The sequence below is a fragment of the Nitrincola schmidtii genome, assembly GCF_008973715.1.
Taxonomy (GTDB): domain Bacteria; phylum Pseudomonadota; class Gammaproteobacteria; order Pseudomonadales; family Balneatricaceae; genus Nitrincola; species Nitrincola schmidtii.
This window is the reverse complement of record NZ_WBOL01000013.1, coordinates 1-57671: the sequence shown is the minus strand read 5'-3', so window position 1 is coordinate 57671 and position 57671 is coordinate 1. Positions and strand designations below refer to the sequence as shown.

Sequence of the window (57671 nt, the reverse complement as noted above, 5' to 3'; positions counted from 1 at the left end):
GCAATAGAAGTTCATACCCTTGATTCAGGTAATAAACCACATAGGCCATGAGTATGTATTTTTGAATTTTTTGACTCAGTTTTCTGCGTGCAAAGCGTCTAAGATATAGTTACTCTTGGTTTAATTATTGTAGAGAGCCCATGTGCGGTGGTACGAAGCGATGTTTAAACAGCAACCAATAGACTGATGAAGATTAAGTTTCCGGTTTTTTTAATCGCAGTTTGCCTCTGGATGAGTAGTTCTTTTGTTTACGCCCAAGTTGTTTTCAACGCTCACTCCACTGCTGTGTCTCTCAACGGGCAGATGCAGTTCCTACCTGACGATGACAACGAACTCTTGCTAGCCGACGTCCTTGTTGCGCAAGCAGAAGGGCGTATGCATAAGCTGCCGGGACGCTTAAATCGTGGTTATGCGCCGGTTGCCAGTTGGTTGAATGTCGTTGTCATCAACGACGGTGCCTTGCCAGTTGCGCCCACACTGCTAATGGAACCCCCGTACCTTGACGAGGTGGATGTCTATATTCGCGATGGTGTGGAGCCTGGTCAGCCTCAAGATTACCGGCGCGTCTCGGTGGGTGATCACACCCCTGTGGCGAATCAACCCTTGCCAACTGCTTTGATGACGGTGCCACTGTTGATTGAACCTGGCGCTTCTATCAATATCTTTATTCGTGTTCATTCTTATAGCGCTCACAATCTGGCGGCACAGCTGGTTTCCCCATCTGAGTTGCATACCAAAACGGCTCGGCATCTGCTGTGGCAAAGTGCCTATATTGCGATTGCCTTTGCACTGGCCATCATCAACTTCCTGTTGGCACTGCGCTTGCGTGACAAGATCAATGCGATGTACGGACTCTATGTCTTATCGGTTGCGGTCTCCACACTGGGAATCGAAGGCATTGTCCGCTTGCTTATGCCACAAACGGCGCACCTTCTGGCTGACTGGTTTGTCGGTGCGGGTGTCGGCCTAACCTTTGCCAGTGTGACCTTGTTCGTCATGTTTCTTTTTAACACGGCCAAGCACCATCCTTGGGTGTATCGCTACCAGCAGGTCATCATTGTTTCTGGTCTGATCATGGCCTTGTCTAGCGGTACTGCATGGTATCCGTCCATCACCGAGATATTGAACTTCAATGTTATCTTCATGGCATTACTCAATCCGTGGCTTGCCTGGCGTTCAATCAAGCGCGGTGAGGTCGCAACGGGACGGTGGTTCCTGATTGCTTTTGGCGTTAACAGTCTGGGTGTGCTGATCACTATTCTGGGCGTTCTTGGGATATTACCCTTGCATGAATACACTCGTCATGCCGTACAATTTACAACCACCTTTCACATATTAGTGATGATGCTTGGTCTTGCTGAACGTGTGCTGGCTGCTGAGGCTACCTTGCGAAAAGCCTCAGCCCATGCCGAGGAAAATGCCTTAGTTATCGCCAGTCAAATGAATGAAGAGTTGATTGCCAGTAAACAACAATTGGAGCAATCACTCATGGGTGAGCGTCGCATGCGTGACGAGCAGGGTCGCTTTATCGATACTATCAGCCATGAATATCGCACTCCGTTATCCATCGTACGAACGAATCTCGACATCATCCATGCTAAACAGCAGATAGACGAAAAGCGTTTTGGCGTCATAACGACAGCACTGTCTCGATTCGAAAATATTTTTTCGGATGCTTTGCATGCCCACAATCTTGGTCGGCCGCCGCAACCTAAATTCACCACCATTGACCTAAAGGCTCTGCTCGATGAAGCCATGATCGAAACACATCAAGCGGTTCCACACTGTCATTTCGACTACCGAAAAGCGCCGGAGAAGTTCAACATCTTTGGCGATGCCGGACTGATCTTTACCGTGCTGCGAAATCTGCTGGGTAATGCTACCAAATATTGCAGCCACGATACGGTCTTGGTGACACTGAATCATGCTGGTGAACACGCCGTGCTCGTTATCGAGAATGCGATCGATCCTCACAGTGTTCATGACCGAGAAAAGCTTTTCGAGCGCTGGGAGCGTGGTGCTTCAGTTGCTGGGAAAAGCGGCATGGGGCTGGGTCTCTATATCGTCAGGCGCATTGTGCAGGACCACGCAGGCGATGTGACCATTGCTACCGTACCCTCTGATCGTTTCATCGTCACCTTAAAACTGCCGTTGTTGCAGGGTGATGTAAATGGATAGATTTCGATGGTATTGATGGGTTGGTGATTTAAAGTGGCTAAATTATGATGACCGAATGATAAAAACAATAGTGAATCATCAGCTATCCAAAACCCAGGTATTACTGGTGGAGGACGACGCAGACTTGCGCGATGCCTTGGCTGAATATCTAGAACTGAATGGTTGCAGCGTCATCGCTGTGGGCACGGGCATGGCTTTCTATCAAGCCTTGGCTAGGGGTGATACATTTCATGTTGCGATCATCGACCTCGGCCTGCCAGACCAGCCTGGCCACGTGCTGGCGCAATACGCCCGGCAAAATACCCGCATGTCGATTATTATCATCACTGCCAACGATAGTATCGAAAATCGCATTGAAACTTATCACACCGGCGCAGACCTTCTGCTGAGTAAACCACTCGATAGCCGCGAGCTGCTGGCTGCCGTGGTCGCTATGAACCGGCGCTACCTTGAACGTTATGGCCATGAACCTGTTGGAGAAAATACCACGGGGATGCTCTGGCAACTCAATCGCGCACGCCGCCAGTTAACCTCACCGACGGGGACAGTGTTTGCATTGAGCCCTCACGAAACCTGCACATTCGAGCTTTTCTGTGCCGCAGGCACCCACACCGTTGCTCGCAGTCAGTTGCTTGAACGTATCTACGGCCGTGACGATGAGTCAACACAGCGTGCACTCGATAACATGATTCGCCGCTTGCGTCAGAAAATAACCGAAGGTTCCGATTTGCCACCGCCCATCCTGACCGCTTATGGCGTGGGGTATAGTTTTAGCGAGCCCCTCCACGTACTTTAGTTAGAATCTTTTAACATCATGTTTTCTATCGTGTATCGGATAGATTTGGATGGTATTGGTGGGGTGTTATTCTGGCCCCTTTGTCGTAAATTATAAGAAATAAGCATTTAAGTAAGATGACTTAGGGAACAAGGGAAACAGAGAATTGTTTTTTTGCCAAGCGAAGGATTAAAGCAATCAACTGCTTGTACCATAGGTTAATTACATTGAATTACGCGTCCATGCCACGGCTATTTCCCCTGTTATCGTCCCTGTTATTGTGCTCTCTTGTATTGAGCGCTGTGACCGCTCATGCCCAGGTCCCACCCGATGCGGGTGCGCTACAACAGCAAATCGAGCGTGAACGGCCGCTGTCCTTGCCACCGCTTGATGCACCTGATCGTGTGCCGCCCCCACCTGAAATGAGTCCAGAGGCCATTAGTGTGACCGTCAAGCAATTCCGCTTTGCTGGTAATACTCTCCTCAGTGATGAACAGCTTGCACCGGTCATTGCCGGATTCCTCGATCGACCAATTGATTTCAACCAGTTGCAGGCTGCCACTGTTGCCGTCGCTAACGCCTATCGCGAAGCCGGATGGATTGTGCGAGCCTACCTGCCACGGCAGGAGATTGAAGACGGCATTGTGACCATCCAGATCGTTGAAGCGGTCTTTGGCCGCTTGCATCTTGAGGGGGAAGCCACACGGGTGAAGCCCGCCATCGTCGCGGCCCGTTTTGGCGCTCGACTAGAACCGGGTGCGCCGCTCAGCGCTAAAGCCATTGATCGTGGTCTGCTGTTGGCGGACGACCTGCCCGGTGTTGCTGTTGCCGGCACTCTGCGTCCAGGCACGGCTGAAGGGGAGACCGATCTGGTCATTAAACTGGCCGACCAATCCTTCGCCATTGGCGAGGTGACACTTGATAATAGCGGTTCCCGCGCCACTGGGGTGGAACGCCTAACCTCAAATATCACCCTTGCTAGCCCCTTGGGTCTTGGCGATCAACTGGCGGCCAATCTTCTCTATAGCAAGGGTACGGAGTATATCCGCCTGGCCTATACCTTGCCGCTTGGTAGTGACGGCTGGCGCGTCGGCATCAACGGCTCGCTCCTTAACTACCAGCTTATCTCCCCCGAATTTAAGGCACTTAACGGCAAGGGTGATTCATCCTCGATGGGACTAGAAGCGAACTATCCACTGATCCGCTCCCGAGTGAAGAACCTCTACTTCCGTCTCGCCTACGACCACCGGCGTTTTGATAACGAGGCCAACGCCACCACCATTAGCAATTACCAGGTGGATAACGTCACAGTTGGCTTGAGCGGTAACCTTTTCGATACTCTGGCGGGTGGTGGTGCCAATGCGGCCAGTCTCTATCTGGTGCAGGGGCGCGTTGATCTGGATGGTTCTCCAAACCGCCCCGGTGATGACGCCACCACTCGCACCCACGGTAGCTTCAGCAAACTGAATTACAGGCTCAGCCGTCAGCAGGTGATCACGCCCGAGCTCAGCCTGTATGCCGCGTGGTCGGGTCAGTGGGCTAACACGAATCTGGATTCTTCAGAAAAATTTTACCTCGGTGGTGCCAACGGGGTGCGTGCTTTCCCGAGCAACGAAGGGGGCGGCTCGCTTGGGCAGATGGCCAATCTCGAACTGCGCTGGCGATTGCTGCAAGGCGTCACTACCACCGCTTTTTACGATTGGGGACGAATTCGCCAGAACGTCAATAATGACTTTGCTGGTGCTGCCATTCCCAACAGTTACCGTTTGAAAGGCTATGGCCTTAGTCTTGGCTGGCTGTCCAATTCTGGGCTGAACCTCAAGGCGACCTGGGCGCGCCGCGACGGTAGTAATCCCAATTCAACCGTCACTGGCACAGACCAGGACGGGAGCTTAGATAAACACCGCTGGTGGTTCAGCGCCAGCATGCCTTTTTAAGGAGGCACGATCATGAATAAGACTTACCGTCTCGTTTGGAAAGCATCAATGGGTGCTTGGGTCGTCGTTTCCGAGATCGCCAAGGCATGCGGTAAGCGTTCATCGCGTGCCCTGCTGCTAACCGGCACAATAGCCGCCATACTGCCGTCCCTGACGTTTGCACAGGCACCGCCTCCTAATGAGTTACCCACTGGCGGCCAAGTCGTCGCCGGTCAGGCGGGCATTGCGCAGTCTGGCGCCAACATGAACATCACCCAGACCAGCCAACGTGCAGCTATCGACTGGCAGACCTTTAACGTGGGCGCTGAGGCGACGGTCAACTTTCACCAGCCATCCAGTAGCGCGGTCACCCTCAACCGCGTACTTTCCAGCAACCCCAGCCAGATCTTCGGCCAGATCAACGCCAACGGTCAGGTCTTTCTCAGTAACCCTAACGGCGTCTATTTCGCCCCTGGTTCTAGCGTCAATGTCGGCGGTCTGGTGGCCACCACCCACAGCATCAGCAACGACGACTTTATGGCGGGCAACGACCGCTTCACCCGCGACGGCGCTACCGGCAGCGTCATCAACGAGGGCACCCTCACCGCGACGCTGAACGGCTACATCGCCCTGTTGGCGCCGGAAGTGCGCAACGATGGCGTGGTTATTGCCCAGATGGGCACCGTTGCCTTGGCGGCCGGTGAGTCCTATCAACTGCAGTTCTCCAACAGCAACACTCTGGCCAGTATTGAGGTGGAACCCACCGCATTGGCCGCGCTGGTTGAAAACGGCAATGCTGTTCAGGCCCCTGGCGGGCTGGTGATCCTATCCGCCCGCGCCGCTGACCAGTTGCAAGGCAGCGTGGTCAGGAACAGCGGCGCCATCGAGGCCGGCGGGCTGGTCGAGAGAGGCGGCCGCATTGTGCTGGAGGGCGACCACATTACCCTCACCAGCGACAGCCGGCTCGGTGCCACCGGCACCCACGGCGGTGGCGAGGTGCTTGTAGGTGGCGACTGGCAGGGCGGCGCCAACGAAGAGCGCCGCGTGTTTGACGACCCCCATGCGCTGCACCAGGCCACCACCGTGACCATGGAAGCGGGCGCCACCATTGACGCCAGTGCCACGCAAAACGGCGACGGCGGCACGGTGGTGCTGTGGTCGGACGTGAAGCGCATCGATTCGGTAACCACCGTCGCCGGCACCATCCTCGCCAAGGGCGGCGCCGAGGGCGGCAAAGGTGGCGAGGTCGAAACTTCGGGTTATGTGCTGAATGTGGACGGCGCGGCCGTCAGCACCCTGGCAAGCGATGGCACGGCCGGCGAGTGGTTGCTTGATCCGATCAGTATCTACATCAATTCGAACGGAAACCAGTACAACCTCAATTCAGGAACCTTCACCTCCAACTCCGAGACCACCAACGGGAACAGCTACATTGCCGCTTCAGCCATTGTGACGGCATTGAGCAGCAACAACGTCACGATTCAGACCACGGTAGGTACAGGGGATGGGGATATCGTCGTCCAGGACGATGGAAACATCAGTTATACGGGTTCTGCTGCGCGCACGCTGACCCTCAAAGCGCATAGAAACGTGCAAATAAACCAAAACGCGTATATCGAATCTACGAGCGGTCCTTTGTCAGTGGTGTTGTGGTCGGATGCAAATAACAGCGGTTCGGGTGCTGTACATGTTCAACAAGGGGGGCGAATCACGACGCGTGGTGGCAATGTCACCATCGGCGGTGGGACAAATCCAGCGACCGGTTATGCGGCATCCGTCACCGGCAACATTCTGCAGGGGGTCCTGCTGAGTACCGATTCGATCATCGATGCTGGCGGCGGCAATATCTCGATTCGCGGTCGAAGCACCAACTCCCAAGATGCTTACGGCATTTGGCAAGAGGGCACTGTCAAAACCTCCGGGGCCGGCACCATTAACTACGTGGGGACCAGCGACAGTGATTTTGTTAACTCCTACGGTGTGCTGTTCAAGGGCGCGACGGTGCAAGCAGCGACTGGAGCGATTTCCATTACCGGTACGGGGGGCTCAGGAAGTAACTCGACCGGCGTGATGATCGAGAATGGTTCGACGATCACTACAACATCCGGTGCCATCGGAATAACCGGGTTTTACAGCAGCACCGGCAACGGCATCCGAACACAAACCGGCACCAACACCATCGGCGGCCCCTCCACGACAGGCGCCATCAGACTGAGGACCGACAAGATCAATCTGGGCTTGTCGACCTCCATCAACACCTCCGGCACCCTGACCGTGCTCCCGTCGACTTTTCATAGTAGTGCAACGATGGCCATTGGCACCGGCACCGGCACGCTCAGCTTGCCGAGCACCTATTTCTCGACGTATTTCAATCCCCGGATTTCGGAAATAACTCTGGGTGGATCCGGGGTGAGCGGCAATGTCCATGTCAATGACGTCACCCTGAACAGCAATCTGACAATCTGGACATCCGGTGCGTGGACCGGCACTGGAACGTTGAACACGAACGGCAACACGATCACGCTCAACTCCGCATTTAGTGCAACTTCCTGGACGGTGGGCCAGGTCATTTCCGGTTCGGGTCAGCTCGCAAAAACGGGCAATGGCACCGTGACGCTGACGGGGAACAATTCCTATACCGGTGCGACGACCATCTACAGCGGCACATTGGCGCTGGGGGCATCAGATAGGATCAGCAATTCGTCGGCGATCAATGTCAACGGCGGCATATTGGATATCGGCAGCTACAGCGATACCGTGGGTGCGGTTACCCTGAACTATGGCACCATTAACGGCACCGGGACGCTGACCGGGAGCAGCTATATGGTCATGGGCGGCTGGATCAACGCAAGGCTGGGGGGTACGGCAGCGCTGACCAAGAACTCCAACGAGACTGTCATTCTCACGGGGGCGAACACCTACACCGGCACCACAACCATCAACGACGGCTGGCTCCGCTACGGTGCAGACAATGTGATCAGCACGGGGGCGATCAATATCAACGGCGGCATATTGGATATCGGCAGCTACAGCGATACCGTGGGTGCGGTTACCCTGACCAGTGGCAGCATTGTCGGCACTTCTGGGACGTTGACAGGGAGCAGTTACACGGTCAATTCCGGCACGATCTCCGCAAGGCTGGGGGGTACCGGAATAGCGCTGACCAAGAGCACCGGGGGGACTGTCACGCTCTCGGGGGCCAACACCTACACCGGCACCACAACCATCAACGCTGGCACATTGCAAATCGGCAACAATGGCACGACTGGCACACTCGGTAGCGGTAATGTAACCAACAATGGCAGCTTGGTCTTTAACCGCAGCGATAATTTGATTGTTGCAAACATCATTTCCGGCAATGGCAGCCTGACCAAGGAAGGCGGCGGCATACTGCAGCTCAGCGGTAACAATGGTTATAGCGGCACCACCATCATCAACAACGGCCTGCTGACGCTAGACGTCAGCGGTAGTATTGGGGCCAGCTCAAACGTCGAAAATAATAGTAATTTCAGCATCCTTGGCAACAAGACCATCAACGGGATGAGCGGTAACGGCGACACCGCTTTGAACGGTCATAGGCTGACCGTTGGCAATAACACCAATCGCGTCTACAGCGGTGTCATCAGCGGCCCTGGCGGTATCACCAAGGTTGGTAATAGTACGTGGACGCTGAGCGGTGCCAACACCTACACCGGCGACACGATCATCAGCGCCGGCACATTGTTGCTGGGGGCATCAGATAGGATCAGCAATTCGTCGGCGATCAATGTCAACGGCGGCACATTCAATATCGGTAGCCACAGCGATACCGTGGGTGCAGTCACCCTGACCAGTGGCAGCATTACCGGTACTGGGACGCTGACCGGGAGCAGTTACACGGTTGAGTCTGGCACGATCTCCGCAAGGCTGGGGGGTACCGGAATAGCGCTGACCAAGAACAACACCGGGACTGTCACGCTTTCGGGTGCGAACAGCTATTCTGGCGCCACAACTATCAACGCTGGTATCCTACGGATTACAAACGCTGCCGGACTGGGTGCAACATCCGGCAACACCATCGTTGCCACTAATGGTACGCTTGATCTGCAAAACGTCGCCATTGGCGCCCAACCCATCACCCTCAATGGCGGCACGCTGGCCAATAGCTCCGGCACCAGTTCCCTTGGCGGTGCAGTAACGCTGGGCACAGCAAATAGCTTTATCGACGTTGGCGGGACGCAGCTGACCTTGTCAGGCGTGATTTCAGGTGCAAGTAGCATTACCAAGACCGGCACCGGCACGCTCACGCTCTCGGGTACGAACAGCTATTCCGGCGCCACAACCATTAGCGCTGGTTCGTTAACACTGAGTAGCACCGGTACTATTGCGAATAGCTCCAACGTCGCCAACAGCGGCACTTTCAGTATCCTTGGCAACAAGACCATCGCCGCCATGACTGGTAGTGGCTCGACCGCTTTGGGCGCACATACGCTGACAATCGGAAATGCCAGCAATACCTCGTCCCTCTACAGCGGTATCATCAGCGGCACAGGCAGCCTGATCAAAGACGGTGGTGGCACCCTGACGCTGGGTGGCGTGAACACCTATACCGGTAGCACAACCATCAGCGCCGGCACGCTGACTTTGAATGCAAGTGGCACGATTGCCAATAGTTCTGAGGTTGCCAACAACAGCGCCTTCAGCATTCTCGGCAACAAGACCATCGCCGCCATGACCGGCAGCGGCACCACCGCTTTGGGCGCAAATAGACTGACCATCGGCAATGCCAGCAATACCTCGTCCCTGTATAGCGGCATCATCAGCGGTACCGGCGGTCTGACCAAGGCCGGCGGCGGTACATTGACGCTCACGGGTGATAACACTTACAGTGGCACTACCATCATCAACTCTACCGGCACATTGCAAGTGGGCAATGGTGGCATCACAGGCCAGATCGGTAGCGGTGCGGTGACCAACAATGGCAGCCTGGTCTTTAACCGCAGCGATGACCTGACTATTGCCGACATCATTACTGGCATTGGCAGTCTGGGACAGGCTGGCACCGGCATATTGACGCTCAGCGGTGCCAATACCTATACCGGCGCCACCCTCATCAGTGCCGGCACCTTGGCGCTGGACAGCACCGGCACCATTCTTGACAGTTCCGGCGTGACCAACGGCGGCAATTTCACTATCGATGGCGACAAGACCATCGCCGCGATGTCCGGCGCTGGCACGACCTTCCTGGACATCCACACGCTGACCATTGGCGACGGAACAAATCGGCCATCCGACTACAGCGGCATCATCAGCGGCAGCGGCGGCCTGATAAAAGCGGGCAGCGGCACCCTGACGCTGGGTGGCGTGAACACCTATACCGGCAGCACGACCATCAGCGCCGGCACCCTCGCGCTGAGCATTGACGGCGACATTGCCGCCAGCTCCGGCGTCGCCAACAGCGGCAACTTCAGCATTGTCGGCGACAAAACCATCGACTCGATGAGCGGCAGCGGCACCACCGCGTTGGGTGGCACGTTGACCATTGGCGATGACAGCAACAACTCGTCTATCTACAACGGCATCATCAGCGGTGCCGGTGGGCTGACCCAGGCCGGCACCGGCACCCTGACGTTGGGTGGCATAAACATCTATACCGGTGCCACCACCATCAGCGCTGGCGGCACCCTGGCGCTGGACAGCACCGGCACCATCGCCACCAGTTCTGGCGTCGCGAACGGCGGCACCTTGACTATTGCTGGCAATAAGACCCTCGCCGCGATGACCGGCGACGGCGCGACCTTGCTGGAAAGCCACACGCTGACCATTGGTAACGCCACCAGCTTCTTGTACAACGGCATCATCAGCGGCACCGGCGGCCTGACCAAGGTCGGCGGCGGTACATTCACGCTGGGCGGGATACATGCGTATTCGGGCGTGACGACCATCAGCGCCGGCACCCTCGCGCTGAACAGCACTGGCTCGATTGCCGCCAGTTCCGGCGTTGCCAACAATGGCATTAACAGCACCTTCAGCATTGAGACCGACCAAACCATTGCCGCGATAACCGGCAACGGTGCGACCACGTTGAGCGGCACGCTGACCATTGGCGACGACAGAGGTTTTGATGCCACCTACAGTGGCGTCATCAGCGGCACCGGTGGCCTTATCAAAGCCGGCAGCGGTAAGCTAACGATGGGTGGAATAACCAAGGGCATCATGTTTGGTGGATTACATGAGTATTCTGGCGCGACGACCATCAGCGCCGGAGAACTGGAACTCACCCAAAACAATGTGCTGCCGTTTGGAACATCGCTGAGTGTTGCCAGTGGCGCGACTTTCAGTCTGGTTGATGTTGACCAAACGGTCGGCTCCCTTGCCGGTGCCGGCAGCATCCAGCTGGGCAGCAAGGTTTTAGAGACCGGCGGTAACAATGCCACAACCGACTTTGCTGGCGTGATCTCGGGCACGGGCTCGCTGGTCAAAAAAGGGGTCGGCAGCTTCACGCTTTCCGGCATCAATACCTACATGGGCAACACCCGTATTGACGCCGGCAAGTTGATTGCCGCCCATGACGATGCCTTGGGCGCCAGCGGCACTGTGGCCAGCGGAACAACCATTGGTGCTGGTGCCACGCTGGAACTCAAAGGCATTAACACGGCCGAATGGATTACTTTGATTGGCACGCTGGCGACGCAATCTGACAGCGGCGACAGCAGCGTATCGGGTGACGTCGAGGTGGGCCTTAACGTCGACGGCGGGTCCAGGTCGATCGATGTGACCACAGGCAGTCAGCTTACCTTCTTGGGCAGACTTTTTGACGATGGTCTCAGTTCTCTGACAAAAAGGGGCGTCGGCACAGCTGTTTTTGCGGGTAATAACGCCAATTTTTCATCCTCAATTATTGTTGATGCCGGTACGTTGCAGGTGACCCATGTAAACGGACTGGGCGGCATTGGCGGCACCACCACGGTTTCCAGTGACGCGACGCTGGATCTGAGAGACGTCGCCATCGGCGCAGAACCCATCATTCTGAATGGCGGCACGCTGGCCACCAGCTTTGGCACCAGTTCCCTTGGCGGTGGAGTAACACTGGGCGCAAACAGTCTGATTGAGGTCGGGGGCACGCAGCTGACGTTGCCGGGCGTGATTGCAGGGACTGGTTTTGGTATCACCAACGCCGGCAGCGGAATATTGACGCTGGGTGGCTTAAATACGTATACCGGTCTTACCACCATTGGCGCTGGCAGCAACCTTGTGCTGAACAGCACCGGCAGCATTGCCGCCAGCTCAGGCCTGGTCAACAGCGGAAGCTTGGGTATTGAAGACGACAAGACCCTTTCCGCGATGACCGGTGTTGGCACGACCGATTTGGACAGTCATACGCTAACCATTGGTGATGCACGCAATATCTCGGCAGCCTACGACGGCATTATCAGCGGCACCGGTGGCTTGATTAAAGACGGCAGCGGCATACTGACGCTGGGTGGTGTGAACCTCTACAGCGGTGCCACAGCCATCAATGCGGGAACGCTGATCATTCGCAACGACAATCCGCTGTCGGCGACCAACACCAGCGCTTACAGTGGCAGCGGCGCACTGACGATCGAACCGGCCAGTGCCAGCTTTAGTAGCGCTTTCGATCTGACCAGCACTCCCATCACCGGCACGCTCGGCGGCTTGACCATCGGCAAGGCGGGCAATACCGCCAATATCAGCCTGGGAGCCGCCACTGTCGCCGGCCCGATCGCGATTTACGGCGGCGACATCACCCTCAATAATGCACTGATTGCCACCGGCAACCATACTATCACCCTGCAAGGCAGCGGTAATGTCACCAATAATGGGGTGAGCGGCTATCTGTCGGCCGACAAACTGGCCTTGACCGGGAGCGGCAATGTCACGCTGAATTCAACGAACAACGCCATCGGCACCCTTGCCGCCAGCGGCGTCGGCAGCCTGATCTATGTCAACAACAACGCGCTGACCATCGGCACGGTCAACCCCACCGGCATCAGTGCCACCGGTCCAATCTTGATTGAGACTTTGAGCGGCGATCTATCCATCACTGAAAACATTGCTACCACTGATACCTCGGCCAACGCCATTGTGCTCAATGCTGGCAAAAACTCGGCGGCGGGCGATGCAGCAGGCGGGAATATCATCGTCACTAGCGGTAAAACGGTTACCGTCGGCGACGGTGGGAGGGCGACGCTCTTCACCGGCAGCATCACTGGCAGCACCGGCCTGACTGACCTGGTCGGTTCAGGCAGCGGGCGCTTCCGCTACAACAGCGACGAGACGGACACCAACTACACGACCCCACTCGGCGCCGGGCTCTACGCCATCTACCGCGAGCAACCGAATGCCAGCGGCAGTATTTCGTCGCACAGCATCACCTACGGCGACAGCAACCCGACCTTCACACTAAGCGGCGACAGCTTGCAGAATGGCGATGGTATCAGCGGCTTGACGATCACCAATGCGACCTTTTCGACATCGTCGACCCTGAACGTGGGCAGCTATACGGTGGACGCCAGTGGTCTTGCCACTGACCTCACTGCACTGGGCTATAACGTGTCCGGAATCGCCGACGGCACTTTGACAGTGGGTAAAAAAGACCTGAATGTCAGTTATACCGGTGTTGATCGGGTTTATGACGGCACGACAGATGCCACCGTCAACAGCAGTGATGACCGTATCTTGGGTGACGTCTTAACAATGACTGAAACTTCGGCCTTTGACACCAAAGACGCGGGCGTCGATAAAACCGTCAATGTGACCGAGGCCAGTATTTCAGGCGCTGATGCTGGCAACTACACGTTGATTGCCCCAGGCAACACAGAAGCCACCATCGACAAGGCGAGCGCCACGGTTATCGCCAACAGTGACAGCCGCACCTACAACGGTCTGGTTCAGAGTGTCAGCGGTTTTACCGCTGACGGCCTGGTTAACGGCGAGACGATTGCAGTGTTGAGCGGCGTTACCACCAGCGGCGGTAGCGGTACTAATGTTGGCAACTACGTTCACTCCGCAAGCGGCACAGATAACAACTACAACCTCAGCTTCTCTAACGGCAGCCTCATCATCGGCAAGGCTAGCGCCACTATAATAGGCAACAGCCACACCGTCACCTATGACGGATTAGGGCACTCGGTCAGCGGCTTTACTATTAGCGGGCTGGTCAATGGTGAAGACAAGAGCGCGCTGATAGCTTCGCCGAACGCAACGGGGGCGAGCGGCATCCATGCCGGAATCTACACCAACACCGTCAGTGGCGACGCCATTGATGGCAATTATAACCTCAGCTTTGAGAATGGCATCTTGTCCATCAGCCGTCGTCCCATCACGATAACAGCCGATGCCAAGAGCAAGCTGGAAGGAATGAGCGATCCAGCGCTGACCTTTCGGACAGAGGCGCAAAGCAGTTCCCGTGGCTTGGTCGCTGGCGATAGTATCAGTGGCAACCTGATCCGAGAAGCAGGAAGTGGTGTAGGTATTTACGCTATTCAACAAGGTTCCGTAACCAACGCGAGTAACCTCAACTATGACATCAACTATGTTGAAGCCAATTTGACAGTTTCGGCTGTAACTCTTCCACCACCACCGCAATTTTCTAGCGTTTATAGCGCGTCTTTGTCCGAATCACAGACAAGTGCGCCATCGCTATCACTGAACTCTAGTGACATTTCGGTTGAGTTAGTGCAGGCGTCCACCGTTCAACAGGATGGTATTGTTTCTGTTCTGGTTTCGAAAGATATGGCGACAGCCGGTGCGGGTTTCAGCTTCCAATTGCCGGCTCAAGTCATTGAGAATGCGCGACCCAATGCGCTAGTGCAGGTTACGCTGTTGAATGGCGACCCTTTACCAGCATGGCTGCGCTTTATTCCTGAAACCAACAGCTTCATTGCTGCAGCTGTGCCAGACGGCGCTTTCCCGATACAGTTAATGGTCACCATTGATGGACGCAGCAGTACGATAGTGATATCTGAGCGCAGTGACTAGGGTTACTGCGCTCTTTTTTATCAAGTGAGAAAATCTGAAAACCTTGAGGTGTATTGCTTTAAGTCTGTTTTTTCTGTGTTTTCGGTCGTCTGTTTTGTATTCATGCCAAGGAGTATGGTTCAAATCCACACATTACGTTAAGGGTGAATGTTATACAGTGGAACCAATTCATTTGCGAAAAAACCTGATGCTGAAATTGATGCCCTAGTTTTATGCAGTTTTAAACTTAAAACTTACGATAAATATTTTCTTGATAATTTTTATCTATTAATTACAAACGCTTTGGCTGTATTCGAATGGCTATACAGTACTAATTGATACAGTTGTCCGAGTTGAAAATCTCTTTATTTTTATGTGGAATTAAGACAATATGCGCTAAGCATATAGCTTAATGTGTCATAACGTGCAACGTAGATGACAAGAATAATAAGGGCTTCCTACTTAAAATGAAACAAAACTTACCTGTCACCCAAGTTGAAGAGGGGTATTCGGATAATGCCAACATCCTATCAACTACAAACCTCAAGGGCGCTATCACTTATGTCAACGACGACTTTATAAATATAAGTGGTTTCAGGGAAGATGAGTTGCTTGGCAAAAACCATAACATGGTTAGACACCCGGATATGCCACCCGCTGCATTCGATGATCTTTGGTCTACCGTGAAGTTGGGTAACTCATGGATGGGTATGGTGAAGAATCGATGTAAAAATGGAAATCATTACTGGGTAGATGCGTATGTGACACCGATTAAAAAAAATGGTGTCGTTGCCGAATATCAGTCGATACGAAGAAAACCAGACAGATCGTTTATTGAGCGTGCTAATCAAATTTATCCTAAAATGATGGCGGGTAAGTCACCGATTCAGTTAAAAAAGAAACTTCCTACCATCACTAAAACACTCCTCTGGCTTATCCTTCCTTTATTGACGTTTATGACTGCACTTTTTTTCTTAAGTGATCCGATCTATCAATTAGTGTTGGGTTTTTCAGGTGTACTTTTATCGTTGATCGGTCAGCTAGTTACGCTGAGCCCTCTCAAGAAAGTGATCAAAGCATCTAAGGCTGTGATGGAAAACCCTGTAGCGTGTTATGTCTATACCGGTAGAAATGACGATATTGGACAAATGCTATTGGCGCTTAAGGCTTTGGAGTCTGAAACTGCTGGGCTTATAGGTCGGATCGCTGACTCGGCTAATACGATGATGAATAGTTCGACTAGCCTAGGTGTTGCCGTTAATCAGTCTCGCGCAGGTGTTGAAAGGCAGTATGCAGAAACGGATCAGGTTGCTGCTGCTATCAATGAAATGTCTGCCAGTATTCAAGAAGTGGCTGGCAACGCTCAAAGTACAGCGTATTCTGCAGAGCAAGGAAAGAAAGAAACAGGTAAAGGTAGACGAGTCGTTGAAGAAACGGTTTCCTCTGTTAAAGCACTCCGAGATGAAATCATTCAAGCAGCTAAGGTAATTGATGAAGTTAAAGCCAGCAGTAATTCAATCTCAACAATATTGGATGTGATTAATGCGATTGCTGAGCAAACAAACCTGTTGGCGTTAAATGCCGCGATAGAGGCTGCACGTGCTGGTGATGCAGGCCGAGGATTTGCTGTAGTCGCTGATGAGGTTAGATCTTTAGCAACAAGAACGAGAACATCAACGGAAGAAATTCGGGTGATGATTGAACAGCTGCAATCTAACTCCACAAAAGCTGTTGATGTGATGAATTTAGGAAAAGAAAAAACGGAAGAGGCGGCCATTAAAGGGAGTGAAGCTGTAACATCTTTAGAAGCCATTTGGGCTGCTATTGAAAATATTAATGATATGAGTACCCAAATTGCTGCAGCAGTTGAGCAACAAAGTGCGGTTGCAGATGAAATTAATCGAAGTGTTGTGTTGATTAGGGATATGTCAGAACAAAATTTGGATGCCGTGTCGAAGAGTTCATCAACCAGTGATGATGTTCTCTCACTAGCGACCGGGTTTTCAGAGTTGGCGGATCAATTTTGGTCGAAGCAAAAAACTAGGTAGTTAGTTTTTGGTGATGATTTATTACATTCAGTGCTGCAACGGATATGCCTATCATAGTTAGGAGTTAGTTTTGTCTGACGCGATCAATGAGCCTATCCGACTTGGATTGATGCCTCCCTTGACGGGTTTGGTACACATGTATGGTCAAGAGATCTGCTGGGCTGCTCAAATTGCTGTCGATGAGATCAATCAAGCGGGAGGTTTGCTCGGCAGAAAAGTTGAACTGGTCATAGAGGATGATGGAAGTTTACCTGAAACCGCAGTGCCAGCTGCCCATCGTCTTGTCGATCAACAGTGTTGTGTCATTATTGGCAACTTAATGTCCAATTCACGAATTGCTGTGGCTGATCAGGTCAGTGAACGTAGGCAGGTTCCCTATCTTAATTTTTCGTTTTACGAAGGCAGTATCGCAAGCCGATACTTCTTCAGTTTCGCAGCACTTCCCAACCAGCAAATATGCAAAATGATTCCTTATATGGCCAAAAACTTTGGTCCTAAAATGTATTTTGCTGGCAATAATTATGAGTGGCCAAGAGGATCCATAGAAGCTGCAATGAATTCATTGCATCAACAGAATGGTGAAGTCGTCGGTGAGCAATACCTTGCATTAGGTGTCAGTAATTCTGAGATAGATTGGTTGTTAGATGGGCTAGAACGTTCTGGTGCTGACGTTTTCGTGCCTTACTTTGCCGGTGTTGACCAAATCAACTTACTTAATCGCTTCGCAGAGCGTGGTCTGAAGCAACGCATGGCAGTTGTTATGGGGCACTATGATGAAGTACTGGTTTCATATCTAAAGCCAGAGGTCAGGGAAGGTTTATACTCCAGTAATACGTATTTTATGTCGGTTAATACTGCTGCAAATAAACACTACTTAAAGAAGTTAAGTCAATTGCCCCAAGTAGAGGGTATTTGGCCTGAGGGTAATGGGGTGTTAACGAACTTTGGTGAGGGCGTTTATACCTGCGTTAAAGCCTTTGCTGAAGCCGTTAGAAAAGTTGAAAGTACTGATCCCGAGTTACTGATTAAAGCATTACAAACGGTTTGTATTAGTGCTCCTCAGGGGTTGGTGAGTATGGATGCTGCGACCCATCATGCATGCGTTAATAGTTATTTATCGCAATGTGGCGGTGATGGAACGTTTGAAATTATTGAAACCTTTGGAGCGATTTCACCGCAAATTCCATCACGTTATCTAGACCAGTTTTATAGAAAACTGAATGTGGCATCCAATCAGTCAGTGTTATCAACTAGCTCCAATCAGCAGGAACAAGCTAATCAGCCTAGTGTAGATAGCTCAATCAGTATCCTTTCAGTTGCAGATATGGCTGTGATTGCCACCAACGAGTTAGGCATCATCACAGAAGCAAATCCAAGGGCTGCAGAGCTTTTTCGTTACGCCTATCAGGAAATGATTGGTCTTTCAGTGCATCAATTGGTACCACCTAGCATTCGTTCTCGTCATGAAGAATATTTCAAACGATTTGTTGAAGGGAGTCTTCATCAAATGCGAATGTCTGAGCGGGCAGAAATTTCAGGTTACTGTAAAGACGGTACTTACTTCCCGATGGATGCCTCTATTTCCAAAACAGAAAGTGCTCATGGAAGGGTGTTGGTTGCAACTATTGTCGATCTGACAGCAGTTAAAAAAGTAAAAGATGAGTTGGCATGGAACGCCTATCACGACCCCTTAACAGGGCTTCCGAATCGGTCACTCATTTTGGATAGATTAAGACATGCCTTGGATAGGTCAAAGCGTGAAAATGGACATTTGTCAGTATTGTTTATTGATTTGGATGGTTTCAAAGAAATTAATGATACACAGGGTCATGAAGCAGGGGATCTTCTGTTAAAAGAAGTGGCTAAGCGCTTAGTCACAACGGTTCGTCCAGGAGATACCGTAGGACGATTATCAGGTGATGAGTTTGTTGTTTTATGTGAAGCACTTGAAGGAGTTGATCAGGCAGGAATCATCGCAACCCGCATTATTGAAGCATTGCGCAAGGATGTATCATACCTAAACGCGAAGTTGACAATTACGGCAAGTATTGGCGTAGCGATTGGTCATGGTAGTACCCACTCTGCTGAAGATATGCTTCGTAATGCCGATTTAGCAATGTACACCGCCAAAAATAAAGGTAGAGACAGTTGGCAGTTTTATAGTCAACTGGTTCAAGATGAGACGGCATTACGTTTAGAAATCTCTTTAGGGCTTCGCAATGCAATAGAAAAAGATGAGTTTTACTTAAATTTTCAGCCCATTGTTGGAAGTGATAGTGGTGCTGTCAAGGGTGTTGAGGTATTGCTAAGATGGAACTCTTCTCTTGGAGAAATATCTCCAGCACTTTTTATTCCGATTGCAGAAACTAGCAACATTATTATCGATATTGGTCGATGGGTTTTTCATAAAGCCTGTGAGGTCGAGTGTCGTTTAGAAGAGGTGTTTGGTGATACCGCTCCTTATATCTCTGTTAATCTTTCCACAAGACAGTTGAGCGATGTGCGATTGGTTGAGTCTTTTCAAGATATACTCCAAAAAACGTCCGCAAATCCTTCTAATATCCTACTAGAGATCACCGAAACCTCGTTGATGGCTGATTTAAGCTCGAATAAAGCGATTCTAGAGCGCTTTGTCGATATGGGTTTTCGTTTAGCCGTTGATGATTTTGGTACGGGTTTCTCCTCGCTTGCACAACTACTGAATTTGCGCGCTCATACACTAAAAATTGACCGTGCTTTCATAACTGATTTGGAACAGCGCCCAGACAGTCAGGCAGTGGTGGCGGCTATTGCTCGAATGGGAAGGGCGCTCAATATGCAGTTAGTCGCTGAAGGCGTAGAAACATCCTTACAACGTGATTTAATCAGTGCACTAGGCATTCATTTAACTCAAGGGTTTTATTTTCATCGTCCTATGAATGAAAGCGCCGTGTTTAGACTGTTATCCGATCATCATAACAGCCTTGAGATCGCGGGTAGTCCACTCAGTTTTTTGATTTACATTAGTCGACCAGTGGATGATGCTCAAACAGAACAATTCCAACAAATTGCGGAAAAAGCTACCTATTCAAACAGATTAGTGGGTGTGACAGGTCGTTTGATTCTTCTTGATGGTGCGTTTATTCAATATCTGGAAGGAAAAGAGATCATTATTAATCAACTTTTTCAAAAAATCTGTCATGACACCAGGCACACCGATGTAACGCTACTGATGAATGGAAACATAGATCAGCGTTTGTTTATGGATTGGTATATGGGGTTTCATCGTCTGGATAAATCATATTTGCTCAACGCCGCTGGTGTTAAAACAGGTAAATATGATTTGTTTAACTATTACAGAGAACATCCGGAAATGTCCTGTACCTTATTTGAAGCAATAGCGACTCAGGTCAATTAATAGAAAAGACCTCTAATACTCGTGTTTACGTATAGTTGGATAGTGTAATGATAAATGACCTTGATAGGCGAAAAGCAATAACAAGATCGACGCCAAGCACGGATGACTTTAACTTGTCCAGTCAGCAGGCGTCTATCATTGATGCCGCTAATGAAATGATAGCGACCATTTCTCTTGATGAACGCATACTTTTTGTCAATCATGCGGGTCGAAAGTTGTTGGCTATCTCACAAGATCATAATTTGGCATCTGAACCGCTTTACGTGGAAGACTTTCACTCTGCTGAGGTCTATGCACTCTTAAAAGATCATGTTTTCCCATCCATTATTCAACAACGTGAAACATGGAAAGGTGACATTGAGTTTAAAGACTTAAATAATCAATCTATTCCCGTTAACTTAAGCGTTATACCGCACATGGATGAGCATGGAAAAGTCGCATGGATTACGGGGATTGCTAGAGATTTGCGTGAACAAAACGCACTGGAAATACAGCAACGTCTGGCTAAAAGAGTATTTGATAATACCATTGAGGGTATTTTTGTAACGGATGCCTTCTCTCGAATTTTGCAAGTTAACCGTGCTTTTTGTGAAATAACGGGCTATTCAGCATCTGATGTCATGGGTAATACCCCTAAGATTCTGCAATCAAAACATCATGACTCAAGTTTCTATGAAGCTTTGTGGAATCAAGTCAATAAAACAGGTACTTGGCAAGGAGAAATTTGGAATCGCAGGAAAGATGGGAGTGCATATCTACAATGGTTGTCGATTAACTGCCTGAATAATAAACAAGGTGAAATAGAGTATTATGTTGCTGTATTTCATGATCTATCTGAGCTGAGGGCGCGAGAAGCTCAAATTGATTTTTTAGTTAATCATGATCCTTTGACAGAGCTGGGGAATAGAAACCAATTAATTGATCGACTTAAATTTAGTATTCAAAGCAATATCCATCGTAATAAGAAAATCGCAGTCATTAAGTTAGACCTAGGAGAAATTCAGCTGATTAATGACAGCTTTGGTCATGCTTTCTGCGATCGGTTGATACAACAAGCTGCTAGTCGATTAAAGCCCATAGTGAGTGATCAAAATCTATTAGTGCGTTTAGCTGCTGATGAGTTTGGTGTGTTGGTTGCTGATATTAAAAACGCGATAGATATTAGTCGTTTGATCTTTGAATTAAAGTCATCACTCCAGCTACCTTTTCAAATAGATAATGAAAACTTATATATGAATCCATCATTGGGTATCGCTTTTTATCCAGATGATACGACTAACGTTGATGACTTATTGCGCTTTGCACGAATTGCATTGCAGCAAGCTAAGAGCGATGGCCGAAATACTTTTTGCTTTTACAACTCTGATATGAGCCATCAAGCACGTGATAGATTGTTGCTTGAGCAAGCACTCAGAGAAGCCATTGCATCCAATGGTCTCAGCCTGAATTTTCAACCGAAGGTTCACTTAGAAACAGGCGAGGTGTTTGCGTCAGAGGTTTTAGTCAGATGGAATCATCCTACACAAGGCTTTATCTCTCCATCGGTATTCATTCCGATCGCAGAACGTTCTGGCTTAATTGCTGATTTAGGCAGTTGGGTCATGGAGGAAACGTGCCGACATTTAGCGGAAATTAAACAATCTGGACTAGCCATATTGCCCGTGGCAATCAATCTATCAGTGTATGAACTTGAAGGTTCAGGTTTTGCAAAGCACTTAATGAAATATGTGAATGATTACGATTTAGAACCCAGCTTATTTGAGTTTGAAGTGACTGAAACAGGATTGATTTCCAGAGAAGAGATGGTCATCGAGTCATTGAAACAGCTCAGAGAAGCGGGCTTTAAAGTAGCACTTGATGATTTTGGAACGGGCTACTCAAGTTTGTCTTACTTGAGGAAGCTTCCATTAACTACCCTAAAAATTGACAGAGCTTTCGTTAGTGACCTTACTGATGATAAAGTCGCTGCCAGTATTGTAAGAACCGTCATCACATTGGCAGAAAGTCTAAATCTTGAAGTCATCGCCGAAGGTGTTGAAACGATAGAGCAGCAGTCTCATTTACTAAAGCTAGGCTGTACTAAAGCGCAGGGTTATTTGTTTTACAAACCACTTGATAGTTTGGAATTTAAAAAATTAATAAATACAGAATCGATAAGGTAAACCATACACCCAATTTGGTATTCCTCGGTATGCTAAATGACAAATGTATAGTCACTCATACCACTATTATTTAGCACATACAGATTCTTTAACGGGTGTAGCAAATTTCAAGCTAAAGAGCTAGGTAGAAACCGTATCGAAGTTGACTAGAAAAGCCATGTAGAACTATTTACGTCGTCTTTTAAGAGAGAATAGATCCAAGCGACGATCTTTGAGATTTGTAACCGAGCCTTCATTTCTTAGTACTTTCAAGCTAGATAGATCTAGATCCGAAAAGAAAATCATCTCGGTATTGGGAGTCGTTTCGTTCAACACCGCATCATGTGGAAAGGCAAAATCTGATGGTGTGAAAACGGCCGATTGAGCATACTGTATATCCAAACTTTCAATGGATGGTAAGTTTCCTACGCTTCCGCAGGTAACAACATAGCATTCATTTTCAACAGCTCTGGCTTGTGCACAATGACGAACGCGTAAGTAGCCGTTCTTAGTATCTGTCCAGAAGGGGACAAATAAGATATCCATATCATCATCGGCTAGTAGACGGCCTAGTTCAGGAAACTCAACATCGTAACAAATTAAAATACCGATACGTCCAGCGTCGGTGTCAAAAACATTTAGCTCATTTCCACCCTTTATCACCCAATCTCTGCGTTCTTGAGGAGTTATATGCAGTTTTGCTTGGCGTTCAAAAGTACCATCTCTTCTGAGTAGGTAGGCGACATTGTAAAGTTGCTCATCATCACCTAACTCAACCATCGAACCCGCAATAATGTTGATATTGTAGCTGACTGCCATTCGCAAAAGTTCTGTACGGAAGGTTTCAGTAAATGTTGCCAGAAAGCGGATATATGCTTTGGGGTCGGTTTGCTCTGTCAGTCCCATCAAAGGGGCGTTGAAGAGTTCAGGGAAAACGGCAAAATCACTTTGGTAGTCCGATAATGCATCAACAAAGTATTCAACTTGTTGAAGTGCACTTTCAACCGACTCAAATTCACGCATTTGCCATTGAACTGCACCCACACGAACCTGAGTGGGTTTGGCATTGACAACACGATCCTCTGGTTCATAAAGGATATTGTTCCATTCTAAAAGCGTTGCATAGCCCTTAGAATTATCATCCTCTGGAAGATATCCGCGCATCAAACGCTTAACTAAAAAGTCATTAGAGAGCTGAAAAGATAAAATTGGATCATGAATCTCTTTGCGGGCAACATGATCAAGGTATTCTGTCGGCTTTAATTGATCCGCATATTCGTGGTAACCGGGAATACGTCCACCGGCTAAAATAGCCCGAAGATTTAATGATCGGCACAGTTCTTTTCTGGCTTCGTAGAGACGTCTGCCCAAACGATGTCCACGATATTTAGGCTCGATCAGAGCATCCAATCCGTAGAGTGCATCACCGTCAGCCTTGTGCTTAACTCTTTCATAGCGATCAATTAAGTCACTGTATTTATGCGGATCAGAGAAGATGGCGTAGTCAACCAGAACGCTAAGAACCACCGCTACAATTTGATCGTCATCTTCAATAACGATTTGCCCATCAGGGAAATCTTCGATTAAGCGGTTAATGGTTTTCTCTGGCCATGCACCACCTATGTCGTTATAGACATGATCCATTAACACTTTAAGTTGAGGATAATCAGATTTATTTAGGTTACGTAGATTAAGATGCGGTTCATCTAAGCTCATTGAGTCTCCAGTTTGTATTTAATAATACGTGCAGTAATGAACCATTGTACGTTGAGTACTTAATGATGCAATGTAAGTTGGTCGCCTTCAAATGCCGGAAGTTTTGTGAGTAGCTATTCCAGCGGGCGATTTGTTGCTGACACAAGGAGCACCTAAGTCGATCATGGCGTTTACCAGTGTGACCATATACTTACGATCCTTGATTTCAGGGATGACTGGGTAGCAGCTTTCCAGCGATTTCAAGCGCATCCACGGGCCAATAGCGCTCAGGTCTTGGGCGATGAACTCCTGCTTTACCTTGCAATGGACGACATTCAAGTATCGACGTAAGCCATTGCTGTGGAATGGCATCAATACCATAAACGGCACCCAGAAGCGCCCCGCAAATGGCTGCATTGGTATCCGTATCACCACCACGTCCAACGGTATCGATCAGTGCTTCCTCAAGATTGGGTGCATGCAGAAGCTGCCAAAGTGCGTTTTGAAATGCAATTAATACCCAGCCTTGTTTATCTATGTAATCTGAAGGTGCCATGAAAGCGGCATCACCGATGATGGCTTTTAGCTCAAAATCAACATCCAAGTGGTTGGCATAATTTTCAATCAATTCATATACCTCTGCTGCAGAGAGGCGCTTTTGAATGGCTCTGGCAATTCCAAGCACAAATAAAGCATTGGCTTGCTGACAGATTTGATGGGGGTGAGTTAGAGCCGCATCCTGCATCGCCCAATCGATGATCTCTTTATCAGACGATTCAGCCGCAAAAATGCCTAACGGGCTGATACGCATTAACGCTCCATTGGCTTGACTGTCGGTATTGGGAACGCCCTTGAGTCCATCACTAATGGTTAAACCGCAATCAAATGGCTGTGAGTCAATCCACCCTTGATAAGCTTTAAAGGCTTCATTAGCATCATAGTGACCATGCTTAACCAGCATTCTTGCAAGATCGAGCGCCATCTCGGAGTCATCTGTCGGTTGACCAGCCAGCGTGTTCCAAGTACCGCCATCGACTAATTCGCGTACACCCTTGGGATAGTTTTTGCTAATGCTGTCAGCATCTTGAAATTCAACCAAACTGCCTAAGGCATCACCTGCCAGTTGTCCGACTAAGCATCCTTGAGCACGTTTTAACTGCATTAATTAACCTTCCTATTTTTTTGATAGACGGTTGCAACTACAAAGAGATCACTTTGATGATCATCTATCCACTGCTTAAATTCTATTGGGAAACTGTTAGTTGAGCCCCAATGTATACCGTATTCTTGTGGCATGAACAAAGGCGCTAACAGGGAGCAGGCGGTAATATCGGCACGCGAAAAGTGATCACCAGCCAGGTATTTCTCAGTTCGATAGATCTGTGCGACTTCTGTTAATAGGTGTTCAAGAACAACGCGAGATGCTTCTGCAGTTTCAGCGTTGATACGCATTTTCTTGCGCATAACGTGTGCGATTTTTGGAAAGAGCAGTCGAAATAACCAGCGTGAATAAAACGGCAAGCCGGTCGATAACCAAGGAACTAAAATCTTAGGATGATCTAACAAATAATAATAGGCAAAAACACGAGTAGCGGGTCCTAACTCTGAATCCAGTCTTGATTCCCATTCTCTTGCCAGCGTTGCATCAACAGGGGTGTAACAGGTATCGACTTTAATTGTATCAAGGTAATCGAGTATCTCGGCTGATCCTTGGATAGCTTGATTACCATGCTTAAGCAGAGGAACAGCGCTAGATTTAGCAAATTGACGAATAACCTTGATATGAAATCCAGGCAACAAATTTTGGGTTTGATAATGAAGCCCTTTCAAGTCCAATGCCCAGCGTACTTTTTCACAATAATGGGAAATGGGGAATTGGTAGAGTTTAAGGTCGCTCATTTTACAATGCTCAGTAATTATTGATTTGTTTTTATTTATTTACTATGGCGCTTTACGTAATGCCTTAACCTTTCCCCGTTGAGTTTTCTGATCGACTCGTCGCCGTTGAGATCCTTTGGTTGGCTTGGTAGCTCGACGCATTTTTGTGGGTTTAATGGCTGCTTGAATCAGTTCCCTCAAGCGTTGCAATGCATCTTCTTTGTTCATTTCCAGGGTACGAAAACGTTGGGCTTTGATCACTATCACACCTTCTTGGGTAATACGCTGATCTGAGTAATGCATCAAACGCTCTTTATAGTAGGCAAGCAATGACGAGCGTTGGATGTCAAAGCGAAGATGTACTGCTGAAGACACCTTGTTGACATTTTGGCCGCCTGCTCCTTGGGCTCGAATCGCTTGGAACTCAATTTCCCAATCGGCAAGGGTAATGTTTGGCGATATTTCTAGCAAAGTTACCTCATAGGTATTATTCCATTGTTTAATGATTACTCTACCGATTATATCAGTGAATTAACAATCACATTTTGCAGCAACTCCTAAATTAATATTCCATTATAGAATAAAAATATCTTAAAATATTCTTTTAGGATCTATTGATGTATATCAACATTTTGTTAAGAATGGGCGCACTTAACCTATAAACCGTGAGTTGACCCATGAAAAAAATCTTGAAGTCTGTTTTACTCGCCTGCGGCTTGTCCGTTTTTGCCCTTAATGCCCAAGCGGGCCTTGTGTCCTCGCAATGGTTGAAAGATCGTCTAGATGATGAATCAATCATCATGATCGATGTTCGTAGCAGTATCGATGAGGGTGGTGATCGTGCCAGTTTTGAGGCAGCACATATTCCGGGAAGTCTTTATTCCAGTTATACCGATGATGGCTGGCGCGAGAACCGGGGTGGTGTCACTGGATTGAAGCCTTCTGTATCTGCTTTGGAAAGGTTAGTCGGTAGTTTAGGCGTGACTCCAGATCGTCATGTTGTCGTGATTCCAGCCGGTTCAGGCCCTACTGATTTTGGTTCAGCGGCGCGTGTCTATTGGACCCTTAAGTATCTAGGTCAGGAACAGGTTTCTTTGCTTAATGGTGGTTTTAAAGGTTGGCAAGCCGCTGGTTTCCCTGTGGCATCCGGCAGTCCTGAGTATCATCCTGTTCGTTATGTTGCTAATCCTCGTCCTGAGCTGTTGGCTGAGCTTCCTGAAATCGAATCACGTGTTGCCTCTCGCCCACAAAGCTTAGTGGATGCTCGTCCTGAAGCGTTTTTTACTGGGCAAACACAAGCAGGTCCTGTGGCTGCACCTGGAACCTTACCCGGAGCGATCAATTTCGAACATCAGAGTTTCCTAGTGGAACGTGATGGTGCATGGTTTTTAGACGAGTCTATGTTAGAGCGTCAACTGGTTGCCAATAGCTTAACCGATGCATCTGACTTGGTGACTTTCTGCAATACAGGGCACTGGGCCGCAACAGATTGGTTTGCATTTAGTGAAGTGGCTGGACTTGAGAATATCAGTCTATATGATGGCTCGATGGCTGAGTGGGCTCACGGTGGTGAGCGAGTGACTCAAGTGCCATCAAGAGGTATTTCTCGCTTCTTAGCGCGTTTTCAAAACTAATCTGATTGGTAATAAACAAGGGTAATCAAGTGTCAAATTTAACGGAAACCTTTTCATCGAATCCGGCTGATGCTTTAGTAAAAGCTGAAGCAAAGTCGACGGGTATTCGCATTGATGGGTTTGTGGTACTAGTGGCTTTAATCGGTCTCGGCTTGCTAGGTACGCTGATTTACATGGAAACAGCACCTTTTTTAGTGGGGCTGTTTTTCCTGGGTGGCCTTCTGGGTGTTGCTTTGTATCATGGCGCGTTTGGCTTTACGGCAGGTTGGCGTAATTTGATCGTCAAAAAAGAGAGTGCTGGCCTTCGCGCACAACTGATCCTCATCGCTTTAGCGTCTCTATTAATGATTCCTGTGCTGGGTTCAGGTCAACCGGGTATGGTCGGTGCTGTGGCACCGGTAGGTCTCTCTTTGATAGTTGGTTCTTTCCTATTTGGCTTAGGCATGCAACTGGGCGGTGGTTGTGGCTCTGGAACACTGTTTACGGTAGGTGCTGGTAACTTACGCATGACGGTGACCCTGATTTTCTTCATCATTGGCAGTTTAGTTGGTACCTTCCATTTACCTTGGTGGTTAGATCGTCCAGGAACAGATCCTATTAGTTTGATCTCAGGATTTGGTGTTACTGGTGCGCTGATTGTTCAGGGAATTGCCTTACTAGCTGTGTACCTTTGGATCAGAAAGGTTGAACAAAAATCTCATGGCCACGTTAGTCATGCAGATATTCAGTTTAGACCGGGAGAAAAAGGTTGGGGCGCGACATTACTGACAGGACGTTGGCCGTTTATGTGGGCCGTCGTTGTGTTAGCTGTTGGTAATCTTTTGACACTACTGATCAGTGGTTCACCTTGGAGCATTACCTTTGCCTTTGGTTTATGGGGCGCCAAAGTGGCCCAAGCGTTTGGCATGGACATGAGCCAATATGAATTTTGGACTTGGGATTTTCCAGCTCAAGCCCTCAGAGATTCTGTTTTAGTGAATGTGACCTCGGTGATGAACTTTGGGCTCTTACTGGGTGCCATGCTAGCGGCGGGACTGGCGAACAACTTCAATGCAACCGGTAAAAATCTACCACAATTGAAGCCTTTTCTGGCGGCAATTATCGGTGGTTTATTGATGGGTTATGGTGCTCGTTTAGGGTTTGGCTGCAATGTGGGTGCCTTCTTTTCGGGAATCGCCTCGGCGAGCTTGCATGGTTGGATCTGGTTTGCTTCTGCTTTTCTCGGTTCCATTATTGGGGTGAAATTACGTCCCAAGTTTAGTCTGCCGGATTAAAGGGGAGGTGAGTATGTATCGTAAACATCGAGTCATCTTTGCGCTACTGGCTATCTTTGCGTTGATCATGGTGGATCACCTGCATAGCCCAACTTTTGCATTTAACACAGGGCAGGGTAATGCTCGCACCAGCTTGAATCAGTTAGATGTTGGAGCCTGCGCACCTTGTGGTGCACCTTGTCCATCCTCTCGCGATTGACGCGCGATTGTCTTGAAGCCTCACGGAGGAGGCTTCAGTCTTTTAGTCAGCCTTCTCTAACCGCTGAAAATTCCTTATCCGCCTGCCAAATACGATACTTAACTTGCGTGCCTTCTGGCACATAAACAACGATCGGCAAACGGCTATTGTATCTGATGAGGTAGGGTTCTCCTCCTAATGAAATAAAGCGCTCCACTTTCGGGGTATTAGGATCTACCGCCATTAAAGTCCCGGCCATGGGCCCTAGTTCATTGACAACATAGCGGGTGTAGCCCCAGCCCTCGATATCGACTTCTTCAATAGCGCCAACAAAAAAGTAGCGATTGTGCTCATCTGTCAGTAGGGTGCGTCCTACTAATAGCTCAACTTTAAAGTCCGATTCATCATTTTGAGCGGGAAGTTCGAGTACAAATCGAGTCATCCCTTTTTCTGCTTCTGGAAAGGCTTCCATATTAGCAAATACCTGTGTGCTCAAAAAAAGGGCAAGAATTAAAGGGGCAAAAAGCGTTTTAATCTTTTTCATAGTCAGTCCTTAATATGATTGAGTGCGACTTTAACGGCCTCGTGAGCGTGTATTTCAGTCGTATCATAGAGTGTAACATTCGTATCTGAGCGCTGGATTAACAGACCTATCTCGGTGCAGCCTAAAATCACTCCCTCAGCACCTTGGTCTTTCAAAGACGTAACGATTTCTAAATAATCGTGTTTGGATTGGGCATTAATCTTACCAAGGCATAGTTCATTATAAATAACAGAATGAATACGCTCACGTTGCTGTTTGTCAGGAATGATAACTTGAATGCCATGATGTTCCAGCCGTTCGCGATAGAAGGTTTGTTCCATGGTAAACCGTGTTCCTAGCAGTCCAATGCGCTTTATAGCGTCTAGCTTCAATACCGCTGCTGTCGCGTCTGCTATGTGAAGTAGCGGAATACGAATTGCTTGCTCGATCTGTTCGGCGACTTTATGCATCGTGTTAGTACAGATTACAATGAAGTCGGCTCCAGCACGTTCGAGTGCTTGCGCGGCATTCATCAAGATCTCTGCTGTCGCAGGCCAATTACCCTGATGTTGCAGTGATTCTATTTCGGCAAAATCGACACTGTAGAGAACCAGCTTGGCTGAATGAAGGCCACCCAGCTCGGCTTTGACGCCTTCGTTGATCAGTCGATAATAGGTTTGAGTCGACTCCCAGCTCATTCCGCCGATTAGGCCAATGGTTTTCATTTAATCCCTCGGTACGACAATAATCGGCGACATCATAAAGCCACGATGAAAGAAGAATGGATCGCAATTGCAATTCAGGTTAGGCGGTTCTTGCAGTTCCGGCCAAAGATGGACATTTTCAGCTTTTAGAACAGGAAACTGATAAGGTTGCTCACCGACTTGACCTGTTTCAAGTTCAGTAAATTGCCCAACGGCGGTGACCTCTCGACCTTCTGCATAAATTACGGGATCAATAAAATCAGTTACCAAAATTCTAAATCGGCCACTGCTCACGTCTGATTTAATAGGACGTCCAGATGCATTCAACGTGAATTCAACCACCTCGATGACACTGCCTTGTTCAAGATTTCTGACGGCCGCTATCTCTCCACCCCAGCGTACAAGTTGCCCTGTGGATTCAGTTGTTTTAGCGGCAGAAAAATCCAGTAGCGCTTGTTCATTTGCGAGTTGCAGGTTGGAGGGAACGGAACTGCAAGCACTTAATATCAACACTAACATGATTAACAGCAAGCGGAACATGGTGTGGCTCCTGATTAGGTCGAACTCTCGAAAACTGTAATAAAGATTAGCGTCTAGTGAAAGGTATTGATATAGAGCGCCTCGACTTTATCTCGTGCCCATTGTGTCCGACGCAGGAACTTCAACGATGACTTAATCGATGGTTCATTATGAAAACAGTTAATGCTGATCTGCTCATACAGCGCATCCCAGCCATAATGATCGACAAGTTTCGTAAGGATTGTTTCAAGCGTAATGCCGTGTAGCGGATTGTTGAGTTGCTGATTCATCAGTCATGCTCCACATAGATTAAGTTATCGATATCAAAGCCACGCTCAGCAGACATGCGTTCAAATTTTTCGATGATGTCGGCGTCGATATTCGGTGTTCTTGCCAATAGCCACAAATATTTTGTTGTTGGACCAGAGATGAACGCGTATTGAGATGCTTCGTCCAGTTCAAAAATGACATAAGATCCGTAAAAAGGGCCAAAGAATGAGACTTTCAGAAACCCTTTGTCATCCGTATCGACAAAGTAGGCTCTACCTTCTGCTTCTTTCCATTGATCTTTTACTTGATCAAATCCGCGATTGATGACTCTTACACCACCGTCATTCCTCAGGCTGTATTCAGCAGTTACTTGGCTTAGACCTCTTTCAAAAGAATGATCTAGTCGAGCGATCTCATACCAAGTACCCAAGTATCGGTTAAGTTCAAAATTGGAGACGGGTTTAACGGCATCTGGCATTGCCGAACAACCGCTCAGGGCTAAGGTAAAAACTAGGGCGATAAGCTTTTTCAATCTATTCTCCAGGGCTTTTAAAAAAAGAGTTATAAAAAAGAGCTATAAAAGGAGCTGTACAAAAAGTGTCCGCGTCTAGTATCTAGATTAGCAGTTCATGATTGGCTTCGTTTCAGGGCCGCTTTAGTCAGTTTAGTCGCTTCCGCTTTTAAAGGGTCTTCAGGCCAGGGGTGTTTTGGGTATTTGCCACGCATCTCTTTTCGAACCTCAGCATAGGTGTTCCGCCAGAAGTGGGCAAGGTCTTGTGTGACTTGCAGGGGTCTTTTCGCAGGGGAGAGCAGGTGGATCACTAAGGTGACCTTTCCATGGAGTAGGCTTGGCTGCGCTTCGTAGCCGAACATCTCTTGCAGTTTCACCGCTAGCACAGGGGGGTGTTGCGTGTAATCAATGTCGATTCGCGAACCACTTGGTGCTGTAAAGTGCGTGGGTAGTTGTTTATCCAGACTTTGTTGCTGATCCCAACTCAACAGACTCCGAAGTGCACTGGTGATATCCACTTTTTCTAAATCGCGTAAATGCCGTGCCTGTTGAAGAAAGGGTAATAGCCACGTCAGTTTTCCATTGAGTAATGCCTGATCACTGACATCAGGCCAATCGTTTCCTGAGTGTTGATGCATTAACACCATTCTAGCGCGAAGCTGAAGGGCGCTGTCATTCCAAGCTAAACATTTCAGACCCTGTTTATGCAGATAGGTTATCCAAGCTTCTTGCCACTGTTCATTGGATAAACTGGGAAGAGTTTGACTGGTTAATCGAATTTGCCCCAGTTGAAGATGGCGTTGAGCTAGAAACTGACCCGATGCTTGCCAGCCTATCTCAGTGGTGTGAGTAAAGAGTTGCGAAGCGATCACTTCAAGGTGTGCCAGTACTGCTGAAGAAAGAGCGGTCGCAAGACGTATTTTTGTCCGTTGCTCTTGTGAAGTCAGGTCTACGCAGGCTAACCATTCAAAATGAGATAGATCGGATTCATATAAGGTTTCAGCACCGCGACCGTTACTCAACTGGTAACGGTTGCTGCTATCACGTTGCTTTGCGATACGATCAGGAAACGCCAGTGCCAGCAATAAAGCGGGTAGGTCATCCGATGCTAGCTGGATTGATAGCTTAGGGTTGCTCGAGAGCTTGTCAGAGTGTTGTTTCAGCTTTTGCCAAAGTGTTTGGGCGAGCGGTTTAATTCGCTTCGTGTACCGATGAGTGCGTTGATCAGCAGTTGAACGAAGTTTGAAAAGGTCATCGGAATGACGTTTTGTGTTTGGATACTCCTGAATGAAAGCTACCCATTCGCAAGCCTCTTTTCCATAGCCCAGAGAGTGAAGTGTCAAGAGTGCATGTGCCCAGCGTGGATCAATCCCTAGGGATGCGCAGGCTTGACCATGATCACTTAAACCGCTTTGACACTCATTCAACATTCCTAATTGCATAAGGAGGTCATTCGCCTGTTGTAAGGCGGGTTTGGGTGGCGGTGTTAACCAGAACAACTCATCGGCGTTTGCTCCCCACTGCATCAGCGCCATCAGTAGGGATGCTAGATCACTGTCGAGTATTTCAGCGCGAATATGCGCATCCAAACGTTCATGTTGTTGCTCCGACCATAAGCGATAACAGATTCCCTCGGCTTGACGACCCGCTCGACCTTGACGTTGAGTCGCAGAGGCACGAGAAATGTAACGGGTTGTCAGTTGGTGAATCCCGCTGGCTAGATGGAATGGGTTTCTGCGCTCTAGTCCGCTATCAATAACAATGCGAACACCATCAACGGTTAGTGAGCTTTCGGCAATATTCGTGGTGAGAATGACTTTACGTTGCTTCAAAGGAGCGGGTGACAGTGCTTCTTTTTGCTCGGCATCACTCAGCTGTCCATGCAGAGGGAGGACACGAATAAAGTCAGGCAGATCAGAAAGCCGTGCTTTGACCTGTTGAATTTCACGAACACCGGGTAAAAACACCAGCATATCCCCCTCATGCTGCAACGCGCGCCGCACGGTATTTGCACAGTGCTCCATCAAGGGTGTATTGGCATTATTGACAGGTTGATAGACGGTTTCGATAGGGAAGCTGCGTCCTTCGCTGACAACGAGCGGAGCCTCTAGCGCCTCGGTGAGTTTCTTCTCATCTAAGGTGGCGGACATAATCAAAATGCGCAGATCAGAGCGCAGTAACTGTTGGCACTGATGTGTTAATGCAAGCGCTAGATCGGCATGAAGATTACGCTCATGAAATTCATCAAAGATGACCAACCCCACTCCAGTAAGTTCAGGATCGTCTAATAGCATGCGAGTTAGTACGCCCTCGGTCACCACTTCGATACGAGTTTTATCACTGACTCGAGTTTCTAAGCGAATGCGATAACCCACCCGTTCTCCGACACTCTCGTCCAACTGTTTCGCCATAAACTGGGCAGCATGACGAGTCGCCAGACGACGAGGTTCTAACATCAAAATACGTTGGTTTTGAAGCCAAGGCTCGTTAAGCAGTGCAAGGGGAACTCGGGTCGTTTTGCCTGCACCGGGTGCAGCACTGAGTAATACACTTGAAGCCTTTTCAAGTTGCTCGCGTAACGCTGGCAGCACTTCGTCAATAGGAAGTGTGCCAGTGTTTATCTGTGTTGAGCTATTAGATAAATTCAATCGTTTAGTTTACGTGGATTCAAAGGTTACTTGGCGAATACCTTATCGATCTGTGTTCGAATCGGTTTCACCAATAGCATACCACCCAGCATGGCGACGAAGAATAGAACACCGCTAAGTCCACCCCAGCTCAGGGAAGCCATTGCAGGCCCAGGACATAGACCTACCAGCGCCCAACCGATACCAAACAACACAGATCCAATAATCAGATTATGATCGAGTTGAGTGCTAGGTTTGCTTGGGAAAGGAGCACCGCTCAGGGATGCGCTGCGTTTTTTTGTTAACTGCCATGCAATTAACATGGGGATGATCGCACCCCCTAACACAAATGCCAGAGTAGGGTCCCAGTCTCCAAAGACATCAAGCCATCCTTGCACTTTGTTAGTATCGGTCATGCCTGAAACGAGTAATCCAGCTCCAAAAAGACCACCTGCAAGGGCTGCTATCAATAAACGTTGCATTAAATCACCCCCATGACATGTCTAAACAATACCATCGTGATACCACCGGCAACTAGATAGAAAACGGTTGCCATAATGCCGCGAATGGAAAAGCGCGAAATACCACAGACACCATGTCCTGAGGTGCAGCCATTGGCTAAGCGCGTGCCCACACCCACCAACAATCCACCTAGAATCACAATAAACAGATTAGCGGTGGCATTGGTTGACACTTGAATATCAAATAAAGCGATCAACACAGCCGGCACAATGATTAATGCAGCTAAAAAAGCAATTCGCTCGGCCCAATCACTCAAACCACTACGATCAACAAGCCCACCAATTAAGCCGCTAGCCCCCATAATACGACCATTTCCCAGCAGGAAAATAGACGCAGCAACTCCTATCATCAGGCCACCCACAAGCCCCATGATCCATTCATTTGGAATCATTTTTCACCCATTTGTTGAAATTTACAGAATAGAACTGCGATATCACCCATATATCAGCAAACGAATATATAGACATCCCTACAGAATTCAAGTCACAAGACATCGGCCCTACATTAATGAGATAATAGCCAGTTAGCCAAACGCACCCTAACTGACACTCGGTACCCTCGCTCATGGAAATCAAAGTAAACTTTCTCGACAACCTTAGACTGGAAGCCAAGTTTGATGACTTCACCGTTATCACTGACCAGCCGATTCGCTACAAAGGCGATGGTTCTGCACCCAGTCCCTTTGATTATTTCCTAGCATCTTCAGCTCTGTGTGCCGCTTACTTCGTGCGTGTCTATTGCTTGGCGAGAAACATTCCAACTGAAAATATCCGCCTGTCACAAAATAATATTGTCGATCCAGAAAACCGCTATAACCAGACCTTTAAAATTCAAGTAGAGCTTCCTGAAAGCATCTCTGCAAAAGATCGCGAAGGGATATTGCGCTCGATAGATCGTTGTACGGTTAAAAAAGTGGTGCAAGTAGGACCCACTTTTGAAATAGAGACCGTTGAGAGTCTGGACGAAGATGCTCAAGCGCTATTAATGGCAACTCCTGCTGCAGATTCCGCCACCTTTATTCCTGGTAAAGATCTGCCGTTAGAACAAACCATCGCCAATATGACCAAAATCCTGTCTGACTTGGGCATGAAAATCGAAATCGCTTCGTGGCGTAATCTCGTTCCTCATGTTTGGTCATTGCATATTCGTGATGCGGCGTCACCCATGTGCTTTACCAATGGCAAAGGCTCCACCAAAGAAAGTGCATTGTGTTCAGCGTTAGGTGAATTTATCGAGCGTTTAAGCTGCAACTTCTTTTACAACGATCAGTTCTTTGGGGAAGAAATAGCACAGAGTGAGTTTGTTCATTATCCCTGTGAAAAATGGTTTACACCCGGTCCTAAGGATGCCTTACCCGAAGGCCTGTTAGATGAGCGCTGCTTAGCCATTTATGATCCGGAACAAGAACTCAGAGCATCCAATTTAATTGACACGAATTCAGGCAATGTGGCTCGAGGAATCTGTGCACTTCCGTTTGTTCGTCAATCTGACGGAGAAGTGGTGTATTTCCCCTCCAATCTGATTGAAAACCTTTACCTCAGTAATGGCATGAGTGCTGGCAACACCTTGGCTGAAGCTCAGGTGCAGTGTTTATCCGAAATTTTTGAACGCGCAGTTAAGCGACAGATTATTGAAGAAGAGTTAGCTCTTCCTGATGTTCCTAAAGAGGTGTTGGCAAAATATCCAGCCATTTTAGAAGGGATCGAAGCTCTTGAAGCACAGGGTTTTCCAGTGTTAGTGAAAGATGCATCCTTAGGTGGTCAGTTCCCTGTGGCGTGCGTAACCTTAATGAATCCTCGTAATGGCGGCGTGTTTGCTTCTTTTGGAGCGCATCCTAGTTTAGAAGTAGCGATAGAGAGAAGCCTAACAGAACTCCTTCAAGGTCGCAGCATCGAAGGTCTGAATGACTTTCAGCCACCCACCTTCAATAGTTTAGCGGTGACTGAGCCGAATAATTTTGTTGAACACTTTATCGATTCATCTGGGGTGATTTCATGGCGCTTCTTTAGTGCTAAATCCGATTACTCTTTCTGTGAATGGGATTTCAGTGGCACCAATCAGGAAGAAGCCGACACCTTGTTTGGCATTCTTGAAGAGATGGGTCATGAAACCTACATGATGGTTCACACCGATTTAGGTGCGCCGGTCTGTCGAATTTTGGTGCCCGGGTTCTCTGAAGTCTATCCGGTGGATGATCTGGTTTGGGATAACACCAACAAAGCCTTGGCCTTTCGAGAAGATATTCTAAACCTGCATCGTTTAACTGACGATCAATTAGCTGATCTGTTAGAGCGTTTGGAAGACAGCGAACAAGATGAATATATGGATATTAAAACCCTCATTGGCATCGAGTTTGATGAAAACACGCCATGGGGTCAGCTGACAATTCTTGAACTGAAACTGCAGATACATCTAGCACTACAGCAGCATGAAGAAGCCCTAGAAAAAGTTGAGCATTTTTTACAGTACAATACCAATACTTTGGAAAGAGGGCTGTTTTACAGAGCGGTCAATGCTGTATTGGAGATACAGTTAGATGATGATTTGTGTTTAGTAGATTATCTTTGTAATCTACAGCGTATGTTTGGCGAAGGAATAATGGAGGCTGTGGTAGGGACAGTTAAAGGCGAGATTCGCTTTTACGGATTAACCCCTACAAATATGCAATTAGAAGGACTGGATAAGCATTTGCGGTTAATCGAAAGCTACAAAAAGTTGCATAAAGCACGATTGGCATACGCAAATACCTAAGGGTTGTTAATTGATAAATCTAACTAAAAATGCTTTCAGTTTGAAGCGGATGGCCCGTCTACTAGTCATTTCTGTCGCATCGTTGCTCCTAGTGTTAACGACATTAGCTTCAGTGGTTGCGAAAGGGCCTGAGTTTGATCAAGTATTTACGGAATCTGGCGTGGTTATGTTGCTCATCGAGCCCGAATCAGGCCAGATTGTTGAAGCCAATGCTGCAGCGGCTGCCTTTTATGGTTATCCGCTGGAGCAGCTTAAACAGATGGCTATTCAACAAATTAATACCCTAACTCCCGAACAAGTTGCACAGGAAAGAGCTGCCGCTAAATCTGAAGGTCGCAATTATTTCGTTTTTAGACATAGACTAGCCAACAATGAATTTCGAACGGTAGAAGTTCACTCTCGGCCTTATCTTTTTGATGAGCAAAATCTACTTTTCTCCATTATTAACGACATCACCCCAGGCCGACACTCCGCTCAGGAAATGTGGTATTACCAAGAACAACTTGAAGCCATGGTTGATAGCCAAATAGCTGAGATCCAGCGTACTCGAACGCAGATGTATTGGCTGTTGATCGGTGCAGTGGTTATCCAATCTTTAGTGATTATTTATCTTATTGTAAATATTCAGCGTAGAAGACAGCTTGAACGGCAGCGCAAACAAACCACTCAAGCTTTATCAGCGTTAGCGACCACCTTTGCTCCCTTATCTGGCGTTGATTTTTATCAAGAAGTTTGTCATTACCTTTCAGAAAAACTGGATATTGATTACGTATTTGTGGCTGCTTTAAAACCCGACGGAAAACGTGCTCAGGTTATTGCCGGCAGTAAGAGTGGTTCAAATATTGAACCCTTTAGTTATCATCTTGATGGAACACCTTGTGCCGATGTGTGCATGGCCAAGCAGATGATACGGGCGCATAGTGTACAGAAAGCCTATCCAACAGATTCCATGCTGGTTGATCTTCAGGCGGAATCTTACATTGGAAACGTACTAACAGATAAAGCTAACAATCCCATGGGTATATTAGTGGCGTTAAGTCGTAAACCACTTAAAGATCCCGCAGCTATGAATTCGATGATGCAACTTTTTGTGGATCGAGTAACCGCAGAAATGCAGCGGAGTGAAGTGGAACAGCAGTTGAGTCAAATGGCCCATTACGATCCTTTAACTGGCTTGCCTAACCGTACATCTCTTGCTGAACGCCTTAAAGCAGCCATGATTCAGGCTGAGCACCAAAAAAAGCTGTTAGCATTACTCTATATTGATCTTGATGGATTCAAATCCATTAATGATAGTTATAGTCATGCGGTTGGCGATAAACTTCTGGTTAAAGTCGCTAAACGCATGAAAAGAGCGATGCCGGAGACGGCTGCATTAGCTCGACTCGGTGGTGATGAATTCGTTGCCGTGCTTGAGGATTTAGAAAGCCCTAACGATTGTTTACAGTTCTTAAAAAATCTATTATCGGTTGTTAATGAACCTGTTTATGTGGGTGATTTAGACTTTACTATTTCTGCCAGTATAGGTGTGGTTTTTTATCCACAGCAAGAAAACTTGGATGCTGATCAACTCTTAAGACAAGCAGATCAAGCGATGTTTCAAGCGAAACAAGGTGGTAAAAATCGCTTTCACCTCTTTGATGTGGCTCGTGATAAAGCACTTCGTGACCAGAATGAAAGTTTGCTGCAAATACGCAACGCTTTAAAAGCGGGTGAGTTTGAGCTTTATTACCAGCCAAAAGTAAATATGCGTACATTCGAGGTCATCGGAGCTGAAGCGCTGATTCGTTGGAATGATCCTGAGCGAGGGTTACTCCCTCCAGTCACTTTTTTACCCTTAATAGAAAATGACCCTCTCGCCATCGAGTTGGGGGAATGGGTGTTAGCCACCGCGATGGATCAGATTATCGCTTGGCGTAAGCAGGACATTCATTTACCGATTAGCGTTAATATTGATGCTATTCATCTGCAAAGTCCTAACTTTGTTGATCATCTTGAAGATAATTTAAAACGTCGAAAAGAAATCCGTAAAGGCGACTTACAGCTTGAAATACTGGAAACCACCGCGCTGGACGATGTCGTACAAGTGTCCAATATCATGATTGCTTGTCAAAACTTAGGTGTTGGTTTTGCTTTAGACGATTTTGGTACGGGTTACTCATCACTAACCTACCTAAAACGCTTGCCTGCTGAATTGTTAAAAATAGATCGAAGTTTTGTTCGTGATATGCTCGAAGACCCTGAAGATTTAGCCATTCTAGATGGTGTGATACGTTTAGCGGGAGCTTTCCAGCGTAAAGTCATCGCGGAGGGTGTTGAAACCCAAGCGCATTGTGATGAGTTGCTTAAACTGGGATGTGAATTAGGACAGGGATACGCCATCGCACGACCGATGCCTGCCAATATTATTCCTGAATGGCTAGAAGAGTGGAAAGAATCTAATCATCTGTGAGCCTCGTAGCTATACAACTCTAATTCTTATATCATATAAGAATAATCTTATATATTAACTACCGAGACACTATGCGTCATAAATTAAAATACTTAATACCGCCAGCATTGATCATTTTTGCGGTGTTAATCTTTATGTTATTAAAAGCGACTCGTCCTGAAGCCCCTCCGGTTGAAGAGGAGCAAAGACGTTGGCCAGTGGCAGCATTGAATATTCAAATAGAAGAGTTAAGTCCCACTATTCGTTTATTTGGGCAGATCAATACGGAAGCATTAACCAGTATTCGTGCCCGAAGTGCCGGGGATATTGATCAAGTCATGGTGCAATCTGGTGACAGTGTCGATCAGGGTGAACTGTTAATTCAAATCGATCCTCTTGATGCGCAAGCCGAAAGAGATCTTAAGTTTGCAGAGCGTGAAGATCTTCTCGCTCAGAAATCCCAACGTTTGGCTCAGTTTGAATCGGATAAGCGTTCTCTGACTCAAGACCGCGAGTTAGTGACGTTGGCAGAACGTCAGTTAGAACGAAATCGACAATTAGCCCAATCCAATCGAGTCTCTACACGAGATGTCGAAATTGCTGAGCAAGCATTAAGGCAGCAACGTTTAACCTTATTTCAAAAAGAGCTTGCCGTTGAACAGCACCCTTCACGTTTACAGCAGCTAGAAGCGTCATTAAAGCGAGTAGAAAGCCAACTACAAATTGCTGAGCGTAACCTAGCCGCAACTCAACTAACCGCTCCTGAAGCGGGTAGAGTTGTTGAAGTGATGGTTGCTCAAGGTGACAGAGTGAGTGCCAATACTGTGATGGCAACGCTAGTTGTTCCTTCGCGTATCGAATTAATGGCGACTTTGCCACTGCGTTATGTTGCTAAAGCACGTAGCTTGTTAGCGGATAATACCCCAATTACTGTCGAAGCCTTGGTTGATGGGGTGAGTTACCAGTTTGAGTTGGATCGATTTGCAGCACAAACCGATCGCTCAGCCAGTATGACTGGCTATTTCCGTTTAACCTCTGGAGATGCCACACAGCTTCCTTTAGGGCGATTTATTGAAGCACGTATGAGCTTGCCGACACTAGAACCCAGTATCTGGATTCCGACCTCGGCTCTCTATGGTCGTGATCGCATCTACCAGATCGATAATGAACGATTACATGCTATTACCGTTAATCTGCTGGGTGAATATGAACAGCAAGGTCGACCCGGTTTTCTGGTTCAAACCGATCAACTGAAGGATGGTGATCAAGTATTGGCGAATCGTTTGCCACAAGCGGTTGAAGGACTAGCAGTCGAAGTCATTGATGAGTACTCCGCTGGGAGCGATCTATGAGTCCAGAACGGGGATGGATTTCGCTTTTTTTAAAGCATCGTCTAGCCAGTTCGTTACTCATCATTCTGATGATCATGTCAGGATTTTGGGCGCTTTCTAAACTGAATACCCAATTCTTTCCTACCTTTTCATTGGAAGTGATCAGCGTCCGTGTGGCTTGGGCAGGGGCAAGTGCGGAAGATATTGAATCTGGAGTGACCTTACCCTTAGAGCAAACACTAAGAAGTGTTGACGGTTTGAAATCGATGACGTCAACCTCAACGCGTGGCATTTCGGCGATCACATTAGAATTCCGTGAAGACGTTGATATGACCCAAGCGCTGGCACAGGTTGAGGATCGTGTTTCTCAGCAGCGTAATCTGCCTGTGGAGTCAGATACGCCGGTTGTCTCTCGTATCGTTCGTTACGAGCCTATCGTCAGAATGTTGTTAACAGGCTTATCTTCTACGGATGAGCTTAGGGTATTAGCGCGTCAATTTGAAAATGAATTGCTCGATATTGGTATCGAAAAGGTGGATTTCACTGGATTGCCAGAAGAGATGATGGCTATTGAGTTATCCAGTATCGAGCTACAAGCATTAGAACTGACACCATCAAGAATTGCCGAGCAGTTAGCCCAGTTTACCACCGATCAGCCTGCGGGTGATTTTGGTCGAGACCAAGGTTCTCGTCAGTTACGTATTTTGCAACAGGCTAGAGATGAGCGAGATTTTGCCCGTTTACCGGTATCGACTGGCTTGGATGCAGGTCGAATTCAGTTAGGCGATGTTGCCCATATTGAGAGAAGAGCGCGAGAGGGTGAAACGCTGGTTCGCTATGAAGGAAAGCCAGCCGTTGAATTACTCTTGCAACGAACGGAAAGTACTGATGCCTTAAAAGCTGCCAAGCAGTTCAGCGAGTGGCTGAAACAAACTCAAAACCAACTTCCTGACACCGTTGAGTTGGTGGTCTATGACCAGCTCTGGCAGTTGATCAATGAGCGTATTCAGCTACTCCTGAAAAACGGTTTAGGTGGTTTAATTTTAGTCTTAGCGATCCTCTTTTTGTTTTTAAGTGGTCGATTGGCGATTCGTGTTGCAGTGGGTATTCCCATCGCCTTTACCACCGCTTTTGTTGCTCTTTATTTAGCAGGCGGTAGCATCAATATGATGTCGCTGTTTGGTTTTATTATGGCGTTGGGGATCATTGTCGATAATGCCATTGTGGTCAGTGAGCATGCTTACACCTTAAGAAGCCAAGGTAAATCTGCCGAAGATGCTGCTTACGAAGGTGCCACGCGAATGCTAGGCCCCGTGATCGCCTCTTCATTAACGACCGTTGCAGCCTTCTTTCCGCTGATGTTGATCGGTGGTGTGATCGGTAAGATTCTGTTCGAAATTCCGTTGGTTGTAATCTGCGTTATTTTAGCGACCTTACTGATCAGCTTTTGGATACTTCCTCATCAACTCAGCAAAGGCTTATCTGTATCAAGAGCTCAGTTGAAAGAGGAAGAAAAAGGTTTTCGTGGACGTTTTGAAAAACGTATAGAGCATTTTCGTGACGGGCCATTTCGTCGCACGGTAGAGCGTTCTGTTCGCAATCGATGGATTACGCTGGCTGCAGCACTTTCCATGCTCATCTTAGCTGTCGGAATCATGGCGGGTGGTCGTGTAGGTTTTACTTTCTTTCCAAGCCCTGATGGAACCACGGTGCGGGCAAATATCTCGTTTGTTGCTGGAACACCGCCTGAAACCGTTGAAGCGTTTATGGAAAAAGTGAATTCAGCGCTAGAAGAAGTAGAGCAGTTGTATGATGAGGAAGTGATTAAAGTCAAAGTGACTCGCTTAGGTCAGGGTATCAGCAGCCAAGGTACAGGAGCTAGAGGTGATCAGTTTGCATCCATGATTGTTGAGCTGACTTCACCAGATAGTCGTTCAGTGTCTAACCAAGCCTTAATCAGTCAATGGCAACAACGTATTCCAAAAGCTGCAGGCTTAGATGCGGTGCAAATAACGGCAGTATCGGGCGGGCCACCGGGCAGGGATGTGGATGTTCGTTTAAGTGGAGCCGATGCCTTTACGCTAAAAGCAGCAGCCGAAGTGCTAGCTGCAAATATGCAAGAGATTCCCGGGCTCTATGCCATAGAAGATGATACTCCGTACGGACAAGAGCAGTTATTGGTGAGTTTAACGCCTCAAGGTGAGGCACTGGGATTGACACCCCGTAAGCTTGCAGCAGAACTGCGCGGATTCTTTGATGGAACCCTAGTGCAACGCTTCCAAGATGGACTAGAGGAAGTGGAAGTGCGCGTCATGCTGCCAGCCAATGAACGACATAATCCACTCACACTGGAGCGTTTATTTATCCCCTTGCCAAGTGGTGAATGGGTGCCGCTTGATCATGTTGCGGAATTTACCAGTCAGCCCGGTTTCGAAACGCTGCGTCATGCTGATGCGCGCTTAGCTGTGCATGTCTCAGCAGAAGTGGATCGCAGCCAAGGCAATGCGGGTTTAATCCGTGAACGTTTAGCCGCAGAAGTCTTACCCAACTTAGCCAGAGACTTTAACCTTGAATGGTCATTTCAAGGACGTGCAGTGGATCAGCAGGAAACCTTAGGTGATATGCGCCTTGGGTTAATCTTTGCACTGGTTGCGATCTATATCGTTCTGGCATGGATGTTCGCCAGTTATCTATTGCCACTAGTCGTTATGGCGATTATTCCGTTTGGGCTCTTAGGTGCGGTTGCAGGGCATTGGATACTAGGATTAGAGCTAACAATTCTGTCATTCTTTGGGATTTTTGGCTTAACAGGAATCGTCGTGAATAACTCGATTATCTTGGTCAGTTTTTATCAGGAATTGCGTAAACAAGGATTGGAGGCGGAAACCGCGATTATCGAGGCTTCATGTCAACGTCTTCGAGCCGTGTTGATCACCTCCATCACCACCATTGCAGGCTTAATGCCGTTGTTATTTGAAACTTCAGTTCAAGCTCAGTTCCTGATCCCTATGGCGGTATCAATCATGTTCGGCTTGGCGGTGGCAACGGTGTTAGTCTTGGTCGTTATTCCTGCATTATTGCGTGTTGCAGTCCGCTGATTGAGTAGGCTGCGCACGTTTTCCTTGGCAGCGTTGACTGCAATATTTGACCTGATCCCAGTTGTCTTTCCACTTTTTACGCCAACTAAAAGGACGATGACAGCTGGCGCAAATCTTCTGAGGTAGATCGGCTTTTTTACGCATGGTATTTTTCGGCTCGCTCTTTTTAGCCATTAACCGATACCTGATTACGCAGTAATTTTGGCACAGACGCTTTGACTTCAGGACTGTTGCGCCATGCCCATAAGCGTTCTCGGGCAGATCGTCCTGTCTCAGTTAAATCAAATAACGGCTTGGCATACACTTCGGGTAAATCACTAAACATTTGTACTTCCATCGGTGTAATAAGCCAAGGCTGATGTTTCAGTTCAAGCGGAAAATCGTTCAATTCAGGAACATATTCACTGATGAAGTTAGCCTGCGCATCCTGCTTTAGTGACTGCTGAATGGGGTTATAAATTCGTAAGGTATTAAAGCCAGTCAGCCCTGCCTGCATCTGAATTTGTGGGTAATGAATACCCGGTTCAAAGTCTAAAAAGTGTTGTGCTAAATGCAGCGCGACTTGCTTCCAGTCCAGTTGTAAATGATGACAGGCAACACTGACCAACATCGAACGCATTCTGAAATTGACAAAACCTGTCCTTAACAGCGATCGCATACAGGCATCAATCAAAGGATAGCCAGTTTGACCAGTGGCCCATGCCTCGAAATACTCCTGTTGTTGTGATGGATTCAAGCTTTGCTGATGCTGTGATAACAATCGAGTGTATGCTGGATTTAGAGGTTCAAATTCAATACGACAATCGGATTCAAACTTCTGCACAAAATGACAATGCCATCGCATTCTGGAATAGAAAGCAGAGCGATGACGGCTAGAAGGGTGTTCTTTAAGTCGATGTAACACGGTTCTTAAAGATAGATTTCCATAAGCTAAATATGCGGATAATCGTGATGAAAAAAGCCGACTGGTATCGGGTTTGCTGATATGAAAGCAGTAGTTTGGCAAGGCTGATTGTATGAAAGTATCCAACCGCTGTTGTGCCTGAGATTCACCACCCGATTGATAATATGAATTAGGTTGTAACCATCGGCTCGGGAGTTGTTTACATTTAAGCTGCTGAACAGGATGCTCAGGCGGTAATGTTAAGCATTTAAGCTTGTGAAGCTGGGGTTGAACCAAAGCCTGATCAAAAAAATCATCAGCAAATTTTGACCAGCCTTTACGACCGAATTGCCCACGCTGGACCGCAAACTGAGGAAACTCTTGCCATTTCACTTGATGTTGATGACACCAACTTTCCACCGCTTTATCTCTAGCAAAGGTACTGGCAACGCCTATCTCTTCATGACTATAAATATGTTTAATGAAAAATTGCTGATGAAGTGTTTCCAGTAACGTGACCATATCACACCAAAACACATTCAGACGTAATTCAAATTGTTTGAGTTGTGTGGATAGATCAGTTAAGGATTGAACGATAAAGCGTTGATGAGACTCATGAAGGTGCGGGTCTCGCAGTAAGCTGGGTTCAAAACAGTAACAGATTAACGTAGGTAAACCCGCTTTGGCTGCATGCGTAAGGGGAGCGTGATCCTGTAACCGAAGATCACGCTTCAACCAGACCAGATTAATGGGCTGCATATCGCTAACTACTGACATCAGTCATGTATCGTTTTAATGGCGCATAATCGGCCAGTCAGCTGCATCGACCGTATCAAGATGCGTCACTTTGCTATCACCAGCCCAACGCCGAATAAACTCACCTTCAGGGTCATACATCTGCACTTGTTTAGTCAGATTAAAGTGACGTTGTCCTCGCGGATCTGCTCCAACACCGCCTAAGTACTGCCAATTACCCCAATTACTGGCAACATCGTAATCTAACAATTGTTGTTCGAAATAGGCTGCGCCGTAACGCCAGTCGATACGCATCTCATTAACCAAGTAACTGGCCACCCACTGTCGTCCTCGGTTTGACATATAACCTGTAGCATTGAGTTGTTTCATGCAGGCATTAACCGCAGAACTGGGTGTATTGCCTTCACACCAAGCTCTAAATCGCTGTGGGTAGAAACTGGTTAACGGTTTTCTCTGTTTATTGCCCGAAAACTTAAACAGTAGCGTGTCCAGTTTAAGGGCATTGAAATGAAAATATTCGCGCCAGAGTAGTTCAAAAAAGATCCAATAGGTCGAGTCATTAGCGCCAAATTTGGCTTCATGTTGCTTTAAGGCTTCCAAGGTTCGTCTGACCGACAAACTACCTTGAGCTAACCAGGGCGAGAATTTAGTCGAATCTTCCCAGGTATCCAATGCATTGCGCGTCTCTTTATAGCGTTGTGGCGCCTCACTACTAAAATAGTCATTAATATGCCTCAGGGCAGCAATTTCTCCTCCCTGAAAAGGTGAAGAAGCATCAGCAGCAGGACGATCAAGTGTCACGGGCCATTTGTGATCGTTAGTCACAGAAGGTGGCAAGTGAACGATCGAAGGGCAGGGCGGTGTAATTTCGAGGTGTTCAACGCGTTTGCGAAACCCGCTGAAGCTTTCAGGCAAGTTTTCTAAACTGAAAGGAAGTTGATCCAATTCAAACAATCGAGAGGTGTTCGTTCGTGAAAACCTCACCTCTTGATGACGCTGAGTTAAGGTATTCCAGCGTTTTCGTTCATAGCTTCCGACGATATCTGACGTGAAAACATGACCGACCTTATGCTCATGAATCAAAGAGGAAAGAATTTCAACAGGATTGCCCATACAGATTAACAGAGTTTGCCCAAGCGTTTGCAGTTGTTTATCCAGAGCGATCAAGCCTTCATATAGAAAACGCAATCGGTGTTGACTCATACCCTGAATGCCATAACGATTGGGTTTAAACTCAGTAGGATCAAGACAATACACTAACAGCAATTTATCGCAGTTGCAGGCTTGGTGAAGTGCCAGGTTATCATCTAAACGAAGATCTTGAGTAAACCAGAAAAGGTGTGTTGTGCTCACGAGTGCAAACCTTATAGCTTTATAATTAATCCTGATACGCTATAAGGGTAAATTTAGAGCAAAAAAAAACGCCACATCCTAAGATGTGGCGGTATCGCAGTGCCCCTCGAGTGCGAAAAAAAGCGATTTGAAGCTTGAGAGCCTGTCAAATCTTGATTTATATAAAGCAGTATGCGTGCCAGTTTTTATAAGTAATTAATATAATTAAATTAATTTCGTTTTAATCAAGTTTTGCGTTTTCAGAAATAACCAATATTCGCATTGTTTTGGTGCGATAATCCTTGTTCATGCTTTATATTGGTGCGTATGGCGGCCATGGCAGTTCATCCGCTCATCAGGCTATAATATTGTTTTACATTTCTAGTTTTTCTAACCGATTACAGAGACCTATCGCTATGACAGTTCGTACCCGTGTCGCACCGTCACCTACCGGTGACCCACATGTCGGCACCGCCTATATTGCGTTGTTTAACCTGGCGTTTGCCCGTCAACACGGTGGAGAGTTTATCCTTCGTATTGAAGATACAGACCAAACACGAAGTACGGCTGAATCAGAACAAGCGATCTTAGATTCTTTACGTTGGTTAGGTTTGGAATGGGATGAAGGTCCCGATATTGGCGGTCCACACGGTCCATATCGTCAAAGCGAACGCAAACATATCTACAAAGACTACGCCATGCATTTGGTGGAAGCAGGGCACGCTTTCTTGTGTTTCAGAACACCTGAAGAGTTGAATGAACTGCGCGACGCGAGACGCGCCAGTGGCGATCATACTGCTTTAAAACAGACAGATTTAGAGTTGCCAGCAGACGAGGCTGATCGTCGTCGTGCTGCTGGTATGCCGTTTGTGGTTCGTATGCGGGTTCCGGAATCCGGGATATGCGTTATCGATGATATGTTGCGAGGTCCAATGGAGTTGGACTGGGCACAAGTAGATGCTCAGATTCTGTTAAAATCCGACGGCATGCCAACCTATCACTTGGCCAATATCGTTGATGATCATCTGATGAAAATCACCCATGTTATTCGTGGAGAAGAGTGGATCAACTCAGCGCCTAAACACAAACTGCTTTATGAATACTTCGGCTGGGACATGCCACAGTTGTGTCACATGCCACTGTTGCGTAATCCCGACAAGTCTAAGCTTTCCAAGCGCAAGAACCCTACCAGCATCCTCTATTACCAGCGCATGGGTTATCTGCCTGAAGCCCTGCTAAATTATCTGGGTCGTATGGGTTGGTCGATGCCCGATGAACGTGAAAAGTTCAGTCGTGATGAGATGTTCAGCCATTTTGATCTTCAACGAGTTTCACTGGGTGGCCCCGTATTTGACCAAGAGAAACTCAGTTGGTTAAACGGCATGTGGATACGTGAAGATCTTTCTACCGAAGCCTTCGCCGCTGAATTCCAAAAATGGGCACTCAATCCAGAATACTTGATGCAAATTATTCCCCTGATACAACAGCGTGTCGAAAAATTCTCCGACGTTGCGCCGTTAGCAGGATTTTTCTTATCTGGCATGATGCCAATAAACGCCGATAGTTTTGCGCATAAATCATTAACGCAAGAAGATTGTCGTCGCATTCTACAATTCGCATCCTGGTATTTAGATAAGCAAGTTCAATGGGATAAAGACAGCTTATTTACGGGATTAAAAGCCTTGGGCGAAGGCATGGGATACAAAATCCGTGACTTCCTCTTTCCTTTGTTCGTGGCAATCGCAGGAACCTCGCAAAGTGTCTCGGTGGTTGATTCCATGCAGATTCTCGGACCTGATATGAGTCGTGCACGCGTGCGTTTCGCATTGGATCAATTGGGTGGCACATCTAAAAAAGAAGCCAAGCGTTGGGAAAAAGAATTTGCCGAGATTCAAGCCTAAAGCTAACCCGATGAAAAACGTCTAAAAAGAGTAGTTGACAGAGGTGCGTATGAATCTTAATATACGCACCGTCTTCATGACTTGGGGTCTTAGCTCAGCTGGGAGAGCGCAACGCTGGCAGCGTTGAGGTCAGGGGTTCGATCCCCCTAGACTCCACCAATACATTTTTTACCTTTAAAAATCAGTTAGTTATGAATTGTTAAAGGCAAAAAACAGTGCAGGTGACACCAAGGGGTGACACCACCGGCTAGACCGGAGCACTGCACATGCACATACCTCACACTTACCGCAAACACACAGGCACTTACTACGCCCGCTTTTCACTTCCTAGACGTTTTTACCCCACACGCGACATACGCCTTAGCTTACAAACAAAAAGCCCTACAGCGGCTAAACAGCGCGTTTATAGCCTTGCCAACCACTGGCACAGTTTAACTTGCAGTGATGACTTCGATTCCTATAATAACCCACATCAAATTAAGAGTGAGTTATTAACAATGTGGGAACGAGAAGAAGAAGAGCGTAAACAACGCGATAAAAGGGTTAAAACAACTAAAAAAAGGGTAAAACACAACCCTTTTAAGCCACCTATTGCACAACCTGTCGATTTTTCAAAAATCATTAATAAAATAGAAGCACCTGATGGGACTGTTTTTGATACAGGAAATGCCGATAAAGACCTAGAGCTATACATAAAATACAAACAGCTTACTGAAGACGATAAAACAACAAAAGCTGTTACAGGTATAACACTAACTGAACTTGTTAAAATTTTTACCAAAGAAAAAGTAGATAACAAAAGTTGGGAAAATCCTAAAACATACTCTCAGTTATCAGGACGACTGAATAAAATATGTAAATTAGCACCAAATAAGCCTGTAAACGGGTACACCAGAGACAATGCAATAAATGTAAGGGAAGCTATTTTAAACATACAGTTTAGAGGTGAAACCATAGAAGCAACTACGGCAAGCAAATACCTGAAATTATTAATTGAAGCAATAAATTTTGGAAATACGCAACAATTAATTAGCACGACTGTATTTAATGACTTAATAATTAAAGGCAAAACAAAAAATAAAGGTACATTAACCGACCATCATTTCGAAGCTATTTTTAACGGCTACATATATAAAAATATTGCACCACCAAGCAATGTATCCCCCAAAGTTATATATTCTTATATGTTTTGGATACCTTTAATATGTGCTTATACCGGATTCCGTATTGGCGAAGCTGCTGGCTTACAAGTACAGGACATTAATCAGTGCCCAATAAGTAAAGTTTATTACTTTAAAATACGGGATAGTAAGACTGAAAACGGAAAGCGTGAAGTGCCAATACATAACGCAATTTTAAGTGCCGGTTTTATGGATTTTTATCAAGAACGAAAAAAATTAGGTATAACTGCGATGCTTTTTGATGGAATTACTTATAATACAAGCAATAAGTGGGCTAAAAGTCCATCAGATTGGTTTAATAGTAATCTGCCGTGGGAGGGCTATTTAGTAAACTGTATTGGTGCAAAACCTAAAGGCTGGGGTACTCATATGTTCAGGCATACAATAACAGATTATATGCGAAACAAATTAGATTTGGGCGACGACAGAATAGCAATAACACTCGGACACAGCAGTAAGACAGTAACAGGCAATTACGGAGGTAAAACTGTAATTGAAAATAAGTCGATTTTATTAAATAGAGTTGTTTTTAACGTTAATTTAGATCATGTCAAATGGTGTGATTTCGAACAATATATGAATGATTTTAACAATAAATAAAAATATTTTAACTTATTATTTGCAACCTTTATTTAGTGGTCTATAATTAGTTTAATTAAAAAGGGGGACTCACTCCACATTTTACTTTGTAAAATGTCCGCTCGTCCTCCCCCTTTTTAATTTTAACAACAAGGATTTTATTAAATGGAATTACTATTATGGCAACACGAGAACAGAGGCAGAATCAAGCTCAAAGCGAAAATGAAGAGAAAGCACGTAAGCGAAATTCACACGTTAAAAAGTCAAAGAAAAATGACAATGATAACGTAAAACAAACATCGAAAAACAGTCGAAAAAGCGGCACTGGGAAAGCTATTATGCGTACTCAGAAGCTTAAAACTTTTTCGCAAATAACAGGTGCAGGTAAACATATTCAGCGCTTACAACACACACCTAACGCTGACCCTGAGCGTCTTCATCTTAACAGGCAATTAAAAGGCACAGGCGATCTCACAGCTGATGTTAGAAATTACCTTAATCAGCACATAGAAGTTCGACATAAAAACGGCAAGCCAAAGATTCGAAACAATGCTGTTTTGTGTGTAGAACAGGTTTTAACTGCAAGCAATGAGTATTTTCAAGATGACCCAAACAACGAGAGATTAAGAAAATGGATCGATGCTCAAATGCAGTACATAGAGAAAAAATGGGGAGATAATGCTGTTAGTGTTGTTTTACACAACGACGAAAGATCACCGCACTTGCATGTACATATTGTTCCTATTGTTAATGGAAAACTCAATGCAAGAGCGTTAATTGGTGGTAAAAGCGATGAAATGAGCTTAATGCAAGATGAGTACGCAGACGCAATGAAGCCCCTAGGTTTAACACGCGGAATAAAGAATTCTAAAGCTTATCATACGACTATTAAACAGTTTTACGGCATGTTGGAACATGATGAAAAAATCAAAATGCCAGAGTTTAAAAACAGTGTTAAAAACATACTCAAAACACTTATAAATCCTCAAGAGTCTTTTGAAAAACAAGCCGCAGCTTTATTAAAGCGTGTTGTATATAACGAAAAACAGCTTACATACTTAAAAAGACAAATTAACAACGATAGACACAAATCAAAAATAGTAGATAAAAAGCTTGAACATGCCGATAAACAGCTAGAAAAAGCACATTCAATCGTTGATAGAGTTAAAGATCAAAATAACGATTTAAGAGCTATAAACAGACAGTTAATAAATGAACAAGCACAAATTAGCGAGCAATTAGCTTTATATAAAAAATATGAAGAACAAATAAAGCAAATCGAAGAACAACAACGGTTACAACGCGAACAACAGCTAAACAAGCAATTAGAGCTGGAAAAACAAGCAATGCGCCAAGAGTATTATAGAAACAATAATAACGATAGAGGGCTTACACGATGAAATATACAATAAAATAATAAAACTAATGCAAGATTGTGTTTTATTAAGCTTGCGTTAAGTTTCAATATTATTTAATAAATAAATTAAACTTTATTTAGTTTATACTATACTAAGCATTATAAAAAGTTAAACCCCAGTGCTGTTAACACTAGGGTTTAGAAAGGTACAGATCGCAGCTGCACCAAAAGTTAATTAAATTATAGCACTACTTTGAGGATTGTAAATAGTTTACACCAAAAAAAATGAAATAATTTAGCCCTTCCAGCCGCATTCTGTACTTAAAACATGGAGTTTTAAAATACAGGATGTATACATGCAAAAATCAATTAATTATGCCCAATTTGTACAGGTAAACAAGTTTGCCCAAGCAAATAATACTGTTGGCTTACCCAATCCAGATGTTATTAACAAAATAGCAAAAGCCAGCCCTTACACAATAGCGTTTGATAGCGAGCAATTAACTGCAAATGAGCTTTTACCGTGCATAATACATTGCTCATTACGCCCAAAAAACCTTGCTAAATTAGCTGTACGTTTAAAAACAAAGCCGCTTGTTAAAAAGTACTGGGTAAAAGTGCTTAGAGGCTACTATTTAGAGCAATATGCTTTTAGTAAAAGACTAGTCGGGGCTAATAGCAAGTTTGTATATAGCAAAACAGCTTATAATTACAAAATACAGCAACAGTTAAACGAGGATTATTTAAGCAGTAATAGTGTTACTATTGCTGCTTATAACGGACAGCATTACACTGCCAAGCTTGCAGACATTGTACCCACCGAAAAAGACAGAATTGGAGAAATTGTTAGCGATTTAAAGATGACCGAAGCAATAGCTGAAAACCTCGGTTTAATAAGCGTTTTAGCCACTTTTACAGCCCCGCCTGAGTATCACCCAAACCCCAGCAAAGGCAAGTGTTCTTGGGGCGGTTACAGTAGCCGCGAAGCCCTTGCCTTTATTTACAATAATGCATACCGCAAAGTTTATGTTATGGCTCATAAAGCGGGCATACAGTTACTAGGTTTTGTTGTGCCCGAACCACATAAAGATGGCTGTCCCCACGTACATGCTGCTTTATTTGTAAAACCAAGCCAATTAAAACAGCTATACCGCATTTTAATTAAAGTACGTAAAAACATTGCACGTGTACATAATTGCCCAAATTACATGCTGGATATTAAGCCGCAAAGCCGTTTACCTGCTGGTAAAAAACTGGCTAAACCTAGCTCCTACGTTATGAAATATGTCCTTAAAAGCTTTAACTGCCCGGATGCTGCGGCATGGTACAGCCGCACAAATGGCAGGGAAATTAGGCGTTATAACATACTTGGGTTAAGTAAATTTAAAACAAAATATAACTACTTATATAAAATGCGTAACCAGTTATTGGCAGTTTATGGCAACATACCCTTAATTAATGAACTAGCAACTATGTTAAAAAGTGATACAAAAAGCCATTTAAAAAAGCTGGATTTTTACTATAACTATAACAGCTATTTTAAAGGCGTTTATGTGGAAAGCGAATGCGGAGAATACACTAAATTAAGCCATTTAGAGCTTATTTTAACACCAACCAACATAACACTAATTATTAACAAAAACCGCTTATTAACAGCACAAGAAGTAGAAGAGCTTGAAGAAAAATCGGAATTAGTCTGTGGTACAACAACCACAACTAAAAATGATACTGGAACAGTTGTTGTACATTATTCAAGGGGGGGTGAGCTTGCGCCAAACCCCCAAGAAGTTGAGGTTTATTTAGGTGATTTAGATGAATTTGATGATGATTTAGGTGAAATAAACCTACTCGACATTTAGTTAACCACCAATTAACTAATAAATAAAAAATAAGCGGCTAATGCCGCTAAAATTGTTTGTTTATTCATCTTTTACTAAGTTGTTTTTTCCTTTAAAGGGAAATGTAGGTCTTTAATTAAGAGAAGATGTCATAAGATAAGATTACCCCTTCGGGGCTGGAAAGGGGAAAGATGGACATTAACTAAGTTTTTGTTTACCTTTTGTTAAGTTTTAGATAAGTGTAACCATACAGTTACACTTATTATTGAAGCATTTAATTATTTTTTGTTATTGTTAAAAGTCTTTCGTTAATTGATGGTCCGCGATGAAACGTATATTCAATTGTATAGTTATCATTAGTAAATTTTTTGTTATCTGTGCTATTGAAAAAATGGTTTTTTATTTCATTACTTTCGCTTTTGAAATATCGTTCAGAAACACTTAATAACCATGATTCTGCAACATCTTTATCCTGAGCGGCTGAAGTTCCAGAGATTGAACTTGTTGTATATTCATTCCACATAAAGCGAAAGTTTCTTATTGTATTACTTCCACTATTTCCATTTATAAATATCTTAACAGTCTCACCTAAACCACCAATACAGCCGTAAAGAGCTGCACTGTTTTGACTTGCTGGAAGAACTCGTGGATTTGAACATTTGACCAATTCAGTTATTATGCTTTGTTCAGTATTAAATGTTTCGAATGCGTTAACTGTGGAAGAAACAGATAACACACACAAGGCTAGAGCATATTTTATTTTATTCATAATTTCCTCATTTTATAAACTTAAAGTTATGAATTATAAGTAATTGACCAGTGTATTCAACTTGGCATTCGTAGTGTTCTCGTACAACAGCCCCAAAACTGTTTTGTCCATCAACAAAGCCTCTTATGAGCCACTCGTTTTCATCAACTTTGTACACATTAATATCACGCATAGGAGGAAATTTAGCGGAACTAGGCGATCTCATATTATTCCGCACTCTATTTTGACATGTAATAAGTGCATTATACTCGTCAATAACTGGGCTTTTTTTAGTCTCTACCTGATTGATGGGAGGATGAGATGATTCAGGTATTTGATACCAGATAAATGTGGCAAGTGAAGATAAAACTAGTAGAACAAACCAGCCGGGCAGGTTTTTTCTTTTTGATTTATCATTTTCTGTTTTTGATGACATAAGAACATTCCATTATTCTAGAGCAAATGGTAACGGTAGGTGTGCTCGAACCTCCACCTTGTTGCTTAAATTCTATACCACATCATAATCATGTGACCAGCCAAACTTACAGTAAGTAATCGATGCCATACGGCTTCATTTGGCTTACATTAACTTTTCCCTTTCAAGGGGAAGAGGTGTTGTTAACCTAATCCCTTTTGTCTATAGTTAGGACTATAGGAGGTGACACCAAGGGGTGACACCAGACACATGGACGCTTATAGTACTATAGTTAAATCATTGTTTTGTAAGTACTATTCTTTATAAAATAGCCGGAATTAGCGTCCCCCCTAGACTCCACCACTTCTTGTAACATTATGATTTTAATAGTTTAATCTTAATCAGTAGACTATCCCTTATCCAGTTTCACATGAAAGGTACAATTGCAGGTACACTTCATGTCATATGCAGACTATCTCGTCCTTCCATCTTCAGGCATCTATCATTTTAGATATATTCACAAATACCATGGCAAAAGGGCGGCTATAAAATTATCGCTTAAAACACGTTGCAAAAGAATCGCACGTAAAAATGCGTTATTATTGAGTGAATTGTGTAAGAGTCTGCTTCGTGATATATGCCATATGAAAGCACTTGAGGAACTTAAAGCCGTTCGCGACCACATTGCTGAAGACAATAGTCAGCTTGGTGTAGATGCAGTTAGAAAGGCTATGATTGCTATAGATTTACTTGAAAAAAAGGCAACTTGGGTTCAAGTTAATCTAACATTACTTGAGAAGAACATCGACTCTCTAACCCTAAAAAAAGTTATCTCATTGTATAGTAAGCACCACATCGGTCTTAATAAGGCTCTTGAAGTTGCTGAAAAGAAACAGTTAGAAAGTATTTACAAGCAGATAGCTGATAGCAGATTTCCTTCAGAGCCAAGCGCTGACAAGCTCTCAATGGCTCCATCCAAAGCCCAAAAGGAATCTTTGTCTATCTCTGAGGTTTGGGATAAGTACATAGAAGAGGCTAAAAGGGCAAAGAAGGCACCATCTACCATACGCGATTATGAAGTGGCTAAAAGCATCATTACTGGACTACTATCAACACATAAAGTTAGTGAGATTAACAAGTCTGTAGTTAGAGACTTCAAAGAAAGTTTGCTGAAGATGCCGGCAAATGCTAGCAAGATTAAGTTATTCAAAGGATTATCATTACTTGAGTGCACTAAACTTGAACATGATCAAAATCTTATCTCAACTGCAACAGTAAATAAGTATTTGAAACAGTTCAGTGCTGTTATGGCTTGGTCAATAAATAATGGTTATTATCTTGACACTAATCCTGTCCAAGGGACTGCAATTAAGCAATCAAAAAGAACCATCGATAGTAGAAAGCCATTTGATGCCAATGACTTAAAAGTAATTTTTGAGCAGAGTTTGTTCCAAAATGATAACCCCGAGCGTGTAGCAAGACCGTATAAGTTTTGGTTGCCGTTGTTGGCACTTTATACAGGGGCAAGATTAGCTGAATTATGTCAACTTTACCTTAAAGATATAAACCTCAAGAGTGCAATACCTCACCTAACCCTTCGAGAGGAAGCAGAGGATCAAAGGCTCAAAACAGATTCTGGTTGGCGTGTTATACCCATACATTCACACTTGATAGATATTGGTTTTGAACATTTTGTATCAGCTCTAGAGAAAAAGGGTGAGGTTAGACTATTCCCTGAGATTAAGAAATCTAGGCATAGTTACAGTACAAACCCATCAAAGTACTTCAGTAAAGCCTTTCAAAAACTTAATTTTGATGAAACTAAGGTCTTTCATAGCTTCAGGCATACATTTTCAAATGAACTGAAAAAGCTAGGTGTGCAAGAGGCTATTGCGGCAAATCTGATGGGGCATTCACATAAACAGCTGACATATGGTCATTATGGAGCAGATGCTGATCTTGAAATGATGAAGGATGCTATTGATAAGCTCAAGTTCAATGAAATATGCACACACTTGCGATGGTAATTTACTGATTTAAGTAGGCTGTATCATTTGTTTTGAGTCATGATGGCATGCTTTGTTCACTAGATTTAAACAAGCATGCTATTGATTTATATATTTTTTTATTGGTAGCATCTTTTGTTTTGTACTTCTAGCTGTTAGCTCCGATCTTTGTATCTTCATTACCTTATGTAAACGCTGCTCTAAAACCGCGTATATTTGCCGAATATCTTCCTCGTTAGTTTTTTCCTAATTTCACTTAATGTGTTCGACGGATTCAGTTTTGATGAGTGAATGGGTATTTGTTGGAGAATAGT

General features: G+C 46.0%; 36 protein-coding genes and 1 tRNA gene. 20 read left to right on the top strand and 17 right to left on the bottom strand.

Going from position 1 to position 57671, the window contains the following annotated elements:
• The first annotated feature begins 231 nt into the window (after nt 1-231).
• The 7 genes from F7R24_RS11800 to F7R24_RS11770 all read left to right on the top strand — a co-directional run bounded on the left by F7R24_RS11800 (nt 232) and on the right by F7R24_RS11770 (nt 22436).
• Nucleotides 232-2178, top strand: coding sequence for a sensor histidine kinase (locus F7R24_RS11800; protein ID WP_168926825.1), 1947 nt, complete (start codon nt 232-234; stop codon nt 2176-2178).
• Between the two features lie 55 nt (nt 2179-2233).
• Entirely contained in the window at nt 2234-2974 is a 741-nt protein-coding gene (locus tag F7R24_RS11795; protein WP_151671459.1) for a response regulator transcription factor, read from the top strand.
• Between the two features lie 281 nt (nt 2975-3255).
• Nucleotides 3256-4890 (top strand): ShlB/FhaC/HecB family hemolysin secretion/activation protein, encoded by a 1635-nt coding sequence (locus F7R24_RS11790; RefSeq protein ID WP_206057539.1) that lies wholly within the window; start codon nt 3256-3258, stop codon nt 4888-4890.
• Between the two features lie 12 nt (nt 4891-4902).
• Entirely contained in the window at nt 4903-14850 is a 9948-nt protein-coding gene (locus F7R24_RS11785; protein WP_151671458.1) for an autotransporter-associated beta strand repeat-containing protein, read from the top strand.
• A gap of 446 nt (nt 14851-15296) precedes the next feature.
• Nucleotides 15297-16877 (top strand): methyl-accepting chemotaxis protein, encoded by a 1581-nt coding sequence (locus tag F7R24_RS11780; protein ID WP_151671457.1) that lies wholly within the window; start codon nt 15297-15299, stop codon nt 16875-16877.
• A 70-nt stretch (nt 16878-16947) separates the two neighbouring features.
• Nucleotides 16948-20274: an EAL domain-containing protein gene (locus F7R24_RS14935; protein WP_206057538.1), complete on the top strand. Its 3327-nt coding sequence runs from the start codon at nt 16948-16950 to the stop codon at nt 20272-20274.
• A gap of 47 nt (nt 20275-20321) precedes the next feature.
• A complete protein-coding gene (locus F7R24_RS11770) occupies nt 20322-22436 on the top strand; it encodes a sensor domain-containing protein (protein WP_151671456.1) in 2115 nt (704 codons plus the stop codon).
• Between the two features lie 165 nt (nt 22437-22601).
• Here F7R24_RS11770 and F7R24_RS11765 read toward each other — a convergent pair whose 3' ends face one another.
• The 4 genes from F7R24_RS11765 to arfB all read right to left on the bottom strand — a co-directional run bounded on the left by F7R24_RS11765 (nt 22602) and on the right by arfB (nt 26459).
• On the bottom strand, nt 22602-24131 hold the full coding sequence (locus F7R24_RS11765) for a bifunctional GNAT family N-acetyltransferase/carbon-nitrogen hydrolase family protein (protein ID WP_151671455.1): 1530 nt from the start codon (nt 24129-24131) through the stop codon (nt 22602-22604).
• Between the two features lie 205 nt (nt 24132-24336).
• Complete coding sequence (locus F7R24_RS11760; protein WP_151671454.1) at nt 24337-25272, bottom strand: ADP-ribosylglycohydrolase family protein; 936 nt, start codon at nt 25270-25272, stop codon at nt 24337-24339.
• Entirely contained in the window at nt 25272-26009 is a 738-nt protein-coding gene (locus F7R24_RS11755; RefSeq protein WP_151671453.1) for a glutathione S-transferase family protein, read from the bottom strand. The genes F7R24_RS11760 and F7R24_RS11755 overlap by 1 nt, the downstream gene beginning before the upstream one ends.
• Nucleotides 26010-26051: 42 nt before the next feature.
• A complete protein-coding gene (gene arfB, locus F7R24_RS11750; protein WP_151671452.1) occupies nt 26052-26459 on the bottom strand; it encodes an alternative ribosome rescue aminoacyl-tRNA hydrolase ArfB in 408 nt (135 codons plus the stop codon).
• 206 nt (nt 26460-26665) lie between these two features.
• On the opposite strand from arfB, the gene F7R24_RS11745 reads away from it, so the two are divergent.
• The 3 genes from F7R24_RS11745 to F7R24_RS11735 are packed head-to-tail and all read left to right on the top strand — an operon-like array spanning nt 26666 to nt 29095.
• A complete protein-coding gene (locus F7R24_RS11745; RefSeq protein WP_151671451.1) occupies nt 26666-27622 on the top strand; it encodes a sulfurtransferase in 957 nt (318 codons plus the stop codon).
• Nucleotides 27623-27651: 29 nt separating this feature from the next.
• Nucleotides 27652-28896, top strand: coding sequence for a YeeE/YedE family protein (locus F7R24_RS11740; protein ID WP_240776099.1), 1245 nt, complete (start codon nt 27652-27654; stop codon nt 28894-28896).
• 13 nt (nt 28897-28909) lie between these two features.
• Entirely contained in the window at nt 28910-29095 is a 186-nt protein-coding gene (locus F7R24_RS11735) for a hypothetical protein (RefSeq protein WP_151671450.1), read from the top strand.
• Between the two features lie 46 nt (nt 29096-29141).
• On the opposite strand, the gene F7R24_RS11730 is transcribed toward F7R24_RS11735, so the two are convergent.
• From F7R24_RS11730 to F7R24_RS11695, 8 genes are all read right to left on the bottom strand, one after another.
• Nucleotides 29142-29618: an ecotin gene (locus F7R24_RS11730; RefSeq protein ID WP_151671449.1), complete on the bottom strand. Its 477-nt coding sequence runs from the start codon at nt 29616-29618 to the stop codon at nt 29142-29144.
• 2 nt (nt 29619-29620) lie between these two features.
• Complete coding sequence (locus tag F7R24_RS11725; RefSeq protein ID WP_151671448.1) at nt 29621-30322, bottom strand: aspartate/glutamate racemase family protein; 702 nt, start codon at nt 30320-30322, stop codon at nt 29621-29623.
• Nucleotides 30323-30841 (bottom strand): Slp family lipoprotein, encoded by a 519-nt coding sequence (locus F7R24_RS11720; protein ID WP_151671447.1) that lies wholly within the window; start codon nt 30839-30841, stop codon nt 30323-30325. It abuts the gene before it with no gap.
• A gap of 53 nt (nt 30842-30894) precedes the next feature.
• Nucleotides 30895-31110, bottom strand: a complete 216-nt coding sequence (locus F7R24_RS11715; RefSeq protein ID WP_151671446.1) for a VF530 family protein — start codon at nt 31108-31110, stop codon at nt 30895-30897.
• Nucleotides 31110-31622, bottom strand: coding sequence for a lipocalin family protein (locus F7R24_RS11710; RefSeq protein WP_151671445.1), 513 nt, complete (start codon nt 31620-31622; stop codon nt 31110-31112). Before F7R24_RS11710 ends, F7R24_RS11715 begins: the two co-directional genes overlap by 1 nt.
• 95 nt (nt 31623-31717) lie before the next feature.
• Entirely contained in the window at nt 31718-34249 is a 2532-nt protein-coding gene (hrpB, locus tag F7R24_RS11705; RefSeq protein ID WP_151671444.1) for an ATP-dependent helicase HrpB, read from the bottom strand.
• 26 nt (nt 34250-34275) lie between these two features.
• Nucleotides 34276-34710: a DUF6691 family protein gene (locus F7R24_RS11700; RefSeq protein WP_151671443.1), complete on the bottom strand. Its 435-nt coding sequence runs from the start codon at nt 34708-34710 to the stop codon at nt 34276-34278.
• Nucleotides 34710-35141: a YeeE/YedE family protein gene (locus tag F7R24_RS11695; RefSeq protein WP_206057537.1), complete on the bottom strand. Its 432-nt coding sequence runs from the start codon at nt 35139-35141 to the stop codon at nt 34710-34712. The genes F7R24_RS11700 and F7R24_RS11695 overlap by 1 nt, the downstream gene beginning before the upstream one ends.
• Nucleotides 35142-35314: 173 nt before the next feature.
• On the opposite strand from F7R24_RS11695, the gene F7R24_RS11690 reads away from it, so the two are divergent.
• The 4 genes from F7R24_RS11690 to F7R24_RS11675 all read left to right on the top strand — a co-directional run bounded on the left by F7R24_RS11690 (nt 35315) and on the right by F7R24_RS11675 (nt 44361).
• Nucleotides 35315-37501, top strand: a complete 2187-nt coding sequence (locus tag F7R24_RS11690; protein WP_151671442.1) for an OsmC domain/YcaO domain-containing protein — start codon at nt 35315-35317, stop codon at nt 37499-37501.
• Between the two features lie 49 nt (nt 37502-37550).
• Nucleotides 37551-39953, top strand: coding sequence for a sensor domain-containing protein (locus tag F7R24_RS11685; RefSeq protein WP_168926824.1), 2403 nt, complete (start codon nt 37551-37553; stop codon nt 39951-39953).
• 71 nt (nt 39954-40024) lie between these two features.
• Nucleotides 40025-41284: an efflux RND transporter periplasmic adaptor subunit gene (locus F7R24_RS11680; protein WP_151671440.1), complete on the top strand. Its 1260-nt coding sequence runs from the start codon at nt 40025-40027 to the stop codon at nt 41282-41284.
• Nucleotides 41281-44361 carry an efflux RND transporter permease subunit gene (locus F7R24_RS11675; protein ID WP_151671439.1) on the top strand — a complete coding sequence of 1027 codons (3081 nt, stop codon included), beginning with the start codon at nt 41281-41283 and terminating at the stop codon, nt 44359-44361. The genes F7R24_RS11680 and F7R24_RS11675 overlap by 4 nt, the downstream gene beginning before the upstream one ends.
• Here the strand turns inward: F7R24_RS11675 and F7R24_RS11670 are convergent.
• Genes F7R24_RS11670 through F7R24_RS11660 form a run of 3 tightly spaced genes read right to left on the bottom strand, consistent with a single transcriptional unit; the run spans nt 44338 to nt 47353 of the window.
• On the bottom strand, nt 44338-44505 hold the full coding sequence (locus F7R24_RS11670; protein ID WP_151671495.1) for a DUF2256 domain-containing protein: 168 nt from the start codon (nt 44503-44505) through the stop codon (nt 44338-44340). The genes F7R24_RS11675 and F7R24_RS11670 overlap by 24 nt on opposite strands.
• A 22-nt stretch (nt 44506-44527) precedes the next feature.
• A complete protein-coding gene (locus tag F7R24_RS11665; protein ID WP_151671438.1) occupies nt 44528-46021 on the bottom strand; it encodes an FAD-binding domain-containing protein in 1494 nt (497 codons plus the stop codon).
• 15 nt (nt 46022-46036) lie between these two features.
• Entirely contained in the window at nt 46037-47353 is a 1317-nt protein-coding gene (locus F7R24_RS11660; RefSeq protein WP_151671437.1) for a DASH family cryptochrome, read from the bottom strand.
• Nucleotides 47354-47748: 395 nt separating this feature from the next.
• Between F7R24_RS11660 and gltX the strand changes: the two genes are divergently transcribed.
• The 5 genes from gltX (at nt 47749) to F7R24_RS11635 (ending at nt 54209) form a co-directional block, all read left to right on the top strand.
• Nucleotides 47749-49233 carry a glutamate--tRNA ligase gene (gene gltX / locus F7R24_RS11655; protein ID WP_151671436.1) on the top strand — a complete coding sequence of 495 codons (1485 nt, stop codon included), beginning with the start codon at nt 47749-47751 and terminating at the stop codon, nt 49231-49233.
• An 83-nt stretch (nt 49234-49316) separates the two neighbouring features.
• A tRNA-Ala gene (locus F7R24_RS11650) sits at nt 49317-49392 on the top strand.
• Nucleotides 49393-49499: 107 nt separating this feature from the next.
• On the top strand, nt 49500-51014 hold the full coding sequence (locus F7R24_RS11645; protein WP_151671435.1) for a site-specific integrase: 1515 nt from the start codon (nt 49500-49502) through the stop codon (nt 51012-51014).
• Nucleotides 51015-51172: 158 nt separating this feature from the next.
• Nucleotides 51173-52393 (top strand): MobV family relaxase, encoded by a 1221-nt coding sequence (gene mobV / locus F7R24_RS11640; RefSeq protein WP_151671434.1) that lies wholly within the window; start codon nt 51173-51175, stop codon nt 52391-52393.
• Nucleotides 52394-52706: 313 nt separating this feature from the next.
• Nucleotides 52707-54209 (top strand): replication endonuclease, encoded by a 1503-nt coding sequence (locus F7R24_RS11635; RefSeq protein ID WP_151671433.1) that lies wholly within the window; start codon nt 52707-52709, stop codon nt 54207-54209.
• A gap of 253 nt (nt 54210-54462) precedes the next feature.
• Here the strand turns inward: F7R24_RS11635 and F7R24_RS11630 are convergent, their stop codons facing one another.
• Nucleotides 54463-54957, bottom strand: a complete 495-nt coding sequence (locus tag F7R24_RS11630; protein ID WP_151671432.1) for a hypothetical protein — start codon at nt 54955-54957, stop codon at nt 54463-54465.
• Nucleotides 54958-54964: 7 nt separating this feature from the next.
• Entirely contained in the window at nt 54965-55372 is a 408-nt protein-coding gene (locus F7R24_RS11625) for a hypothetical protein (RefSeq protein WP_151671431.1), read from the bottom strand.
• Nucleotides 55373-55809: 437 nt separating this feature from the next.
• Between F7R24_RS11625 and F7R24_RS11620 the strand changes: the two genes are divergently transcribed.
• Entirely contained in the window at nt 55810-57378 is a 1569-nt protein-coding gene (locus F7R24_RS11620; protein ID WP_151671430.1) for a site-specific integrase, read from the top strand.
• The last annotated feature ends 293 nt before the right edge of the window (nt 57379-57671 follow it).

Coding starts and splice junctions, on each gene's coding strand:
- F7R24_RS11800 (WP_168926825.1), top strand. CDS start 232: ATGAGTAGTTCTTTTGTTTACGCCCAAGTTGTTTTCAACGCTCACTCC.
- F7R24_RS11795 (WP_151671459.1), top strand. CDS start 2,234: ATGATAAAAACAATAGTGAATCATCAGCTATCCAAAACCCAGGTATTA.
- F7R24_RS11785 (WP_151671458.1), top strand. CDS start 4,903: ATGAATAAGACTTACCGTCTCGTTTGGAAAGCATCAATGGGTGCTTGG.
- F7R24_RS11780 (WP_151671457.1), top strand. CDS start 15,297: ATGAAACAAAACTTACCTGTCACCCAAGTTGAAGAGGGGTATTCGGAT.
- F7R24_RS11770 (WP_151671456.1), top strand. CDS start 20,322: ATGATAAATGACCTTGATAGGCGAAAAGCAATAACAAGATCGACGCCA.
- F7R24_RS11765 (WP_151671455.1), bottom strand. CDS start 24,131: ATGAGCTTAGATGAACCGCATCTTAATCTACGTAACCTAAATAAATCT.
- F7R24_RS11760 (WP_151671454.1), bottom strand. CDS start 25,272: ATGCAGTTAAAACGTGCTCAAGGATGCTTAGTCGGACAACTGGCAGGT.
- F7R24_RS11755 (WP_151671453.1), bottom strand. CDS start 26,009: ATGAGCGACCTTAAACTCTACCAATTCCCCATTTCCCATTATTGTGAA.
- F7R24_RS11745 (WP_151671451.1), top strand. CDS start 26,666: ATGAAAAAAATCTTGAAGTCTGTTTTACTCGCCTGCGGCTTGTCCGTT.
- F7R24_RS11735 (WP_151671450.1), top strand. CDS start 28,910: ATGTATCGTAAACATCGAGTCATCTTTGCGCTACTGGCTATCTTTGCG.
- F7R24_RS11730 (WP_151671449.1), bottom strand. CDS start 29,618: ATGAAAAAGATTAAAACGCTTTTTGCCCCTTTAATTCTTGCCCTTTTT.
- F7R24_RS11725 (WP_151671448.1), bottom strand. CDS start 30,322: ATGAAAACCATTGGCCTAATCGGCGGAATGAGCTGGGAGTCGACTCAA.
- F7R24_RS11720 (WP_151671447.1), bottom strand. CDS start 30,841: ATGTTCCGCTTGCTGTTAATCATGTTAGTGTTGATATTAAGTGCTTGC.
- F7R24_RS11715 (WP_151671446.1), bottom strand. CDS start 31,110: ATGAATCAGCAACTCAACAATCCGCTACACGGCATTACGCTTGAAACA.
- F7R24_RS11700 (WP_151671443.1), bottom strand. CDS start 34,710: ATGCAACGTTTATTGATAGCAGCCCTTGCAGGTGGTCTTTTTGGAGCT.
- F7R24_RS11695 (WP_206057537.1), bottom strand. CDS start 35,141: ATGATTCCAAATGAATGGATCATGGGGCTTGTGGGTGGCCTGATGATA.
- F7R24_RS11690 (WP_151671442.1), top strand. CDS start 35,315: ATGGAAATCAAAGTAAACTTTCTCGACAACCTTAGACTGGAAGCCAAG.
- F7R24_RS11685 (WP_168926824.1), top strand. CDS start 37,551: ATGGCCCGTCTACTAGTCATTTCTGTCGCATCGTTGCTCCTAGTGTTA.
- F7R24_RS11680 (WP_151671440.1), top strand. CDS start 40,025: ATGCGTCATAAATTAAAATACTTAATACCGCCAGCATTGATCATTTTT.
- F7R24_RS11675 (WP_151671439.1), top strand. CDS start 41,281: ATGAGTCCAGAACGGGGATGGATTTCGCTTTTTTTAAAGCATCGTCTA.
- F7R24_RS11670 (WP_151671495.1), bottom strand. CDS start 44,505: ATGCGTAAAAAAGCCGATCTACCTCAGAAGATTTGCGCCAGCTGTCAT.
- F7R24_RS11665 (WP_151671438.1), bottom strand. CDS start 46,021: ATGTCAGTAGTTAGCGATATGCAGCCCATTAATCTGGTCTGGTTGAAG.
- gltX (WP_151671436.1), top strand. CDS start 47,749: ATGACAGTTCGTACCCGTGTCGCACCGTCACCTACCGGTGACCCACAT.
- F7R24_RS11645 (WP_151671435.1), top strand. CDS start 49,500: ATGCACATACCTCACACTTACCGCAAACACACAGGCACTTACTACGCC.
- mobV (WP_151671434.1), top strand. CDS start 51,173: ATGGCAACACGAGAACAGAGGCAGAATCAAGCTCAAAGCGAAAATGAA.
- F7R24_RS11635 (WP_151671433.1), top strand. CDS start 52,707: ATGCAAAAATCAATTAATTATGCCCAATTTGTACAGGTAAACAAGTTT.
- F7R24_RS11630 (WP_151671432.1), bottom strand. CDS start 54,957: ATGAATAAAATAAAATATGCTCTAGCCTTGTGTGTGTTATCTGTTTCT.
- F7R24_RS11625 (WP_151671431.1), bottom strand. CDS start 55,372: ATGTCATCAAAAACAGAAAATGATAAATCAAAAAGAAAAAACCTGCCC.
- F7R24_RS11620 (WP_151671430.1), top strand. CDS start 55,810: ATGTCATATGCAGACTATCTCGTCCTTCCATCTTCAGGCATCTATCAT.